Genomic DNA, 57,671 nt, shown 5'->3' on the forward strand with positions numbered 1-57,671 from the left:
GCTTTCGAGCCGCCGGAATACGTCCGGTCCCCGCCGCCGGTTTCCGAAACCGCGACGAGCTTCGGATTGCTCAGCGAGACGCCCACGCCGAGGCCGCCGACTCGGTCCGCGACGCGGCGGTCGTAGCGGAATCCGTTCGCGGTACCGCCCTGTTTAAGCAGCTTCGGCGTGAGGCCGCGGAAGTTTTCCGGAGAGAACATCCGGTCCACGCGGGCGCGCGCCTCGCTGCCCGGCAGGCCGAGCACCGCGTCGCCGCCGGCCGCGCGCTGGAGCTGTCGCAGCGCCTCGTCCCGCAGTGCCTCGGTGTTCGCAAACGCTTCCACGTGCAGGAATTTCGGCGGCGTCTGGTTCTGCTGCTGGGTCAGCAGGTCGTCGATGCTCGGCGTTTCGTTCGGCGACATCGAGACGACACCCGGCTTGCCCGGCTTGAATTCGGCCGGGTCCTTGCTGAGCGCGGCCCCGTCGTTGATCCACAGGTCGACTTTGCCGTCGATCTTCGGCAGGCCGGGATCGCCGGTTTTGGCCACTGTGGACACCTTCGGCGTGACCCGGAACGGCGAGCCGGGCGTCAGCCGCCGCACCCACGGCCGGTGGCGGGTGTAGCTGGTGATCTCGACCTCGAACTCGACGTCGTGCTCGAAGACCTGCGAATCGGGGCTGCCGCCCTTGCCGGTCGTCGTGGTCACCGTCGGGCCGCCGGAATTCTTCCAGGTCCGGTTGTCCGAGTACTGCAGCGGGCTGACGGTCGGGCTGATGCCGAGGTTCGCGCCGGCACTGGCGCCCGGAATGATCACGCGGCCTTCGAGACCGACCGACCAGCCTCGTTCGGTGGTGGTCGCGCTGGTCAGCGAGGGGCTGGTTTCGTTGCTGTTCTTGACCGAACGGCCGTCCGCCTGACCGAGGTGACGGCCAGGTCCCGGCTTCGCCTTCACCGTGACGTTGATGTATTCGTCGGTGAACAGCCCGCGCCGCTTCAACTGCGCTGAAACGCCTTGCGTGAACAGACTGTCCATTTTGCCCCGCAGCGAGGCGACCGAGAACGTGGAGGCGATCTTCCGCAGGTTCGCGAACCGCTCGGAGATGTCCCGGCTGGAGCCTTGGTTGTCGCCCTGGAATTTGTCCCAGCGGGGCAGGAACTTGTCCGCACCCGGGAGGTTCCGCAGCGCGTTTTCGATCTGCGGCTGGACGCGGGTCGCCGGTTCGAACGATCCGGGCCGCGCCGTGCCCGCCGCCATGGCCGCCGCGAGATAGGGCGGTTCGTAGCGCGCGCCGACGTCCTTGAACTTCGGCGAGGTGTTCTTCGGCACCGGAAGTCCCTGGGCTTTCGCCTCGGGCAAGCCCATTCGCGTGTACGAAGTGGCTTGGATCGTGGTCGTTTCCCCGGTTGAGGTGGTGACCTCGAGGTCGACGGTGACCTTGTACAGGCCGATGTCGCCCTTCGCGTTCACTGTGGACTTGTTGGTGAAGCTGGTGCCGCTTGTGGACTGTTGGTTGACCTTCCGGGAATAACTGCCGCTGACCCCGCCGACGCCGCCGACCGTGCCGGGTACATAGGAACCGCCGCCGAAGATCGCATTGACCTCGCCGCCGTATTTCGACGAGACGGTGGTGCTTCCGCCGTTTACCGAGGAATCGTTGAAGCGCAGTTCGCTGTCGCCAGGGATTGTGCCGAGGTATTCGACCTTCGTCGGCCGCGCCGCCAGCTGGACCGCGTCGCGGTGGGCACCATGTGGGCTGAGCAGGTCGTTCGAGACCACCGGACTGCCCTGCATCGCGGTGCCGAGCATGCTGCGCACCCCGCCGCGGCTGAGGAATTCCCGCAACGAGGTACGGCCCGGGGCGCCGAATTTGGTCACCGACGGATGCAGGTTCTTGCTCACCTGATCGAAGAGCGCGTTCTCGTCGAAGTCGACCGCTTCCGGCGAAAGGAATTCGATCTTCTTGGCCCAGTCCGGCTTCGGCTCCGCGGGCCCGACCGTCGGTTCCTGCTTCAGGTTGGACAGGTCGGTGGAGAGGACGAGTCCCACTTGTCCGTCCACTGTGGAGCCGACCAGGCCGCCGGTTTCGTTGCGCACCGTGATGCGGTAGGTGACCGGAGCGTCGGCCCGCTGCATGTCGCCCGCGGTGCGGATCACCCGCTGGTCGGTCCCGGTCGTGGTGCCGGTGTGCTCCGCGGACGGGCTGGCGAGCTGCGCGGTGCCGCCGACGGACGCGTACGGTCCGGCCGGGAACAATGCGAAGTACGAGGAGCCGACGACCTTCGCGGTAGTGTCGGTGTTCGGGCTTGCGTGGGTGGTCTTGACCTCGTTCTTGACGTCGCCGATGGTCGGTTGCGGGAGTTTGGTGATCTGGTCGGCGTTGACGGAGCTGAAGTCCGGCTCCGCGGTGACGTGCACCTCGTACCATTTCTCGCCGGCGCGCACCATTTGCTTGCGGCCGTCGCCCATAAAGGACTCGAACTCAGGGCCGGACAGGGAATCGGTGATCGCGTCGATGCCGTGTATTTGCGGCGGGTTCTGCTGCTTCGGGTTGAGGCGCTGGATCAGGTTTTCGATGCTCGTGCCGACGTCTTTGGCGCCGCGGACGTCGACCGGGACCACGGAGCCGAGCGCTTTGCCGTCGCGGACGAACTCGGGCAGCCGGTCGGCGAGGGGACGGGTGTCGGGCTCCTCCTCGGATTGCTCGTCCGCTACGAGTACGGCGTCCTGCTGGTTCTGGTTTTGCTCCGCTGTGTTCGTGGGGGCGTTGTGGTCTGGCCCGGGCTGAGCGTGGTCCTGGTTCGGTGTTTGGCTGTCGGGTTGCGGGGCCTTGATAGGGGTGTGCAGGTTCGGCCTGCCGTCCGGATCCGGCTCCGAGCGGTGGTCGTCCTGGTGCGGCGTCGGGTTCGGCGCGGGGGCGTCGCCGAGGTGGTGGTCGCGGATGTTCGCGGTGTTCGAGACCTGCTCGATCTGCGCGAGGTTGCCCGGGTTGAGCCGCGAATCGTGCCACGCGTCCGGCCCCATCACGCCAGGCTGGTCCTGGCGGTTGAAGAGAATTTCGTCGTTCTTGTAGCCGTCGCCGAGACCGATGAAGTGCATCAGCTCGTGCGTGACGCCGAAGGGCGAGTCGTGGACGTCCCAGTTGAGCTGGTTCGTGTCCGGGGTGTCGGGGTCCACAGTGGAATCGTGCACGTTGACCGGGACCCGGCGGCTGGGGTCAGCCTGCCAGCCGGTGTCGTCCGGGTGGATGTCGTCGGCGACGCGGACGTCGAGCCGGAGATGCAGCTGGTCTCCGCCGGGCAGCCGGGACGACTGGTTGACCCAGTCCTCGAGATGCTGCCGAAGGTCCTGGACGAATTGCTCTCGCTGCTGGGGCGTGACCGACCCGGAATGCGAGGTCAGGTCGATCGGGATGGTGTGCTCGCGCACCCACTGGCCCGGCGCGATCTCGAACCGGCGCACGTCGAACCGGATGTGCGCCATCGCCCCGGCGAGTTGCCCGCCCTTGAGCCCGTCGCGGTTTCCGGTGAATTGATCGGCGATCTTCTTGATCGGATCGAACCGCTCCGAGGAAAACCGCGTGACCGGCGCAGTGTCGCGACGACCGTTCCAGTCCTTCGGCCCGGGCAGCGTCTTCGGATTCGGCTTCGGCGTTTCCTTTGCCTGCCCATTGTTTTTGGGCGCAGCAGCGGGAGTCTGCGTGTTCGCCGGACGATTGCCGCTGAGATTGTCGACCAGCGCTTGCCGGGTGGCGAGCGTCAGATCGGCGAGCTTCTTGCCGTCCTCGACGTTCTCCTTCATGCCTTTGACCAGCGACATGCGCTCGTTCTTGGGCAGATTCGCGACAACCTCGGAAAACACCTCCGGCCGGTTCGGATTCGGCCCGCTCGGAGTGATCCCGTGGAACGCGGCTTTCGCGGCGATCTTCGCCAGATTGGGATCGAGCGTCGTGTGGTTGCCGAGATAGTGGCCGAGGAGGTCGGACCACGTCGTTTCGTTGGCGTGGCTTTGAGTCAGTGCGGTGATCCCGTTCGGATCGGTGCCGACCTTGCTCGCGATCCGGGTGCCGTTGGTCTGGATGGCAAGATCGGACGAGAACTTCGCGATCGCCGTCGGATGGTCGCTGTATTGCCAGCTCGGATTGCGTTGCGACAGCACTGAATCGACCAGACCCTGGCCTTCTTTGGCTCCGTAATCGAAATTCCCCGTGTTCGGATTCTTGGTGCCAAAAGTCGCGTCGTTCTCGAGCCTGTTGCCCTCCATCCGGACAAAAGTGTTCGGCTCCGGGAAGTAAACCGCCCGAGAATCGACCCCGGCGAGCGCCTGCCGGACGTCGAGATCCAGTTGCGCCGCGCGATTCGCGAGATCCCCGTCCTCGGGCCGGACGTTGTACCCGCCGCTGATCACCTCGGGCGGCCCTTCGGGGTTCTGCTGGACCACGGTATTGACCGCGTCGAACAGCGGCCCGGTGCGGGTGTTGAAGGAGTGGACGTCGGCGTCGCCGGTGTGCAGGTAGACCTCGTTGGTCCCGCCCGCTTCGCGGATTTGCCCGACGAGCTGTTCGGTGACCGGATTCCGGACCATCGTTTCGCGGATGCCGCCGTACGGGATGGTCTTCTGGTCGATGTTCGGGTTGCTCGGGTGTTTCCAAGTGAATCCGATAATCGCTACCGGGAAGCGGTTGTCCCAGGTATTCTGGAATTGCTGGATTTTCTGGTTGATCGCTTGTTCCGAGCCTGGTGTGCCGTTGATCCCGATGACCAGGCCGAACCGTCCGTCGGCGGAGTTCCCGGTGAACCCGCCTGCGTACTTTTCGGCGATGGTCTGGAGATTGTCGTCCGGAGTCGCGGCGACGGTGGCCACGACGCCGATGCTGTCCTGGTTGTTCTCGTTGCGAGTGCCGAGGTTGCCGATGATGCCGGTTTCGTGCACGACGGTGAACTTGAAGTTCTTGAGGTGCTGAGCGAAGTCGCCCTTGCCGCCGGTGACAGAGGGCTGCTTGCCGACATTCGGCCCCGGGCCGGTGGCGGGGGTCGGCTTTTTCGGTGCCGCGACCGGGGTGTGGAGGTTGCTGCTCTGGGGTTTTGCTGCGGGCTTTTTGGGTGCCGCGACGGGGGTGTGAAGGTCCCGGCGCGGCGTGGTGTTGTCACTGGAGCGCGGGGCAGGAGTGGGCTTCGTGCCGATCGGCTTCGCCGGGGAGGGCGGTTGGTTGTTCTTGGGGTCGTCCGGAGTCGGCTGGGGCTTCGCAGAGTTGGTGGAATCCCGGCCGGGGTTCGGTGATGTGGCTGCGCGCGGATGCACGGCCGGAGCCGGCTCGGCGAACGGCTTCGGCTCGGAAGCTGGCTTCGCGGGAGGTTTCGGGCTGGAATCGCTGACCGGGGTCCCGGTGGGACTGGCGGACTGGTCCGGACTTGGACTGCCGGGAGCGTTCGGCCTTGAGTTGGGTTCGGCAGCGGGGTTCGTGCCTGTCTTCGGATCCGGGTTGGTGGTCAGGTTCGGATTGCTGGCCGGGTCCGGCCGGGTAGCCGGGCTCGGGTTGGTGGCCGGGTCCGGGTGTGCAGTCGGGCTCGGGTTGGTGGCCGGATGGGGATTGGTGCGGGTGCCCAGGTTGCCAGCGTGGTTCGGGTTTGTGGCGGGGCTGGACTTGGTTGCCGGAGACGGGTCGGAGTTAGTGGCGGGATGCGAATCGGTGCCCGGGTTGGGAGTGACGTTCGGGTTGGGAGACGGGGTGAGATTCAGGTCCGCGGCGGGGCCGGGCTTCGCTGCCAGATCCGGGCTGGGGGCCGGGCTCGGGCTGGGGTTGGTGGCCGGATTGCTGTGGGCGCTCGGGTCGGCGGTGGGGCGCGGGTCCGGGGTGGGGCTCGGCTTGGTCGTCGGCTCCGGGCCGGGGGCAGGGCTCGAGACGGGTTTCGCGGCTGGGTTCGGATCGGTGCTCGAGCCCGGGTTGGTTGCCGGGTTGGGGTTGCCGGTCGTCGGGCCGGTGGCCGAGGTCCGGATGGGGCTCGGATCAGTTGCGGGGTTCGGGCCGTCGACGGTGGTTTTCGGGGAGGGGCTTGGGGTGGAGTCGATGCCCTTGACGCTGGTTGACGTCGGCGGAGGCACCGGCTTGGTCTGCTGGGCGGTCGCCGGGTCCGGGTTGGTGCTGGTGGAACTCGGGCTGGTGTTCGGGGTGCGGACGGAGTCGGGGGATGAGTTGGTCTCGGGGCCGTGCTGAGCGGACGGGGTCGGGGAGGCGGTGACGTTCGGGCCGGGCGACGAGTGTGAAGAAGCGTTGGTCGCGGGGACCGGGCCGGTGTGGCCGGACGGGTTGGGGGCGGTGTCCGGACCGGGGCGGGGCGTCGGGTTCGAGGAGCCGTTCGCCTGGCTGGTGTCGGTGGCGGGGTGCGGGGACGCGTTCTGGCCGCCGAAGCCGGGGAGCCCGGTGTCGTGGTGCGGGGTGGGCGTGTGGGTGCCGCCGGTCGCGGGCGGCGAGACAGGGTGGCCGCTCGGTGATGGGCTGGTGGCGGGGTTGGCCGGTGAATCCGCCGTCGAGGGGGTCGAGTCTCGTGGCCCGGCGGGGGTGGGTGTGGACGGTGGCGGGGTGGGGGTCCCGGTCTTGACCGAGTCCGGCGTGGACGGCGGCGGGGCGGCGTGGTGGTCGGCACCGTTCGTGCCTTGACTGGCGGGAGTGGAGCCCGGGCTGGGGTTTGTGCTGGTTGACGGGCTTGTGCTGCCACCGGGATTGGTGTTTGACCCGGGGTTCGGACTAGTGCTGGGGTTGGTGTTTGCCCCGGAGGGCGGGTTGGCGCTGGCTCCGGGGTTGGCGCCGGGGGACGGGCTGGTGCTGGTGCCTGGGTTGGTGATCGTGCTGGGCGACGGGTTGGTGCCGGGATCGGTGTTCGCGCCCGGATTCGGGGCGGAGTTCGTGCCCGGATTGGTGCTCGGGTTCCCGGTGCCTGCGTTGGGACCGGTGTTGGGGTTTCCGGCACTTGCGTCGGGATTGGTGTTGGGGTTCCCAGCACCTGTGTTGGGACTGGTGCTGGGGTTTCCGGCGCTCGTGCTGGGACCGGTGGTGGGGTTTCCGGCGCTCGTGCCAGGGCCAGTGCTGTGGCCGCCATTCGTGCTGGGGTTCTGGTCGGGGGTGGGGCTGGTGGTGTTGCTCCCGCCCTGGTTTCCGGTGCTGGGGTCGCTGCCGGGAGGGGTCGAGCCGGTGGCGGGGGTGTTGTCGTTCGTGCTGCCGGACGAACCAGCGGGGTTGCTGCCGGGTGACTGCGGCGCGGGATTGCTGGCCGAGCCGTTCGCGGGAGCGTTGCTGGTGGTGGGGTCGTTGGACGGGTTGTTCGCGGAGTTGGGGCCGCCCGTTGAAGGGGAATTGGCGCCGGGTGAGGTTGGGGTGTGGGAGCCGTTCGCTGAGCTTGAGTTGGTGGCGGGGTCTCCGGTCGACGGGTTGCCGTTCGTCGAGTGTGCGTCGGGTGTGGAGTTGGGCGTGCCGGGCGCGGAGTTCGAGGCATCGCCGGTCGTCGAGCCGTTGGGGGAGTTCTGGCTGCCAGGCGAGTTGCTGGCGGAGTTGGTGTCTGGGGAGGTGGAGTTGTTCTGGCCGACGCTGTGCGGGGCGTTGTTGCCGGAGTTGCTGGAACTATTAGCGCCGCCCGGGCCGGAGCTACCGGGGCCGTTGGCACCGCCAGAGCCACCGGCGCCGGTGCCGCCGGAGCCATGGGGATCGGAGTTGTTGGTGCCGCCGGAGCCGGAGCCGGAGCCGGAGCCACCGGAGCCGGTGCCGCCAGGGCCGGTGCCACCGGAGCCATGGGAACCGGAGCCGTTGGAGCCGCCAGCCCCGGTGCCACCAGGGCCGGTGCCACCGGAGCCATGGGAGCCGGAGCCGGTGCCACCCGGACCAGCGTCGCCAGGACCGGAGCCGCCCGAATCGCCAGGGCCGAGACCCCTCGGATCGCCGGATCCGCCAAGGCCGTTAGGGCCGTTGACCGGGTCCACCTTGATGTTCCCGGTCCCGTTCTCCCCGCCGGGGTCGTTCGGGCCCTTCCCCTCACCGCCGCCACCGCCGCCGGTGAGTTTGTCGTGCAGGTTTTGGCCTGCGTGATGGGCGCCGTGCGTAGCGGCACCGCTGAGGCCGCCGTTCAGGGCACCCCAGCCCAGGCTGTCCAGGTCTCCGCCGAACAGACCCGCGCCGGCCAGGCCGACTACTACCTCGGTCGCCGCTTCGACGCCGGCCGCGCCGAAGACGTTGTGGCCCCACTTGCCCAGGCCGCTGTGCGCGCCCGCGGCGAACGCGCCGCCGATCGCGCCCAGTGCGGCGTTCTGGCCGATTTGTTTCCAGTCGAAGCCGTCCCGGTTGCCCTGCGCGATCTGGATGAACTCGGCCAGCATCTCCTCTGCCGCCTCTTCCGCGGCTTCCTGCGCGGCCTCTCGCGCGACCCTCGACAGCAGGCTCATCAGGCGCGACATCAGCGAGCGTTCGATCTGCATCACCGCGGTCCGCCCGGCTGCCCAGATTCCCGGGATCAGCGGGGCGGTGAACGGGTTCGTCATCGCCCAGATCAGATCCGCTGCGGTGACCGCGATGGAAATGAGAATGCCGTATTTGGCGTTTTCCACATTCAACGCGTATTCGCGCAGGGCGGCGGCCTGCTGCTGGGCACGGTAGGAGAAACCGGCGCCCATGGTGCTGAGTTTGTTGGCGTAGTCGGCGAAGTTGGTCGCTACCTCACCGCCCACATTGGACACTACCTGCTCCGCCAGCTGGCTGAAACCGGTTCCAGCGGCGGAAATCTCCTGCGCGACCTGATCCCACTCGGCGGCCAGTTCGCGGGCTTTGTCCTCGTCGCCCTGCGGCCAGGCGTCGCCCGCGATGATGTAGAACACCCAGTTCAGGCTGGGGTCCACCATGAGACTCATCGCGGGAGCACCTCCTTGGCGCGAGGAAAATCAGGAAACGGGTTCTTCCGGGGTGACCGGCGGCTGGGCGGGGATCGACTTCGCGGGTTCCCAGAGTTCGGCGGGCTCCAGAGGGTGCGTGACTTCGCCCTCGATCGCGTCCACTGGCTTTTGCGAGCGGACGAAGACGGTCGATTCTGTCGGCTGCAGCGGGGTCACGACCTTGTGCTGAACCGGGCGTCCGATCGACAGGTGCTTCAAACGCGGTTCCTCGTCAGGCAACGGTTCCTGGCCGCGATCCGGAATCCGGGCCCGGACGCTCTTCGCCGCGGTCCAGCCGTCGTCTTCGGCTTCCGGGGATTTGCCCAGCACTCTGTTTTGGATTCGTACGCCGCGCCGGTACTCGGTCGGAGGGGCGTCCGACCCGCCTCCGGGGTCGGACTTGGTGACCTTCTCGTGCAGGTCGGTGAAGTTCTTGAACAGGGCATTGGACCCGTCGAAAGCACCCTGGTCGGCCTCGCGGAACGACGTCGCCATGTCGCCGATCGCGTCGCGGGTCGCTTCCACGGCCAGCGCCCACGCGTTGATGCCGTTGTAGATCTCGGCCGCCGACTGGATGTGCGTTTTCGAGAATTCGTTGCCGTTCTTGTCATTCCCGGCCGCGTCCTGGATCCGGCTGGGGTTTGCCAGGCTTTGCACCCGCTGGGCCAGCGTGCGCAGTTCGGCGCTCTTGCCGTCGAAGCCGTCGCGGCCTCCGTCCAGGCCGTCGGCGTCGACGAAAAATTGGTCGGTCACGGCAGGTTCCCTTCGTCGAATCCCGGCACCCGCGCCGAGAACAGGGCGTTGACGTCCACTTTTCCGCTCATCAAATCCTCCGCGGAAATGCCCGGCGGCAGCATGGGGGCCATCATTTCCGCGGCCGCGGCGACGGATTTCTGCCGGGCGGCGGAGACGGTCTGCACGATCACCGAGGCCAGTTCGGCGGGAGCCATGCGTTTGTACGCGCTGGTGGGGAAGGAAAGTTCGGTCAATTCGCCGGTACGGCCGACAGTCGCGGTCACCTCGCGGCGAGCGGAAGTAACGGTGCTGGTGGCGGTTTCGACGTCCTGGCGGGCTTGGTCGAAATGGTCGCGCTGGTGCTGGTAAGCGGCCATCGCGTCCTCGAGCATTTTTTCGTAGTGCGTGCTCATCGGGTCTCCTCCCGAGGGTTCAGCCGACCGAGGCGAGGCCGGGCCCGAGGGCCATGGCACCGGTGTCGGGCGGGCGGATGCCGCGCAGGTCGGCGGCGGCGAGCGTGCGGGACGCGGCGGCGGCCGACAGCGTGCGGGCCAGTTCGTGCGCGGCGAAGGCGGTGTGGTCGGACGCGGCGGACAACTCGTGGGCGAGGGCGTCGCGGACGTCGTCGGGGACCTCGTGGCCGCGGCGGACCAGCAACCGCACGGCGATCTCGGCGAGTTCGTCCACTGTGTACTCGCCGAGTTGCCAGCCGTACGGCAACGCGTCGCGCAGGGTGGGCAGTTGCGCGAGCAGTTCGCCGACGCGGTCGCTTTCGCCGGTGAATACCACGACCGGATCGGCGGGGCGGCGGGCGATCATTTCGGACAGCGCTTCCAGGGCTTCGATGCCGGGGGTGTGCGGCGAGGTGTCCCAGTCGCCGTCCAGGTCGACGACCAGGGTGCCGCCGGAAGCGTCCTCCACGGCGGCCCGGACGAGGTGTTCGGCTTGGCCGGGCCATTGCGGGGAAAGCTCTTCGGCGAGGTTGCGGTGCACCAGCTGGCCCATCGGAGCCATGCCGAATTCGGAGAGGATTTGCGCGTACAGTTTCGCGTACTCCGACCGTCCGGTGCCGCGTTTGCCGCTGATCACCAGGTTGGCCTGGTGGCCGAGCGGTTGCCGTTCGTGGGTGAGCCGGCCGAGTTTGAGCAGCAGCCGTTCGGCGTTCTCGCGCACCGATTTCTGACCGACCAAGCCGCTGAGGCGTTTCCAGCCCGCGCTGGTCGAAACTGCGGCAGCGGGATCGGCGGTGACCGAAACCGTTGACTTCGCGGCGGAAGGAAGTTGCGCCAGTTCGGCCTGAAGATCGTCGGCGGTGAGGCGGTTCAGCTCGATGTCTTTGGACGGCGGGTAAAGCGCCAGCCGCGATGCCTGGTTGTTCACCATCGCCTCGAACAGCTTGCGCGCGACACGACCGTTGCCGAACGTCGAGTTCTTCGGCACCCGTTCGAAATACTCGCGCAGCGCGGCGAGCGCGTCGTCGGTCATTTCGTAGTAGTGCTTGCGGGTCAGGCCGGTCGTGATGGTGACCAGTTCGTCGACGCTGTAGTTCGGGAATTCGATGGTGCGCGTGAACCGCGAAGCGAGACCGGGGTTCGACTGCAGGAATTGTTCCATCTGCTCGGAATAGCCCGCGACGATCACCACCAGCGAATCGCGCTGGTCCTCCATGATCTTCATCAGCGCGTCGATGGCTTCCTGCCCGAAGTCCGGACCGGAACCGCCGGTCGGCGCGCTCAGCGTGTACGCCTCGTCGATGAACAGCACCCCGCCGACGGCCTTCTCCACGACCTCGGTCGTCTTGATCGCGGTGGACCCGATGTACTGGCCGACCAGGTCCTGGCGGGCCACCTCGATCATGTGCCCCTTCGACAGGATCCCGAGTTCGGCGAGCACCGTGCCGTACAGCCGGGCGACGGTCGTCTTGCCGGTGCCGGGCGGGCCCGCGAACACGAGATGCCGCGACATCGGCGGCATCGGCAGGCCCATTCGCTCGCGCATCTGCGACATCTTGATCAGGTTGATCAGGCCGGTGACTTCCTTCTTCACCCCGGCGAGCCCGACCAGCGCTTCCAGATCGCCCAGCGGGCCTTCGAGCACCTCTCCGGCAGCCTCGCTCACGGTCTGGTCGGCGGTCGCGAAGTCGCCCGGCGGACTGGCGGGCACCGGCTCCGCGGTCCGGGCGGAATCGGTGCTCAGGTTGTCCACGTCCGCGTGCTCGCCGCTCACGAGTTCGCCCGACGCGTCGTTGACCACGCAATCGCGGATGCTGACGGGCTCGGTGGTCTCCACGTGGAAGCCGTCCTCGCCCGCACCGAGGATCTCGCATTCGGTGAACGACGCCTGAGCAGCGACGTACACGCCGTTGCCGCGCGCATTGCGCACCCGGCAGCGGGAAGCGGTCAGCGTCGTACCGACGGTGATTCCGTCCCCAGTGGAATCAATGATCTCGCAGTCCTGCAAGGAAATTTCCGCAGTACCGCCAAGGTGCAGACCGCCGCCGCGCACCTGCACCGACTTCGCCGAGGACGGCGCGCCGCTAGCGAACGAGACTGCCTTGTCGGAGGTCGAATCGACTCGAAGGTCGGCCACGGTCAGCCGGGCGTCCTCGGTGACCTGCACCCCGGTTTCCCGGCCGGTGTCGATGGAGGCGTCCGCGAGGTCCAAGGTGGACTGTCCGGAAAGGACGATCCCGACGCCGCTGTCCGGCGTCATCCGCAGCCCGCCGACGGTCACCGCGGCGTCGGCGCTGACCGACATCGCAGTGTGCGTCGAGCCCCGCACGGTCGCGCGCTCGAACCGCGGCCGCGCCTGGTCGTCGACCAGGATCGTGACCGGTGAGCCTTCAAAAGTGCAGTCCACGAACTGCGGCGCGGCGGCTCCGGTGGCCTGCACCGCGTTCGCGCCCGCCCCGGCGAACACGCATTCGCGCAGTAACGGCTCGGCGGACGCGGCGATGTGCGCGGCCTGCATCGGCGCCGAACGGAACTGCGACGACGCAACGGAAACCCGGCCCTTACTGGTCACGTACAGGTCGACATTCGCGCTGTCCCGCACGGTGAGCCCGGTGATCGTCGCGCGTCCTTGCTGCTCCACGACCATCGCCGGTTTCTGCGCGCCGACGATCTCGCACTGCTCGACAATCGCGACCGCTTCGCCATTGACGCACACCCCGTTGCCCGCCGCGCCCTGCACCACGCAGCGGCGCAGCAGCACCGAACCGGTCTCGGCCACCACAACGCCGGACGACGCGGCGTCGACGATCTCAGTGTCCTCAATGGCCGATTGCACCGGCGACGCGACCACGACCCCGGCACCGCCGGTGCTCGTCACCGTGCAGCCCCGCAGTGCGAGCGAGCCCTCCAACCGGGCCAGCAGCGTCGCCCACGAGGTCCCGGACAACCGGCAGCCGTCGAGCGCCGCCTCGCCGCGCACGACGTCCACCGTGACCAGCTGGTCGTCGACGCCGGTGAGGACGAACCCGCTGAGCTGCACCGCCTCGGCGTTCGCGACGAGCACGCTCCCGGTGTTCGCCACGATTTCCACGGTGCCCGCGCCCTGTTCGGCCACCAGCGACACCATCCGGTCCACCACGAGGTTTTCCTCGTACCGGCCGGGGTGCACGCTGATCGTCGCCCCCGGCTGCGCCTGCGCCAGCGCCGCGCCGATGGTTCCGAAGGCACCCGGCCGGTCGCTGCCGACCACGAGCAGCTGTCGGTTCATCGTCTCCGCCTCTCCGCACTCACGCCAGGCCCGGGAGCGCCCCGAACCGCTCCGCGGCCTGCTCGTCCATCACGGTCCGGACCAGGTCCTCGCCCGCTTCCGCCCACGTCTGCACCGTCTGCCGGAGCGAATTCATGGCCAGCTCGTCCAGCGAAGCCCGGTCGTTCGCCACCCGGCCGGTCTCGTCGATCTCGCTCGCGGTCAGCTCCCGCAGCAGCACCGCGCCGCGCGCACCGGCAGCCGGTTTGCGCGTTTCCAGCACCTTGAAGCTGGTCCCCGGCACGAACAGGACGCGGTTTTCGACGCCGCCCTCGCTCGGTTCCAGCAATTTGGTGCGGCGTCCGGTGATCGACCACACCAGCACGTCCGTCTCCCCGTCCACTGTGGACGACGGTTGCGTCAGCGCGTTGAGGAAACCCCATTCGGTCAGCACTTTCCGCCCGTCCAGCAGCGGCCACGCGGACGGCGGCAGCTCGGTGGCGAAGGTCGCCGGGCCGCGGTGCGAGGGCAGCCTGCTCAGCCCCGCCACGACGCACCGGGCGACCGGGACGTGCGGGCCGTTCGCGCCGCGCCGCAGTCCCGCGTCGATCGTCGATCCCTTGGGGGACAGGTAAAGCTGCACCGCCACCGCGTCGGTCAGCACCTCTGCCGAGGACGACGTCGACAGCACGCCTTGGAATCCCGGGTGCTCGGACAGGATCCGCGCGACGGTGTTCGACATCAGGCCGTATTCCGCGCCGAGCGATTTACGGAGCCACTGGCGTTCCTTGTCGGCCCCGCGTTTGGGCAGCAGCGCGGTCGATTCCGCGCCGGGGGTTTCCTGGAAACGCAGCTCTGCCGGGGCTTTCGCCGGTTTCGGCGCGGGCTCCGCTTTGGCCGGAGGTTCCGACTGGTCCGAAGTGGACGCCGGAATCGCGGGCTTGGCGACCGGTGGTTCGACGGGCTTGGCCGGTGCGACGTCGGCCGGGGCGAGGTGCGTGAGCGGCTTCGCGGCCGGAGGAGCGGCGGAGACCTTGACCGGGGGCTCGGCGGGAGTTTCCGCCGGAGCAGCGACCGGAGCGACCGGAGCAGCAACGGGAGCAACCGGAGCAGCGATCGCCCCGGGAACCTCCGTCGGCGCGGCAATCCCCAACGCCGCCGGAGCCGCAGGCAGATAAGCCGCCGGAGCAGGCGCAGCCACCACCGGCACCGGATGCCCAGACTCGATCGCGTCCAACGCCCGCGCCACCACCCGCGGCCGCGCACGCTCCGCAAGCAGCGCGGCAGCAGGCAGCACCCGGCTCATCCGGCGAGTCTGCTCGTCCAGCCGCGCCAGCAAATCCTCCGCCAGCAACCGCATCCGCGACGCCGAGCCCTCGTCCGCCGCGTCAAAGGTCAGATTGTGCACCGCGGCATCGAGGCCGATCTCGCGGATCGCGGCCGACGAAGGACCGTCCTGCGGCGGACGCACCAACAGCCCGGACTGCACGACCTCGACCACCGCGTCCGGCGAGTACCAGTACACCGCCGGAGAGACCTGGTCGAGTCCGTGGATCGGCGGACGGTGCGACAGCAGCTCAGGCAAGACGGAATCCGAGCCCGGTTCGTAGCCGAGTTCGGTGGTGAACGGACGCCAGCCGAGCCGTCCGTCGTACAGCACCGTCCGCAGGGTCGGCAGCTGTGGCGAACCGACCGGCACGCCCGCGTAGAACGCGACCGGCTTGCCCAGCAGATCGGCCAGCGCCTGCCCGATCGCGGCCTCGCCGGGCACCTGCATCGGGCCGTACTGGACGAACCGCGCCTTGGCCCGCACCTTCTCCGGCAGCTGCACCCACAGCCGGGCCGCGTCGTCCAGTGCCAGCGGCGGGCAGCCGGGGCAGCCCAGCACGATCGTCATGGTGTCGTGCTGGGCGGGCATCCGGGAGATCAGCGCGCGGCGGTGGTGCCGCTGGGGTGCGTCGAAGCCGACCGGACGGACCCACAAGCCGCCCGGCAGCGGTTCGGCGACGCCGCGCGAACTCGTCGGGGTCAGCTCGGCGGCGATCCCGGAATCCCAGGCCGGGCGCGGGAACCGCTTCGCCTCCCACGTCGGCGGACGGCCCGGCCGGAACCGCACCCAGCCGCCGCCGCGCCCGGCGTGGACGAACAAGGCACCGCCCGCGCTCGGGATCACCGACCCGTCCGGCGCGAGCACCGGGCGGTTGATCCGCTCGGCCAGCCACTGCCCGGCCAGCGCGGTGGTCTCGCGCGAACGGCCGCCGATCACCAGCCGCACGCCGCGACGGCGCCGGGGGAGCGCCTTGGCGACCGATTCCCACATCGTGATCGGCGAATCCACCGGCAGGTCGACGACCACCAGGTCGTGGTCCGGATCGGCGGCGACGCCGAGCGCGAGCGACTGCGCCTCGCCGGTCATCCCCTCGGCGAGGTGCACGACCAGGGCGTTGCCCACGGTCTTCTTCTCCAAAGCGCCGTCGTCGCGCCGGATCAGCGAGAGTTCCATGGCTGTCCTCCTTCCGCTCAGGCTCGGCGGCCGACGGCGGGCGCCGCCCCGCCGGTGTGGTGCGCGATCAGCCCGTACACGAAGAACCCGACCGCGATCAGCAGCCCGAGGACGAGCCCGACCAGCAGGCCCACCCAGGCCCGCCGGGCGGGCACGTCGAGGTGGCTCGCGTCGCCGAGCACCAGCGCCGACGTCATCCGCCCGATCAGGAACGAATACGCCTCGACGTGGTCCTTCTGCGTCTGCACCATGGCACCTCTCCTTCGCTTATTCGGTGAGCCCGACAGCCCACGCGTAGACGCCGAACAGCTGCAGCAGGATCGGGATCATCGCCACCGCGCTCAGCGTTTCCAGCCAGTTCGCCAGATGCCCCCAGATCGGCAGCAGCCGCCGCGGCGGCGGGCGCAGCATCGCCAGCAGGAGCAGGAAGAACACCAGGCACAGCCCGGCGAGGCAGGCGCCCCGCCACTGCGCGGGCAGCGGCTGGATCAGCGCCAGCCCGAGCAGCACCAGGCCGATCGCGCCGGCGACGGCGAGCGGAACCCGCTGCCACACGCCGAGCAGCGCCCGCGACCGCATCAGCACCGCCGCGGACACCAGCCCGCCGAGAAGGGCGGGGAACAGTCCGTGGCCGACCAGGAACGGGAAGCAGCCGACGAAAACGGCCGTGGCGGCGAGGCAGGCGATGGTGAGGTAGCCGTCGGCGTACCCGGTCTGGTGCACCATCTGCGCGGCCGGCATCGGCTCGATGTCGTACTGCAGTTCGCCGGCCGAACGCGGCAGCTGCGGACCGCGGATGCGCGCGAACCGGATGCCGATCCGCGGCGCGAACACCATCAGCCCGACCAGCACGAACGACACCAGGCCGGCCGCCTGCTCGGTGGTGAACCCGGCGCCGAGGTGCAGCCACAGCGAGATCGCCCCGGCCAGCCCGGTCGCGACCACCGCGCCGAACGGCACGAACGGGATGGCGTGCGACCAGGCGGCCCGTCCGCCGAGCACCAGACCGCCGGCCAGCGCGAAGGCCAGGCAACCGGTCAGGATCGGCGTGCCTTGGAGGTCGAACGCCGGCTCGAGCCCGGCCACCGCGACCGCGCCCGCGAGGAACGCGAACCCGCACCCGCCGAGCCCGAGCAGGGCCAGCAGCGCCTTGTCGTCCGAACGCACCCCGGTCGCCACGGCCGCGACGAGCAGCCCGAGCGACACCACGCCGCCGCCGATCGCGCTCAGCCCGGACGAACCCGGGTAAAGCAGCACTTTGGCCAGCACGACGAGGGAGAAGATCGCGAACCCGAGGAACAGGCCGCGGTTGAATTCCGGGCGCCAGCGGCCGGGATGGCGGCTCACCGCGGTGGCCATGCCGTCCGCGATGTCGTCGAAGTCCAGTTCCGGCAACGGATCCGCGCGAGGGCGCAGGTGGAATTCCTCGCCCTCCTTCCAGTCCAGCGACTCCGGCGTGCCGGACGCGTCGAGCGGTTCCTCGCCGAGCCGCTGCAGCACCCAGGCCTCGCCGAGGTCGTCGCGGCCGCCGGTGTGCTCCAGCAGCACCGGCAGCAGGCTGGTCAGCGGGACGGACATCGGCACCGCCAGATCGGCCCTGCCTTGCGGCCCGTACACGGTGATCCGGCACAGTTCGCCGGTCGACGCGGTCATCGCACGCCTCCTTCGGTCGTCGCGAGCGGGGACCAGCCCTCGCCGGCCCGTTCTTCTTCCGCGATCGCGGTCTGCACGAGCTTCACGCCGCGGCGGGTGACCAGCTGCGCGCGTCCGGCGGGCAGCGGGCGCGGCGCCGCCTCGCCGAGGAATTTGCCCTCCTCCTTGGGGTAGGAGAACACCACGCCCGGGCTGCCGAGCTCCCAGATCCGGCGGACCACCGAGTCGCTCAGCGCCCGCATCGCGCCCGAGGTGCTGCGGCTGAGGATCAGGTGGAACCCGATGTAGGAACCCTGCGACAGCAAGGACAACAGCGGTTCCAGCGGCGAGCCCATGCCGCTGGTCAGCAGTTGGTAGTCGTCGACCACGAAGAACAACCGGGGACCGGTCCACCAGTCGCGGCGCTTGAGCCGGTCCGCGGTGATGGTCTGGTCCGGCACCCGCGGAGTGAGCGAAACGCTGGCCTGCTGCGCCAATTCCTGCAGTGCCTCGGTGGTGGTCGCGTACCCGACGCGGTAGGCCTCGGGCACTTCGGCGTCGAGCTGGCGGCTCGGGTCGGCCAGCACGATCTTCGCCTCGCTCGGCGAGTAGCGCGTCAGGACCGACCGCAGGACGACCCGCAGCAGGTTGGTCTTGCCGGTTTCGTTGTCGCCGAAGGCAAGCAGGTGCGGAGTGGCCGCGAAATCGTGCCACACCGGCAGCAGCCGCTGCTCGTCCTGGCCGAGCGCGATCCGCAGGTCGCCGTCCGGCGCGGGCAGCTGGGCCATCGGCAGTTTCGCGGGCAGCAGCCGCACCGCCGGGGCCGGCGCGCCCGGCCAGAACAGGTGGACCTCCTCGGCGACCGCCTTGGCCGCCGCGGCGAGGTCGTCGGTGTTCCCGCTGCCGTCCATCCGCGGCAGCCCGGCCAGGAAATGGAGTCCGTCCGGGGTCAGGCCGCGGCCCGGCTGGTTCGGCACCGTTTTCGCCTTGCGGGAGCCGATTTCCGACTCCATCGGATCGCCGAGCCGCAGCTCGAACCGCGTCTGCAGCAGGTCGCGCAGGTACGGCCGGATCTCCGACCAGCGGGTCGCGCCGATCACCACGTGCACGCCGAACGACAGGCCGCGCGAGGCCAGCTCGCCGATCTTCTGCTCCAGGTCGCTGTAGTCGTTCTTGAGGCTGTACCAGCCGTCGACCACCAGGAACACGTCGCCGAACGGATCCTCGATCTGGCCCTTGCGGCGCAACGCGCGGTAAGCGTCCATGGATTCGATGCCGTGCTCGGAGAACAGCGTCTCGCGGCCTTCCATGACCTGCGAGATTTCCTCGATGGTCCGGACGACGCGGTCGCGTTCGAGCCGGGTGGCGACCGAACCGACGTGCGGCAGCCCGGACAGCGACATGATCCCGCCGCCGCCGAAGTCCAGCCCGTAGAACTGGACCTCCTGCGGGGTGTGCGTCATCGCCAGCGCCAGCACGAGCGTGCGCAGCAGCGTCGACTTGCCGGTCTTCGGCCCGCCGACCACCGCTACGTGCCCGGCCGCCGACGACAGGTCCGCCGTCAGCAGTTCGCGGACCTGCTCGAACGGCCGGTCGATCATCCCCATCGGCACCCGGAGCTTGCCCCAGTGCGCCGGGTCGGCGACGGCCATGCCGCGCACCGGGTCCGGCGTGACGCTCGGCAGCAGCGAGTCCAGGCTCGGCGATTCGGCCAGCGGCGGCAGCCACACCTGGCGCGCTGCCGGGCCCGCGCCGGTCAGCCGGTCGATGAACGCGTCGGCGAGCGTCGGCCCGCCCGGCACGGCGGCTTCGAGAGCGTCCACATCGGACTGTTTCTCGGCGGGTTCCGGTTCGTCGTCGCGGATGATCAGCTTGGCGGGCCGGGCCTCGGTGCGGAACGGGACGACCTCGCGGCTCACGCGCGCGGCGTCCACGTGCGTTTCGCCGTTGCCCGCGGGGACCGGACCGGAGACGTAAGCGGCCTTGAACCGCACCAGGTTCGTGGTGTCGATCTTCAGGTAGCCGTTGCCCGGTTCCGGCGGCAGCTCGTAGGCGCTGCCCGCGCCGATCACGCTGCGGGACTCCATCGAGGAGAAGGTGCGCAGCGCGATCCGGTACGACAGGTGGCCTTCGACGCGGTGGATGCGACCCTCGTCCAGCCGCTGCGAGGCGAGCAGCAGGTGCACTCCGAGGCTGCGGCCCAGCCGTCCGACCGAGACGAACAGCTCCATGAACTCCGGCTTGGCGCTCAGCAGTTCGGAGAACTCGTCGACCACCAGGAACAGCGTCGGCATCGGAGCCAGCTGTTCGCCGGCCGCGCGCGCCTTTTCGTATTCGTAGAGCGACGGGTAGCCGCTCGCGCGCAGTTGTTCCTGCCGCCGCACCATTTCGCCGTTGAGCGAGTCCTGCATGCGGTCGACCAGCGGCAGTTCGTCGGCGAGGTTGGTGATCGTCGCCGAGGTGTGCGGCAGCCGGTCCATGCCGAGGAACGTCGCGCCGCCCTTGAAGTCGACGAGCACGAAGTTGAGGATCTCCGACGAATGCGTCGCGGCCAGCCCGAGCACCAGCGTGCGCAGCAGCTCCGATTTGCCCGAACCGGTCGCGCCGATCAGCATCCCGTGCGGGCCCATCCCGCCCTGAGCGGATTCCTTCAGGTCCAGCTCGACGATCTCGCCGTCCTCGGTCACGCCGATCGGCACCGACATCCGGGCCCGCTGCGCCGACCTCGGCCGCCACTGGCCCGGGATGTCGAAGGTGTGCACGTCCTTGATGCCCAGCAACGCGGTCAGCCCGAAATCGCTTTCCAACGGCTGATCGGCGATCTCCAGCGTGCCGCTGGTCCTTTTCGGAGCGAGCAGCCGGGCGAGGCCCTCGACCTGGGTTACCGACAGCTCGTCGCGGGTCGCCGATCCGACGCCGCTTCCCGCCGGGAACTCCACCAGATCGTCCTTGGTGGTCAGCCGCAGGACCTTGGGGCCGCCCGGGAGCGTGCCGGTGACGTCGAGCAGCACGACGTTGCGCAGTCCCGCGCCGACCAGCCGCGAGGACTCCGGGATCGTCGCCAGATGCGCGACGACCACCACGAACGGTTCGGTCGTCGTCGGCCCGACGGTCTTGTCGTGGTCGTCGCGGTCGGCGACGTCCGGGCCGAGGAGGTCCATCAGCTCGTCGTGGTCGGCGGCGAGCAGCCGGAGCGGGCCCGCCGCGTCGCGCAGGGTCGGATGGTTGTTGTGCGGCAACCACTTCACCCAGTCCCACTGCGCCTGCGCGGCTTCCGTGGTGAGCACCGCGAGCCGCAGCTCGTCCGGCGAGTGGAAGGCGACCAGTTGCGCGAGCATCGCCCGGACCAGCCCGACGGCCGCGTCCGGATCGCCGTCGAACTCGACGCTGGTGAAGCTGCGCAGCCCCACCGCGGTCGGGATGCCCGACAGCGTGCGGTAGGTCTCGGTGAACCGGCGCAGCGAGATCGCCGACAGCGGTTCGAGGTCCTCGATCGGCTTGGTCACCGGCGGCACCAGTTCGAGCGCCGACTGCTGCGTGCCGAGCCCGATCCGCACCCGCGCGAAGTCCTCATGGCTGATCCGGCGCTCCCACAGCCGCGGCCCCATCGCGAGCGACCACAGCGAATCCGGGGACGGGTTGTTCCACGCCACCGCGTGTCGCTGGTCCTCGGCGGTCGAACGGGCCCGCTCGCGGACCTGCCCGATGTAGCGAAGGTAGTCCCGCCGCTCGGCCTGCATTTTGCGCTTGCGCTCGGCGGCCGCGCGGGACAGCTGCCCGAGGCTCATCGCGATCATGGACACGCCCATGCCGCCGCCGATCACGTAGGTGAACGGCGAACTGCCCGCGACCCCGGAGAACGCCAGCACCATCACCAGCGACCCGATGGCCATCGGCAGCATCATCAGCAGCGAGTTGAAATCGCGCGCCGCCGGTTCCGCCATGACGGGCGGTTCCTGCAGTTCTTCCTGTCCTTCGGGCATTTCCGGACCCGCCGCGCGCGGGCCCCGCTTGACGGTTTCCGTGCTCATTCGAGCACCCCCGGAGAGCTGCGATGCCTGCCCCAGGCTGAATCGTCCTGCCGGAGCAGGTCGGCCATGGTGCGTTCCTCTTCTTCCTCGGTCTCTTCTTCTGCCGCGTCCGCTTCGGGCTCCAGGGGTTCTGGTGCGTCGCCGCAGGTGGGCAGCTCGTCAGGCAGGATTTCGGCCGGTCCGCCGCGGACCCGCTGGTAGGTTCCGAGCGCTTCGTCGGGCCGCCACGGTTCGTCGGTGCGCTGGACGTGGTCGGTGGTGATCTCCTCGGCCCGGTCCTCTGCCGGCGTGGTGACCGGCAGGAGAGCGGGGAGGAAGTCGGCGGTGCCTACGTCCCAGGCGGAGATGTCCTCGTGGTCGAGGGGTTGGACCACAGCGATCCGCACGCTCTCCTCTTCGGTGTTTGCTGCGGTTCCCCAGCCGGTGTTCGCCGGAGTGTCCACAGTGGACTGCGGCAGCCAGGATTGCGGGGCCTCGCTCAGCATTTCGGCCGTGTCGGGACGTTCGGCTGGGGGCTTTGTGCTGTTGCCTGGGGTGTTCAGCGGGACTACCGGGATGGCGGCTCCCGGGGTTTGGTTCGCCCCGTCGGCTGTGGTGCTCGGGGCGCTGGGGTTCCCGACGCCGCCGGGTTGCCAGTTGTTTGCCCAGTCGGCGGAGGTGCTGGGGGCGCTGGGGTTCGCGATGCCGACGGGTGTGGCGGGTTGCTGGTCGTTTGCCCAGCTGGTTGCGGTGCTGGGCGGGGTTTCGCCTTGTGCACTGGGGTTTCCGATGCCGACCGGTGCGGCTGGCGTCCAGGGTTGCCGGACGTCGCCGAGGAGTCCGGCGGAGTCGGGCCGTTCGGCGGCAGGCGTGTTCGCTCCGCTGCCCGCATTGCCGGGCGGGACCATCGGCGTGCCCGGTCCTTGGGCTTGCTTCGCCCAGTCGGCCGTGCTCGGGGCGCTGGGATTGCCGACGCCGCCGGGTTGCCGATCGTTTGCCCAGTCGGCTGAGGTGCTTGGGGCACCGGGGTTCCCGATGCCGCCGGGTTGCTGGTCGTTTGCCCAACCGGCTGTGGTGCTTGGGGCGCTGGGGTTCCCGACGACCACGGGTGTGGCGGGTTGGTGGTCGTTTGCCCAGCTGGTTGCGGTGCTGGGCGGGGTTTCGCCTTGTGCGCTGGGATTTCCGATGCCCACCGGCGTGCTTGCTGCCCACGGTTCTTGGACGTCACCGAGCATCCCGGCGGAGTCGGGTCGTTCGGCGGGCGTGTTCGCTCCACCACCGGCACCGCCCGGCGGGACCATCGGCATGCCAGGCCCTTGAGGCTGCTGGTTCTTCGCCCAGTCCGCCGCTTCGCTCGGCGGGGTCTCCCCGAACGCGCTCGGATCGCCGACGCCGCCGGGCAGATCGGCCGTCCACGGCTCCTGCACGTTGCCGAGCAGTCCAGCCGAATCCGGACGTTCCGCGGCGGGCGTGTTCAAACCGCTGCCGCCGCCCGGCGGGACCATCGGCGGTGTCCCGCCGCTGGGGGCTTGCTCGTGGTTGCTGACGGAGTCGGGCATCTCCGGCAGGTTGCTTTCGCCGAGGCCCTTCACTCCGGGTCCGGCTGGTTCCTCGCCGCCGGGACCGCCGATGGCAGCTGGCGGCGGGGCCCATTCGGCCGAGCTGAGCGGAGGCGTGTCACCCTGTGCGTCGGGGTTGCCGATGCCGTCCGGGGGAGCGCTTACCCACGGTTTCTTGATGTTGCCGAGCAGCCCGGAGGAGTCCGGGCGTTCGGCGGCGGGCGTGTTCAGTCCGCTGCCGCCGCCCATGCCGCCCGGCGGGACCATCGGTGGCGTTCCCGAAGCCGGAAGCTGCTGCTCGTGGTTGCTGACCGGATCCGGCAGCTTCGGCAGGTTGCTCTCGCCGAGCCCCTTCACTCCGGGCCCGGCTGGTTCCTCGCCGCCGGGACCGTTGACGCCCGGACCGCCGATGGCAGCAGGCGGCGGGGCCCATTCGGCTGAGCTGAGCGGTGGTGTGTCGCCGTGGGCGTCGGGGTTGCCGATCCCGTCTGGGGGAGCGCTTACCCACGGTTTCTTGATGTTGCCGAGCAATCCAGACGAATCCGGACGTTCGGCGGAGGGCGTGTTCAAGCCGCTCCCGCCGCCCATTCCGCCCGGCGGGACCATCGGCGGGGTTCCGCCGCCGGGGACCTGCTCGTGGTTGCTGACCGGATCCGGCATCTTCGGCAGATCGCTCTCGCCGAGGCCCTTGATCGCGCCCGGACCGGAGTCGCCGGGGCCGCCGACGCCGTCGCCGAGGCCGTTGGTGCTGGGTCCGCCGACGCCTCCGCTCGCGCCAGGAGGCGGAGCCCACTTTGCCGAGCTGAGCGGCGGCGTGTCGCCGTGCGCGTCGGGGTTGCCGATGCCGTCCGGGGGAGGGCTCACCCACGGTTTCTTGATGTTGCCGAGCAGCCCGGACGAGTCCGGACGTTCCGCCGACGGCGTGTTCAGCCCACCGCCGCCGCCCATGCCGCCCGGCGGCATCATCGGGATGCCGCTGCCGCCCGGCGTCTGGTTGCCCGGCGGGGTGTTGAGGCCCGGCGGCAGATGCGCCGGGTTGAGCGCGTTGTTCGCCAGGTTGCCGCCGGCATCGCCCGGCGGGGCGGGGATCGAAGGCGGGTTGACGTGCCCGGATCCGCCGGAACTGCCCGGCGGGGCGGGGATCGAAGGCGGGTTGACGTGCCCGGATCCGCCCGAGCTGCCGGGCGGGGCGGGGATCGAAGGCGGGTTCACGTGCCCCGACCCGCCCGAGCTGCCCGGCGGTGCCGGGATCGAAGGCGGGTTGACGTTCCCGCCCAGGTTGTTGCCCGAGGCCCCGGGCGGCGGCGGGATCGACGGCGACTTGAGGTTGTTCCCTCCCGTCGAATCGCCCGGCGGCGCGGGAATGGCCGGCGGCTTGACCGACGGCTGCTTCACGTTGTTCCCGCCGGCCCCGTTGGGCGGCGGCGGAATGGAGGCAGCGTTCACCGGCGGCGGCGTGCCGTTGCCCCCGGGACCGTTGAGGTCGCCGGGCGGAGGCGGCACCACAGCGTTCTTGATCGGCGGCGGCACGTTGTTCCCGCCGGGACCGTTCACGTCCCCGGGCGGAGGCGGCACCATGGCGTTCTTGATCGGCGGCGGCACATCGCTCCCGCCCGGACCGTTCACGCCGTTCGGCGGCGGCGGAATCGCGGCCTTGTTCACCGGCGGCGGAGTGCCGTTGCCACCGCCCGGAGGCGGGGACACCGGCGGCGGTTTCGGGGTAGGCGGCGGCTGCGTCACCGGAGGCGGCGGCGGAGAAGCCGGCGGCGGGGGAGGAGCGGTCACCGGCGGCGGAGGCGGCGGCGGTGTGGGCGGTGGCGGCGGAGCAGGCGGTGGCGGGGGAGGCTTGGGCGTGTTGACGTCACCGCCGCCGGGGGTCGGCGGCGGGGTCGTCTTGCCCGCGTTGACGTGCACGGTGTTGTACTTCTGCGCGAGCTGCCCGCCCACCTTGCGCATGTCGTTGGTCATCATCTCGACGGCCTCGGGGAACTGCGAGATGTACGCGCGCCCGTCGCTGAGGTGGTACTTGCTGCCCTGGGCGAGGACCTGGCTGGCGTAATAGCTGTCGATGTAGCGGATCGTGTCCTGCGCCCACTTGAGATAGGCCGCGGAATTGACGAGGTTCGTCGGCACGTTGTTCGACCCGCCGCCGTCGCCGATCCGGTCGGCCAGATCGGAGAACTTGTTGCCCAGCGCGGTCATCATGTCCTTGAACTTCGTCGCGGCGTCGCCCTTCCACGGACCGTCGGGTCCGGCGAGGGCGGCGGTCTGGTCCTGAATGGACTGAGCGACCATCGCGAGGTTCTGCTGCGTCTCCTGAAACACCCCGGCCGCGTCCTGAAGCGACTGCCAGTTGACGTTGCCGTAGGCCTTGTCCCGGTTGTCCTGGCCGCCCGACAGCGAACCGCCGCCGAGGATCGCCGCTTCGATCTGCTTCCACGTCAGGCCGTCGAAATCCTTCGACGGGTCACCAGTGGTGTTCTGGTTGCCGGTCTGCGTGGTGTCGGGCCAGACCCCGTTGTCGTCCGAGGTGAACCCGTGGGTGTTGTTGTCGTCCGCCATCTTCCCTCGATCGCTTCGAACCCGGAGAGACCGCCGCCCGTCCGGTCAGGGTTTCTGACCGGCGCCGGTGATGTGCCCGCTGACGGTGTTGAAGTACTGGTTGTAGTCGTCGGCGGACATCTTGTTGACCTCGTCGGCGTTGTCGTACGCCTTCGAGGCCTTGTTCACCGCGTCCGCGACCTCGTCGAGCGCCTTGCAGAGGTCGTGGATCGCCGTGCGGGTGGTGTCCCGCAGCGCGTTCGTGCCCTGGATCGGCGTGAAGATCTTGCTCTGCGCCGTCAGGAACACGCCGGGCTTGAGCTGGATGCCGTCGAGTTTCGCCGGCAGGTCCTTCAGCGGCCCGTCCGCGAGCGCCTGCATGTTCTTCGCGAACGTGCGCATCGCCTCGGTGTTGACCGCGGTGACGCCTCGGCCCGGATGCTCGGAACCGCCCGGCACCGGCGGCGGCTTGCCGACGTCGCCCGGCGGGATCCACTCGTTCTTCACGTCCGGCGGGGTCTGGTCGCCCGGACTGTGGAACTTCCCGTCGTCCGAGGTCTTCTGATGGGTGTGCGAATCGTTGTTCATCCCGTAGTTCGTGTCACCTGGCGCGACCATGGCCGTTCACCCTCCTTTCTGGTCAGTTGCGGCGAGGCGGGCGGCGTCAGTTGGCGGCGAACCGCTTGGCGTTGTTGCCCTCGGTGTTGGAGGTGCCCTCGTTGATCTGGCCGAGGGTCTGCGCGGCGGCGTCGAGCGCCTGCGGCAGCGTGAGCGCCGCCTGGTGGCAGTAGTTGTAGGTCTCGTGGAACATGTCCGCCGCGACACCGGTCCAGTTTTCGCGCTGGCCCTCGATGACGGCCTTCATCTGGTCCAGCAGCTCGGTGATCTGGTTGGACTGCTGCTTCGCCTGCCCGACGGTGTCCTGCATGGTGGCGAAACTGATCTGGAACTGGCCCAAAGCCATGGGAATGTCCTTTCGTGGGAAGGAAGGGGATCAGAAGCCCTGCAGACCGCCGCCGCCGATGACCGTCGCGGCGTTGTGGGCGGTGGAGGTGTTGTCCGAGTCCCGGCTGTCGTACTCGCTCGCCGAGGTCTGCACGTTCTGCGCGAGCTCGTCCAGCTTCTGCACGATCTTGCGGACCGTCTGGTCGAACTGGCCCATCGCCTGGTTGAACACGTTCGCCGAGTCCGACCGCCAGGTGCCGAACAGCGTCTGCATGGTGCCGTCGACCTTCTGGTTCACCCCGGTGATGTTCTGCCCGGTGTCGCTGATCGTCTGCGCGCCCTTGCGCATGACGCTGGTGTCGACGCGGGCGCCGTCCTGCGAAGCCATGCTTTCTCCTCTGGTCGGGTTCTCCGGATATGACGGACTGGCATGCCAGACCGCCGATGTCGCCGCGGATGCCCTTCGTTCGGCCGATACGACAGAGCACGGGGAGACTGCGGACTTACGGTAAGCGCCGGTCTACGGGTTGTCGCCGCGTTGTTCCCTTCTGAACACCAGTGCGCGGACGGCGGGGCAAGGGGCTCCTCCACCCGGGGGGCGCGGGCGGCGGCAACGCTTTCCGCGGGACCTGGTTACGCGCGATTGCCCGTTCAGGCACCGCCGTTGCCCTGGTTCGCCGTTCGCGCTCATGCGAGCGGGAATCGCGAGTGGACTTGCGCGGTCCTCTGTGGACGGACGCCGCCTCCGCGATCAGCCGCGAAGGGCCCCTGGAGGTGCGGGGCCGCCGCGGATTGCCCGTTCAGGCACTGGCTGCTGCCCGCGTTCGCGGTTCGCGCTCATGCGAGCGGAAATCGCGGGCGGACTTGCGATGTCCGTTGTGGACGGACGTCGCCGACCCTTCCGTGCGGGGAACCCGCGAGAATCAGGGTTCCCCGCACGGCGGTCAGTACTTGAGCGTGAAGGCGAAGTCGCCGGAGAGCTTGCCGCTCAGCCGGACTCCCGATACGACCTTCCCCTCGGCGAGCAACCGCTCGACCTCAGCCCGGGGCAGACGGCAGCCCTCGGCGATGAGCCGAGCCGGGCGGACCGGAATCCGGGCCGCGAAGCCGACCGAGACGTCGATCGCGTCCTGGTCCAAGTGGTCCGGACCACCCGTGTCGAGCCGCCAGGCACCCTCCCAGTCGAGCGCGACGCGGTTGCGCCGTCGCAGGACCGGGTCCTGGAGCAGTTCGGCGGCGAGGCCGGGATCGTTGTGGTGCAAGCGGTCCAGCAGATCCGGCCGGACCGAGCGCACCTTCGCCCGTTCGAACACGGTGAGTTTCGCCGTTTCCCCGCAACCGGTGCAGAGCACGAGGAGCCAGGCGTCGACGAGTTTGTGGTTGGCGTTGACCCGGAACTTGCCGTCCGCCCGGAAAAGCCCGGACGAGCACGTATGGCAGCGCCGCCGGACGAGCGGCAGGCAAGTGGGCAGGACTGTCCAGTGAAAGAGCACAGGAGTACACCGATTCCAGTGAGAATTCCGCAGCACGAAGAAGCGCGACGCTCAAGCGCGGCGCGCGACGGGATCAGAGCTTGGGATGCCTCACGCGATGTACAACGGCACGTCCTCGCCTAGCCGACACTGGTCGGGCGACAGTAGCCGCGGACGCGGGCGCGGCTCCACCGGATTTCCCGTCAGCCCGGCTCCGGCGCGCTCGTGTACTCGACATACAGCGGACTGGCCAGCACCACCCGGGTCGGCGGAGTGCGTTCCTCCCGGGTGAAATGGGCCGGGGTGTTCGTGACGGCCAGATCAGCCGTCAGGCGCGCGTACCCCGCCATCCAGCCCGCCAGCTCGGGCGGCGTACGGCGGTCCAGGTCCCCGAGCAGGAAGTGCAGCGCCTGCGAGAACGACTTCCCGGTCAGCTCGTCGAGGAAATCCGCCATCCCGCCGCTGTGCGAGATCGGCAGCCCGATCGTTTCGGCGGGCGGGGTCTTGCGCGTGCCGACCAGATGCTCCGGCGAACCGTGCAGGAGCAGCCGGGGCTCGTCGCCGTTCGCGGGCTCCCAGAAGAGCAGCGCGGCGGACTGTCCGCCGTGGCTTCCGCCGTGCACGACGCGGTAGTTCAGCCGCGCCTCGAACTGCACCCATTGCCCGGGGACCAGCTCGTCGTCGGTGTACCACCGCGCGGAGGTCCCGATCTTCCGGACCGCCCGGTCGAGCCCCGGATGGGCGGCCCGGCCGGACAGGTTCACGCGAAGCTCGACGCCCGGGACCTTCCCGGCGACCTCCGACGCCCGGGCCAGGTGCTTGTTCAGCCCCTGGCTCTCGAACTGGCTGAGCTTGGCCTCGGAGACGTACACCAGTTCCCGCATGGGGACCGATCCTGGCGGGCCCGGAGGCGCCCGGTCAACGTCAGCCGACCGCGGCCAGTTCCCCCGGCTCCTGCGCGGCCTCCTGCCGGGCGTACCGGCGCGCCATCGCCGCGCACACGATCAGCTGAATCTGGTGGAACAGCATCAGCGGCAGCACGATCAACCCGACCTCGGCGTGCCCGAACAGCACCGTCGCCATCGGCAGGCCGCTCGCCAGGCTCTTCTTCGACCCGCAGAACATGATCGTGATCCGGTCCGCGCGGGCGAACCCGAGCAGCCGCGCGCCGCCGCTCGTCGCGGCGAGCACCGCCGCCAGCAGCACGCAGCAGACCGCGACCAGCGCCAGCAGCGGGCCGACGTCCAGCTGGTGCCAGATGCCCTCGGTCATCCCTTCGCTGAACGCGGTGTAGACCACCAGCAGGATCGAACCGCGGTCGACGATCTTGAGCGGCGCGGAATGCCGCTGCACCCACCCGCCGATCCAGCGGCGCGCCAGCTGCCCGGCGACGAACGGCACCAGCAGCTGCAGCACGATGTCCAGCACCGCCGAACCGCTCACGCCCGGGCCGTCGGTGGCTAGCAGCAGCGCGACGAGCAGCGGCGTCAGCACGATGCCGAGCAGATTGGACAGCGACGCGCTGCAGATCGCCGCCGCGACGTTGCCCTTCGCGATCGAGGTGAACGCGATCGACGACTGGACGGTCGACGGAAGCAGGCAGAGGAACAGCACGCCGGTGTACAGCGGCGAGGTCAGCAGGCCGGGGGAGAGGAACGACGCGGCGAGCCCCAGCAACGGAAATAGCACGAAAGTGGCGCAGAGCACCGTGACGTGCAACCGCCAGTGCCGCATCCCCTCGACCGCTTCCTGGCTGGAAAGCCTTGCGCCGTAAAGGAAAAACAGCAGACCGACCGCGATCTTCGTCACCACGCCGAATCCGGTCGCGACCGCGCCGGAGGCGGGCAGCAGCGAGGCGATGCCGACGGTGACGAGGATCAGGGCGATGAACGGGTCGATCCGCAGCTTGGCGAGCAAAGCCGAGACGGGGCGGGCGAACGAAGCGAGCACGGTGGATCTCCTTTCCCGGTCATTCTCCCGTCGCCGACGGTCATTCGGAACCCCGATGACCGTACTGACTGTCATTGTGAAAGCCGATAAGATGTGACGCATGCTGGATCCGCGGTTGTGCCGTTCTTTCCTTGCCGTGGCGGAAACTCGCAGCTTCACGGCGGCGGCGAGGCGTCTCGGTGTGGGGCAGCCCACAATCAGCCAGCACATCCGGCGGCTCGAGTCCGAGGCGGGCGGATTGCTGTTCGCCCGGGACACGCACGCGGTCGACCTGACCGCGCGCGGGCAGGCGATGCTCGGGTTCGCGCAGACCATTGTGGACACCGAGGACCGCGCGGCCCGGCATTTCCGCGGCGCGCAGGTGCGCGGCCGGGTCCGGTTCGGGGTGTCGGAGGACTTCGCGCTCGGCGAGCTGCCGGACATCCTGCGGCGGCTGCGGGAAAGCCATCCGCTGGTGGACGTCGAACTGCACGTGGAACTGTCCGATGTGCTCGCCCGCCGGATCGCCGACGGCCGCCTCGACCTGGTGCTCGGCAAACGCCGCCCGGGCGCGCCCGGCCCGGGGCGGCTGCTGCGCCGCGAACCCCTGGTGTGGATCGGCTCGGCGGCGACGGACCTCACGCCCGGCCACCCGGTGCCGCTCGTGCAGTACCCGATGCCGTCGGTCACCCGGCAGCTGGCGGTGGAAACGCTGGAGCGCGCCGGGCTGGAATGGCGGGCGGCCTGCCAGACCTCGAGCCTGACCGGCCTGCGCGCGGCGGCGGCCGCCGGGCTCGGGATCACCGTGCACGCGCGGAGCCTGGTGCCGTCCGACCTGGTCGAATTGCCCGCCGAACTCGGCCTGCCGGATCCGGGCGACGTCGATTTCATCCTGTTGTCGCGAGACGGCAGCGAGGGCCCGGTGGCGGCGCTGGCGGAGTTCGTGGTGGCGCGGATCGGGTCAGCGGCGTCGTTCGAGAGCTGAGCGGAGCCGCAGCAGCGCACGGTGTTGCGCCACCCGTACCGCGCCTGGGGTGGAGTCGACCGCTTCGGCCGCTTCGTCGGCAGAGAGCCCGACTACTATGCGCAGCAACACAATCTCCCGCTGTCGCTCCGGCAGCAACTGCAGCAGCCGAGCCAGCTGCCGGTTCAGCTCCGCGCGCAGCGCCCGTTCCTCCGGCCCGTCGGCCAGATCGACCGCCTCCGGCATCTCGGCCACCGTTTCGGTCCGGTTGCGCGCGTGCGCCCGGTGCGCGTCCGCCACTTTGTGCTGCGCGATCCCGTAAACGAAAGCCAGAAACGGCCGCCCCTGATGCCGGTAACCGGGCAACGCGGACAGCAACGCGAGGCAGACTTCCTGTGCCACGTCGTCCGCGGAGGAATATGCGTCGGCACCGCCGAGCCGGGCCCGGCAATAGCGCACGATCAACGGCTGCACCGCGGCGAGCAGGTCCTGCGCCGCGTCCGGATCGCCCTCGACCGCCGCACGCACCGGGCCGTCGAAGCCGAACCGGCCGGCCGGGACGCGCGGCGCGGCCAAGGCGGTCCCTTCGGTTTTCACCCGGGTCAACGCTTCTTCGACGTCGAGCGCCGAGCGCAGCGCGTTGACCAGTGCGGCTTCGGCTTCGCGCAGCTCGGTCATCAGCGCCTCCTCGCGCCCGGCCAGGCCGAGCCGGTGCTTCAGCCGTTCCCGCGCGTGCCGCAGATTCGAGCGGACTGTGGTGCCCGCCATGCCGAGCGCGGAGGCGATCGCGGCGGGCGAAAACCCGTTGAGCGACCAGGTCAGCACCGTGCGCTGGGTTTCCGGCAGCGTCGAAAGCAGTTCGACCCCGCGCGCGTTCCGCTCCACGACCGAGGTCAGCCGGTCGCCCGGCGGGTCCGCGGACGGCGCGCCGCCGTCGAACCACGTCTGCTCGGCGGCGAGCCGGACGGCGGTCAGCCGCACCGCGACGCGCGGGTCGCCCGGCGGCGGCCACGTCCCGGTTTCCTGGACGAACGCCTCCACCGCCACCTCGCGCGCGGTGGCCGGGCCGAGCCCGCCCGCGCACAGGAACGCCACGAGGCGAGGGAATTCGCCCCGGAAGAAGCCGTCGAACCCCGCCACGCGCACCCCCTTCCGATCCCGCACTTGTCGAACAGGTGCGGTGGCGCGCCCGTGGGATGTAACGATCCGGTCACGGAAATGTGGTTAACCCCGGGGCGGGCGGGTACCTGGGTCGGACGGGCAGGCCGGCCTCGGACGCGGCGGAAGGGGGAAACGGTGCGCGGAAAAGGAAAACCCGGACTCTCCGGACCCGGAGAGCGCCCGGCGCGGGGGCCGTAGCACGTCCGCCGCCAACCGCGTCCGCGATGTGAGCTGAATCGAAATTTCGCGCGCGGGCGGTGATCGGTGGTAACTTGGAAAGCCGGTCGTCCGCCGGGTCCTTCGCGGCCCGGGGCGGTTCGGCCGAAAAGCCCACCGAACACCCTCCGAAGGCATGGCGTGCCCGTGCGCGCGGAGAAGTCGGTTGACCACGGTTCGACAATGAGGACAGGAGGTGAAAAGCAACAATGGAACTCACGGCCACCAGCTGGCTCGCCCGCGCGGCGTGCCAGGACGAGGACCCGGAACTGTTCTTCCCGATTTCCGACATGGGTCCGGGGGCGCAGCAGGTCGCGAAGGCCAAGGCGGTCTGCGCGCGATGCCCGGTCCGCGCGGAATGCCTTTCCTATGCTCTCGACAACGGTCTCGGCAACGGGATCTTCGGGGGAACTACCGAGCTGGAGCGCCGGAAGCTGGTGCGAACCGGCTCCGCCGCCGCACGGCATCGAGTCGCCTGACCGCGAGCCGGTGACCATTTCCCGGCGGCGAGGGCGCCAGCAGTTTCCCCCACCACGACCGGCCGCAAAGCCCGGAACTCGGTGGTTGCGCCCGGGCGGCGATCGCAGCACTTGCGATCGCCGCCCGGGCGTTTTTGCTGATCCGGCCGGAAGAAGGCGGACACGGTCCGCCGCCGATCTGCTCGGGGCGAGCGGTTTCCGCCGTGGCTGTGGCCGGATCAGCAATCATCGGCACGGCATTCTTCGAACGTTTCGGCGAGTCCATAGGGTGCCAATACCGCCGTTTCGAACGCGGCCATCGCCGTGACCAGTCCGTTTCGCACGGTGAGGACGCTGACGCCGAAAGCGCGATAAACCGATTCGCCGGGCCGGCGCAGATAAGTCGCGACCGCGGGCTGCCGGTTCGCGCGCACCGGCGCCATCCGGAAACTGCCCCGGTAGTACGGCGACCGCGGATCGAAACTCGGTCCGAGCGCGCCGAGAATCCGATCGCGGCTGTCGAACCACAACGAGTACGGCGGCATCACCGCACGCGCGTCCTCGCTGAGCACCGCGGCCACCGCCTGCACGTCCGCCGATTCGTAGGCGGCGATGAACTTCCGCAGCAGCGCCGTTTCCTCGGCGGTCGTGCTGTCCGGAGCGGACCACTCGGCGCGCCGGGCGGGGAGCTTGGCGCGCAACGTCTCCCGGCCCCGTTGCAGCGCGCTGTTCGCCGAGGCCACCGAAGTGCCCAGCAGGTCGGCAGTGTCCTTTGCGGACCAATCGAGCACGTCGCGCAGGATCAGCGCGGCCCGCTGCCGCGGCGGGAGCAACTGGATGGCGGCGAGGAACGCCAGTTCGATGGTTTCCCGTTCGACGACCGCGGCGCCGGTGTCGTCCGGCGCCGCGGGGTCGAGCAGCAGATCGGGGAACGGGCTCAGCCACGGCACGTCGAGCGCGGAGATCTCGCCCGCCGGGTCGGCCGCCGGGCCCAGTTCGTCCGGCAGCACCCGCCGCGGCCGCCGGGCGAGCGCGTCGAGGCAGACGTTCGTGGCGATCCGGTACAGCCACGTCCGCACGCTCGCCCGCCCGGCGAAGCCGGAGCGGCCTTTCCAGGCCCGGAGAAACGCCTCCTGCGTGAGGTCCTCGGCCTCCTCGAACGAACCGCTCATCCGGTAGCAGTGCACGCGGATCTCGCGCCGGTGCCGTTCGATCAGGGCGCCGAACTCCTCGTCGCTGGTCACCCGGGCAACGGTAGCTCAGGCGGCCTCGTCCGCCAGCCGTTCCAGCCCGCTCTTCGTCTTGAGCGGCAGGTGCTTCAGGAACGCGACCGCGACCACCACGAGCAGCGCGATCGGCGCGCTGATCAGGAACAGGTCGCTGGTCGCGACCCCGTAGGCCTCCCGGATCACGGTCACGACCGGGGCGGGCAGCTGCGCCAGGTCGGGCACCTTCCCGCCGCTGCCGGACCCGGCGGACGCGGCGGGCCCGAGCCCGTCGGCGATGAGCGTGCCGACCCGGCTGGCCAGCACCGCGCCGAGCGCGCTCACGCCGATCGACCCGCCGAGGCTGCGGAAGAACGACAGCGTCGAGGTCGCCGCGCCGAGGTCGGCGGCGGGCACGTCGTTCTGCGTCACCAGCACCAGGTTCTGGTTGAGCATGCCCACGCCGACGCCGAGCACCAGCATGAACAGGCTCAGCTCCACCAGCGAGGTGTGCGCGTCGATCAGCCCGAGCAGGCCCAGCCCGGCCGCCATCAGCACCGAGCCGAGCAGCAGGAACGGCTTCCACTTGCCGGTGCGGCTGATCAGCTGGCCGGACACCGTGGACGAAACCAGCAGGCCGAAGATCATCGGCAGGCTCATCAGCCCGGCCACCGTCGGCGATTTGCCGAGCGCCAGCTGGAAATACTGCGACAGGAACACGGTGCCGCCGAACATCGCGACGCCGACCAGGAAGCTCGCGACGGTGGCGAGCGTGACCGTGCGGTTGCGGAACAGCTTCAGCGGCACGACCGGTTCGCGCACCTTCGACTCGACCCACACCGCGAGCACCAGCACGAGCACGCCGGCGGGCACGAGCACCGCGGTCTGCCAGGAGCCCCATGCGAAGGTCGAGCCGGCCAGCGACGACCACACCAGCAGCGTCGAAACGCCGAGCATGATCAGGAACGCGCCGAGGTAGTCGACGTGCACCTCGCGGCGCAGGGTCGGCAGGTCCAGGGTGCGCTGCAGCAACAGGATCGCGGCGAGCGCGAACGGCACGCCGAGGAAGAAGCACCAGCGCCAGCCGAGCCACGAGGTGTCCACGAGCACGCCGCCGATCAGCGGTCCGGCGACCGTGCCGACCGCGAAGACCGCGCCGAAGACGCCGGAGAACTTGCCCAGCTCGCGCGGCGAAACGATGGCCGCCATGATCACCTGGGCGAGCGCGGTGAGCCCGCCGCCGCCGATGCCCTGGGCGATCCGGCTGAGGATCAGCACGTCGATGTTCTGCGCGAACCCGGCCACCAGCGACCCGACCACGAACAGCCCGAGCGAGAGCTGGATCAGCAGTTTCTTGTTGTACAGATCGGAAAGCTTGCCCCACAGCGGGACGGTCGCGGTCATCGCGAGCAGTTCGGTGGTGACGACCCAGGTGTAGGACGACTGGCTGCCGCCCAGCTCGGACACGATCCGCGGCAGCGCGTTCGCGACCACAGTGGACGCGAGGATGGCGACGAAAATGCCCATCATCAGGCCGGACATCGCCTGCAGCACTTGCCGGTGGCTCATCGCCGGGGAAGGCGCGGGAGATTCCGCGGTGGACACGGACATGGACAGTCCTTTCCGGACTCGGGAGGGGTCAGCGCGGGTCGGGCAGGCCGGCGGCAGCGGCGGCGGCGGCCTCGTCGAAGATCTCGAGCAGCGGCTGGGCGCCGTCGCGGGCGGCCCACCGGCTGAGCGAGGTGTTGAGCACTCCGCCCGCCACGGCCAGCAGCAGCGACGGGAACAGGTCCTTCTCCGCGTCGGTGCCGGAGCGCTGGGCGATGGCCGCGATCATCGGATCGCGCGAGCCGGAGTTGAGCGTCGTCGCGCGGATGAGCAGCGACGGGTCGCCGTGGATGATCCGCAGCCGGGTCAGCCACTCGTCGCGGTCCCGCTCGATGTCGGCGAGGTCTTCCCGGACGGTCGCGACGAACGCGGGAAACGCGTCGATCCCGTCCGGCTGCGCGAGGAACCGGGCGATCGTCTGCTCTGCCCGCTCCGCGTGGTCGGCGTACGCGAGCAGCACGGCGTCTTCCTTGACCGGGAAGTAGTTGAAGAACGTGCGCGCGGACACGCCCGCCTCGGCGGCGATGTCGTCGACGGTGACCTGGTCCAGACCACGCTCGTCGATCAGCCGAAGCGCCGCGAGAGCGATCGTGCGATGGGTTTCGAGCTTCTTGCGCTCGCGAAGTCCGGGGGAGGGCACTTGATCAGCGTAGCCAGATCTTGCAGAGTCTGCAAAGTTGCAGTTTGTGAATCAGGGCACCTCGTGCTGCCCGGGGAGCGGGCTGGCAGACTCACCCACCGTGAGCGGAACGGTGCTGGTACTAGGCGGACGCAGCGAGATCGGGACGGCGGTGGCCGTCCGGCTGGCGCGCGGGGGAGCGAAGCGGTTCGTGCTGGCCGCGCGACCGGGCGCGGACCTCAGCGAGCAGACCGCCGCCCTGCGCGAAGCGGGCGCGGAGACTGTCGCGACCGAGGACTTCGACGCCGACGACCTCTCCGCGCACCGTCCGCTGCTCGAGCGCGTCATCAAGGAGCACGGACCGCTCGAGACGGTCGTGCTGGCGTTCGGCATCCTCGGCGACCAAGCCCGCGCCGAGACCGACGCCGCGCACGCCACCGCGATCGTGCACACCGATTACGTCGCACAGGTGTCCGTACTCACTCACACGGCGGAACTGTTGCGCACTCAGGGTTCCGGAAATCTGGTCGTCTTCTCGTCGGTCGCCGGGATTCGCGTGCGGCGGGCGAACTACGTGTACGGCTCGGCGAAAGCGGGCCTCGACGGGTTCGCCTCGGGACTGTCCGACGCGCTGCACGGCACCGGCGTCCACCTGCTCCTCGTGCGCCCGGGCTTCGTGATCGGCCGGATGACCGAAGGAATGTCTCCCGCGCCGTTCTCCAGCACCGCCGATCAGGTGGCCGACGCGACTGTCGCCGCCTTGCGCCGCCGCCGGGAAGTCGTGTGGGTGCCCGGCATGTTGCGCTTGGTGTTCGCCGCGATGCGGTTCGTGCCGCGTGCGGTGTGGCGGCGCATGCCGCGCTGAACTCCCGGTGCCCGAAGGGATACCGGCTGTCGCCGGGCGCTCCGCCGAACGGGCAGCATCACATGTTCGCGACAGGTTTCTCAGGCTATTCCCAGCTAACGCGGTGATCCTCGAACGCGGGGGTCGAAATCCGTCCCCCGGGAAGCGAGGAACCGGCCGTGCTGATCACGTCCCGGGGCCGCCGGATCGGCGGCCGTGCGGTGCTGGGGGTGGTGTCCACCCTGGTGCTGGGCGCCACCGGATTCGCGTGGTCGCAACTGCACCGGCTGGACACCAGCCTCGTCACCGCGGACGTCATCGCCCCGTCCGCGCAGGTCCCGGACACCCCGGCCGGGGAACCGCTCACCGTCGCGCAGAACATTCTGTTGGTAGGTCTCGATTCCCGCACCAAACCGGACGGGACGCCGCTGCCGCAGAACGTGCTCGACGCGCTGCACGCGGGCGGGGGAGACGACGGCGGCAACACCACCGACACGATGATCGTGGTGCACGTCCCGGTCGGCGGCGCGGCGGCCACCGCGATCTCGATCCCCCGTGATTCCTATGTGGACATTCCAGGATACGGCAAGCACAAGATCAATTCGGCGTACAGTCGCGCGCGGGCCGATCAGCGCGGAAAGCTTGCGCAGCAAGGAATGAGCGGCCCGGAACTGGAAGTCGCCGCGGACGCCGCCGGGGCGAAATCGGCGATCGCCGCGGTGCAGAAACTCACCGGGCTCACCATCAATCATTACGCGGCGGTCAACCTCTCCGGATTCGCCGCGCTGAGCCAGGCGGTCGGCGGGGTGCAGGTGTGCCTGAAGGCCCCGGTGCACGATTCCTTCTCCGGCGCGGATTTCCCCGCCGGGACGCAGACCATTTCCGGTACGCAAGCGCTCGCCTTCGTCCGGCAGCGGCACGGCCTGCCCAACGGCGACCTGGACCGGATCGCGCGGCAGCAGGCGTTCATGTCGGCGATGGCGAAAACCGTCCTCGGCTCCGGCACCTTCGCCGATCCGGCGCGGCTTTCGTCCCTGGTGGACGCTTTGGAAGGTTCGGTCACGCTCGACCACGGCTGGAACCTGCTGAGCTTCGCCCAGCAACTGCACGGCCTCAGCTCGGGCGCGATCTCCTTCGGCACGATCCCGGTGCAGAGCCTGTCGCTGGCCACCCCGTCCGACGGCGACGCGGTGAAGGTGGATCCGGCGCAGGTGCGGCAATTCGTGCATACGCAGATCAGCTCGCCGGACGCCGCGGCATCCGGAGGAACCTCCGACCCGGGCACCGTCCACCCGTCATCGAGCGGCGGGGTGGTGCGGCCGATCGCGGAGACCACGACGCCGACCCCTCCGGCGGGCACCCCGGCGCAGCCGAAGATGACGGCTGCCAGCGGGTGCGTGAATTAGGTCAGTGGCAGGGTGATGGTGAACGCAGCGCAGCCGAAGATGGCGGCGGCCTGCTGGTGCGTGAATTAGGCCAGCGGCAGCGTGATGGTGAACGCAGCGCAGCCGAAGATGGCGGCGGCCTGCTGGTGCGTGAACTAAGCCAATGGCAGCGTGATCGTAAATGCGGCCCCACCTTCGGGCGCCGGTCCGGCCGTGAGCGTCCCGCCCATCCGCGTCACCAGCCCGTGCGCCAGCGCGAGCCCGATGCCGGACCCGACCGGGCGGCTGTCGCGGTACCGCGCATTGAGCACGCCGCGCTCGAAAGCGACCGGGTAGTCCTCCGGCGCCAGCCCCGGCCCGCCGTCGCGGACCGACAGGTGGGCGTGGCCGTCCGCGACCGCCAGGGCGAACACCATCGGCGCACCCGCGGGCGTGACGCGCAGGGCGTTCTCCGCCAGCCCGTCCACGACCTGGTGCAGCCGCCGGGCGTCGGCGGTGACCATCGCGGCTCCCGGAGGCGTCTGGACGGTCAGCGGGACGTCCGAGCGCGCGCACCGCAGCTGCCACACCTCCGCGCAGTCCCGGACCAGCGCGGCGAAGTCGAAAACGTCGAGGTCGAGCTGGAATTCGTCGGCGCCGAGGCGGGCGAGTTCCAGGAGGTCGGACACGAGCCGCTCCAGGCGTTGGGCCTCGCGGTGGATCGTCTCGCCGGCGCGGCGGGCGTCCGGGCCTTCCGCGACTCCGTCGGCGATCGCCTCGGCGAAACCGGTCACCGCGGTCAACGGGGTGCGAAGTTCGTGCGACACCGACAATAGGAACTCCCGTTGCCGGGATTCGCTGCGGGCCAGCGCGTCGGCGAGCTCGTTCAACGAGCCCGCGACCTGCGCGACCTCGGCTGGGCCTTCGACCGGAACCCGGACGTCGCGCCGGCCCGCGCTGAGGCTGCCCGCGGCGGCGGCCGCGCGGCGCAGGGGGCGGCCGAGCAAGCGACCGGAGACGTATCCGGCGATGGCGGCGACCAAAAGCCCGATGCCCAATGCCAGAAGGATGTTGCGCAGCAACGCATGTTGCGTGGATTCGGCGCTGCGCACCGGCTGCACGAGCGCGAACGCGACTTCCGGGCCGACCGGGCGCACCTCCACGAGGTAGTCGACATTGCCGATCGTGACCCGCGTCGAACGGTCCTTTCCGGACGTGAGCCCGGCCCGTTCCGCCGCGCGCACCGCCGTCGCCTGCCCGGAATTCTGGCCGCTGACCCGGTGCACGACGACCTCGATGCCCTGCCCCCGCACGACCGCGGCCACTTTGCCGATCGCGAGCCGGTTGCCGATGCTGGTGCCGTCGAGCTGTCCGGCGACGACGTCCGCCTGATCCCGCAACGACTGCTGCAGCACCGAATCGGCGGTGCTGCGGACCAGCCGGGACGCGACCAGCCCGGCCACGAGCACCGCGATCCCGGCGACTGCCAGGCACACCACGGTGATCCGGAGCGCGAGCGTGGTTTTCATCCGGCGTCCGCCGCGTAGCCGATTCCCCGGACTGTCCGAATAGGACTGTCGTCGCCTAGTTTTGCCCGCAGCTGCGCGACATGCACGTCCACCGTGCGGGTACCGGCCGCCGCGGCGTAGCCCCAGACCGCGCTGAGGAGCTGATCGCGCGACAGCACCTGGCCGGGGTGGCGCAGCAGGTACGCGAGCAGATCGAACTCCGTGGAGGTGAGCGTGACCTCCGCCTCGCCTGCCCAAGCGCGACGGCCGGGAACGTCGATGCGCACGCCGCCGCAAGCCAGTGTCGTGGCCGGACCGCCGGACGCGCGGCGCAGCACAGTCCGCACGCGGGCGGCGAGTTCGCGAGGGCTGAACGGTTTGGTGAGATAGTCGTCCGCGCCGATTTCGAGGCCCAGCAAGCGATCCAGCTCGTCGTCGCGGGCGGTCACGAACAGCACCGGCGTCCAGTCGCCCGCCGCGCGCAGCGCCCGGCAGATCTCGATGCCGTCCATTCCGGACAGTCCAATGTCGAGCACCACGGCGACCGGCCGCAGCCGGCGGATCGCCTCGAGCGCCTTCGCGCCGTCCGGCTCGACCTCCACCCCGAACCCGTCGCGCCGCAGGTACAGCGCGGCGAGCTCGGCGATCGCGGTCTCGTCCTCCACGACGAGGACGAGACCGCGGCCAGCTGACCCCATGCGGGCTCCCGTTCCTCCGGCCGGCTACGTCGGGGGAAACGGTACGCGGGTCACCGCTGCCCGTCGCCCGCCATGTCGGACTGGATCGAGTCCAGCGTGGACTGGATGCTGCTCAGGTCGCCGTCCGGCGCCGCCCCCGACGACGGCGCCGAACTGTCGTCGCACGCAACGCAGCCGAGCCCGACGACAGCGGCCGCGGCGGCGATCGCGATCAGCCGTTTCACTTCGGCGCCTGGCAGTGCGCCGCGGTGAACGCGTCGAGCTGCTTCGTCGCGTTCGCCAGCTCCCCGATCCGGCTCTGCCGCTTGTCCGCCCGCTTCTGCAGCCGGTCGGCCTGCGCGGTGTGCCCCTTCGTGCGGGCGTCGTTCGCGCGTGCCTTGAGATTCGCGACCGACCCGGAAACCTCCGGCCCGCCGTTGATCCGGTTGGTCAGGTTCTGGGCCTGTTTGTGCAGTTTCGGCACCCAGGCCGTGCACATCTGCTGCACCTCCTGCGGGCTCAGCGTGACCGGAGCCGGGGCCGGCGCCTGCGTGTCGGCGCTGGCGATCGGCGCGGCCACGAGCAGTCCGGCCGCGATCCCGCAGCCCGCCAGTGCCAGCCGCTTCGTTCCTCGCATCGTTCTCGTCCTCCTGCGTCGGTGTTCTGGAGACCACCGTCGCGCGCGGGTGTACGAGGGGTGTGGGACGAATGTTCGGGTTCGGTAAAGCCTGCCGGCCCGGGGGAGTGTTACTCTCTTGCGGAGAGTGAGGAGGCCGCCGTGCTCGGAAACCCGTACGACCGCGACTGCCCGACGCGCCAGCTGCTCGACCGCATCGGCGACCAGTGGACGGTGCTGATCGTCGGCGCCCTGACCGACGGCCCGCTGCGGTTCACCGAGATCGGCAAGCGCGTCGACGGGATCTCGCAGAAGGTCCTCACTCAGACCCTGCGCAGCCTGGTCCGCGACGGCATCCTGATCCGCACCGCGTACCCGGTGATCCCGCCGAAGGTCGAGTACGAGCTCACCCAGCTGGGCCGCAACCTCGCCGAACCGCTGGACCTGCTGGACCGCTGGGCCCGCCAGAACATGGACCAGGTGACGGCCGCGCGAGCGGCTTACGACGCGGAGAACGCCGCTACTGCTTCGTGAGCGGCTGGCCGCTCACGAGGGCTGCCGAAGCAAGTTCGTCAACGCATGCGCTTCCTTGAGCAGCAACGCCCCCAGTTCGCCCCGCCGTTCCGCCCGGAACCGCGACTCCACCCCGGTCAGCGTCAACGCCCACGCGGGCTCCCCGGTGGGCGTGAACACCGCCGCGGCCATCCCCCAGCTTCCTTCGACCACCAGTCCGGGGTTGGTCGAGTACCCGTCCTCCCGCGTCCGCGCGACCCGGGCCCGCACGTCCTCCGCCCGGTGCGCCGGGCCCCATTCGGCCGTCAGGTCCACTGTGGACAGATACTCCTCGACCTCCCGGTCCGGCAGCATCGACAGCACCACCAGCCCCGCCGACACCACGCCCAGCGGGAACCGGGCGCTCTCGTACAGGACGAACGACCGGATCGGGAAGTCGCCGTCCTCGCGCAGCAGGCAGACCGTCTCGTTGCCGCGGCGCGCGGAGAAGAACGCGCTCTCCCCGGTCGCCGCGGCCAGCCGGTGGACGCTCGCGCGCGCCTGCTGCGTCACGTCGTAGCGCGGGGCGGCCGCCTCGCCCAGCAGGTACAACTCCGGGCCCAGGTACCAGCGGCCGGATTGCCGGTCGCGGTCGACGTAGCCCTCGGCGGCCAGCGACGCGAGCAGCCGGTGCACCGTCGGCCGGGCGAGGCCGCACTGGCGCGCCAGCTGCGAGGTCGACGCTCCGTCGCGGAAGGCGGACAATGCGCGCAGGACCGCGGACACCCGTCCTACGACGTGGTCGGGAGGCGAGGGGGGCACGGGAACGAGGGTACGTCCGCTCAGTGGACGCATCGGGCGCGGGTGTTCGGTGCGCGAGAGGTTTGCCGGGGATCCCGGCGTGTCGGTTGACCCGTTTCCCCTGCGCTGGGTGGAATGCGGGGACTGACCACTCACCGAACGAAGTGGAGAGGATGCCGTGCCGACGAAGTACCGCAGCGCCGCGGAGGCCCTCGACGGGCTGCTCGAGGACGGGCTGACGATCGCGGTCGGGGGCTTCGGCCTCACCGGGAACCCGAACGACCTCATCGAGGCGGTCCGGGACTCGGGCGTGCGCGATCTGACGATCGTCTCGAACAACATGGGAGTCGACGGGGCCGGGCTCGGCATTCTGCTCGACAACCGGCAGGTGCGCCGGGTGATCGCGTCGTACGTGGGCGAGAACAAGCTGTTCGCGCAGCAGTACCTCGACGGGACCGTCGAGGTCGAGTTCACCCCGCAGGGGACGCTCGCCGAGCGGATGCGGGCAGGCGGCGCGGGGATCCCGGCGTTCTACACCAAGTCCGGCGTCGGCACGCCGATCGCCGAGGGCAAGCCGCACGCCGAGTTCGACGGCGTCACCTACGTGCAGGAGCGCGGCATCGTCGCGGACCTTTCGCTGGTGCACGCGTACGTCGCGGACCCGGCCGGGAACCTGATCTACCGGTACGCCTCGCGGAACTTCAACCCGCTCGTCGCGACCTGCGGCAAGGTGACCGTCGCCGAGGCCGAGCAGGTTTCGGACGAGTACCTGGATCCGGAGCGGATCACGACGCCGGGAATTTACGTGCAGCGGCTGATTCAGGCGACTGCGCGGGAAAAGCAGATCGAAAAGCGGACCGTGCGCGTGCGTGAGGAGGCGTCGGCGTGAGCTGGACTCGGGACGACATGGCCACGATCGGGGCTCGCGAACTGCGGGACGGCGATTACGTGAACCTCGGGATCGGGATTCCGACCCAGGTGGCGAACCACATTCCGGACGGCGTGCAGGTGACGCTGCACAGCGAGAACGGGATTCTCGGGCTGGGGCCGTTCCCCTGGGAGGGCGAGGAAGACCCCGACCTGGTGAACGCGGGCAAGCAGACGGTCACGTTGCAGCCCGGGGCCAGCCTGTTCGACTCCGCGGAGTCGTTCGCGATGATCCGCGGCGGGCACATCGACCTGGCGCTGCTCGGGGCGCTGCAGGTCGGCGCCAACGGCGACCTGGCCAACTGGACGGTGCCCGGTGCGCTGGTCAAGGGGATGGGCGGGGCGATGGATCTCGTCGCCGGGGCCCGCCGGGTGGTGATCATTACTGATCACACCGCCAAGGACGGGACGCCGAAGATCGTCGAGAAGTGCACGCTGCCGTTGACCGGGGCCGGAGTGGTGAACCGGATCATCACCAATCTGGCGGTGCTGGACGTTACCGACGACGGGCTGAAGCTGGTGGAGCTGGCGCCTGGGGTTTCTCTTGACGAGGTGCGGGAGAAGACTGGGGCTCCGGTCGCGGAGTAGCTGCGGTCGGGGCGCCCCGAAGCCTGATTGTGACGACGGCGCGGGGGTGCTTGTCAAGGCGGGAAAGATGCCTTGACAAGCACCCCCGCGCCGCGTTTCGGCTTTGTATCGGGGTGCGGGGGAGTGTGGGTGCGTTGGCGGGTTGGGCGCACTGGCTGCGGTGGGGTGGCCGGGCTAGCGCCCCAATGTGGCATTGGGTGCGTGAGACGCACCGAATGCCGCATTGGGTGCGTCAGATGCACCCAATGTGGCATTGGGGACGTACGCGAGGGGCCCCTGACGGAATCTGATTCCCTCAGGGGCCCCTCACGTACGTTGCGCTGGTTACTGCGCGGGAAGGATGCGCCCCCGGACCTCGCCGAAGCCCAGTTTCGCGCCGCTGCTCGTGGTGGCGGCGCCGGTGATCGCGACCTCGTCCCCGTCCTGGAGGAAGGTGCGGGATTCGCCCTTGACGGTCAGCGGATCCCGGCCGCCCCAGGAGAGTTCCAGGAACGAGCCGCGTTCCGCCGGGTCCGCGCCGGAGATCGTGCCCGAGCCGTAGAGGTCGCCGGTGCGGGCGGAGGCGCCGTTGACGGTCAGGTGGGCCAGCATCTGGGCCGGGGACCAGTACATCTCGCGGTACGGCGGGCGCGCCACCTCCTGGCCGTTCCACTCCACGGCGAGCGTGATGTCCAAGCCCCACGGCGACGATTCCCGCAGGTAGGGCAGGGGTTCCGGCGAGGTCTGGCCGGGCAGCGGCACCCGGGCCTCGGCGAGCGCCAGCACCGGGACCACCCACGGCGAGATCGACGTCGCGAAGCTCTTGCCCAGGTTCGGGCCCAGCGGCACGTACTCCCAGGCCTGGATGTCGCGGGCCGACCAGTCGTTCAGCAGGACCGCGCCGAAAACGTGGCGAGGGAAGTCGTCCGGCGAGATCGGGGTATTGGCCGGAGTGCCCGCGCCGACGATGAAGCCCAGTTCCGCTTCGATGTCCAGGCGGGTGCTCGGGCCGAAGACCGGGCCGTCCTCGCCCTTGCGCTGGCCGCTCGGGCGGACCACGTCGGTGCCGGACACGTAGACCGTTCCGGAGCGGCCGTGGTAGCCGACCGGGAGGTGTTTCCAGTTGGGCAGCAACGGTTCCGCGTCCGGACGGAACAGCCGGCCGACGTTCGACGCGTGGTGTTCCGAGGCGTAGAAGTCCACGTAATCGGCGACGTCGATGGGCAGGTGCAGCTTGACGTCGGCGACCGCGTGCACGGCTTCGGCGGGCACCTCGCCGGTCACGAGCGTCTGCAGCCGCGTGCGGACCTCGACCCAGCGGTCGTAACCCTGCGCCATGAAGGCGTTCAACGTCGGCTCGGCGAACACCTCGTCGCCGAGGGCGATCGACAGGTCCAGCACGTGCTCGCCCACGCGCACGCCCACCCGGGGACTGCCGCCGCCTGCCGAGAAGACGCCGTACGGCAGGTTTTCGACGCCGAAGGGGGAGCCGGCGGGAATGTCGAGCACGGTCATGCGGGGGCTCCGATCAGGCCTAGGTCTGTCAGTTCGGTGAGCGGGTCGGTGATGCTGCAGGTCCCGAACGAGGTGAACTTAGCGCGCGCCGCCGCCAGGCGTTCCGGGGCCAGCGCGCGGATCCGGTCGGCGACCGCGGCACCGTCGCGTTCGGCAAGCAGGGCAACGACTTCCTCGTCCTCGGCACCGCGGTCGACCGCTTCGGCGGCGAGCAAGAGGTTCAGGAAACCGTGCTGTTCGAATCCCGTGTTCGGATCGGTGTTGCGGATCGCGTGGTGCAGGCCCGCGGTTGCCTTGAACGGCACGCCCGCCTCGGCGGTCGCGCGGATCGCGGCGGCGAGTTCGGCTTCGTCCGGGTAGTACTCGGCCGACGTGCCGCCGGTGCGGAACTTCGCCTTGTGCGGGGTGCCGGAAAGCGCCCGCAGCAACGGAACCCGGCGTTCGTCGCGCGGGATCTCCACGGCGACCGGCACCGGGCAACCGTCCACTGCGGACAGGAACTCGTCCACAGTCATTCCTTGCGGCACCGCGATTTCCAGCGATTCGACCGACACCGGGAGCCCGTCGACCGCCTTGAGCACGTCGGCGATCCCGCCCGGCCCGGCGGGCAGCGTCACGGTGAGCGGCAACGGAGTCTCGCGGCCTGCGACGACCTCAGCCAGTTCCGCCAAGCCGGACGCGGCGACGACCAGCGGGCCGACCATCGCGGCGTACGGCGAAGCGGTGTGCCGGTCGTGGGCGGCGACGGCGTCCGGCAGCGGCGCGAGGCCGGGCGGGAAGACCGCCGCGTCGTCCAGGAGGCCGCGGGTAAGTGCGTCGGTCACGACTGCGGTCCCCGTCCTGCCCAGGTCCAGGCGTAGCCGGGGTCGTCGCTCGCGTGGCCGCCCTCGCCGATCTCCAGCGGGCGGAACGTGTCGACCATGACCGCCAGCTCGTCGAAGAACTCCGCGCCGAGCGAGCGTTCCACCGCGCCCGGCTGCGGGCCGTGGCTGTGGCCGCCGGGGTGCAGGCTGATCGAGCCCTGTCCGATGCCGGATCCCTTGCGCGCCTCGTAGTTCCCGCCGCAGTAGAACATCACCTCGTCGGAGTCCACATTGGAGTGGTAGTACGGCACCGGGATCGAGAGCGGGTGGTAGTCGACCTTGCGCGGGACGAAGTTGCAGATGACGAAGTTGTTGCCCTCGAACACCTGGTGCACGGGCGGCGGCTGGTGCACGCGGCCGGTGATGGGCTCGAAATCGGAGACGTTGAACGTGTACGGGTAGAGACAGCCGTCCCAGCCGACCACGTCGAACGGGTGCGTCGGGTAGACGTAACGGGTGCCGACGACGCCGCGTGAACCCCGGTGCTTCACTAGAACCTCGACGTCGGTGCCTTCGACGACCAGCGGCTCGGCCGGGCCGTGCAGGTCGCGCTCGCAGTAGGGCGCGTGCTCCAGCAACTGGCCGTAGCGCGACAGGTACCGCTTCGGCGGCGCGATGTGCGAGTTCGCCTCGATCACGTAGGCGCGCAACGGTTCCGGCCCCTTCGGCACCCAGCGGTGCGTGGTGGCCCGGGGGAGGATCACGTAGTCGCCGGTGCGGGCGGGCAGCGCGCCGAACACCGTCTCGACGACCGCTTCGCCGGACTCGACGTACACGCATTCGTCGCCGATCGCGTTGCGGTACAACGGGGAAGCCTCGCCGGCGGCGACGTAGGAGATCCGCACGTCGCCGTTGCCGAGCACGAGCCGCCGGTTGTTCACGACGTCCGCGCTCTTCCACTCCTGGCCGGGGAACAGCGTGTGCAGCTTGAGGTGCAGCGGCTTGAGCGGCCGGTTCTCGGTGAGCGTCTGGTCCGGCAGTTCCCACGGCGTCGCGTCGACGATCGCGGACGGGATGCCGCGGTGGTACAGCAGCGACGAGTCCGACGAGAAGCCCTCCTCGCCCATCAGCTCCTCGGAATAGAGCCCGCCTTCGGGCGTGCGGTGCTGGGTGTGCCGCTTAGGCGGGATGCTGCCCGCGCTGCGGTAGTAGGCCATGGGTCGCCTCCTCGGCGCGAAGTAATCAAAGTATGTACTACTTTCCGACCAGCCTAGTCCCCGAGCTGGACCAGGGGAAGGGCTAGCGGCGGGTCGCGAAGCCCGCCCGGCCGGAGATGAGCTTGTCGAGCAGCATCACCAGCACGCGCTGCTCGGCCTCGGTGAGCACCTCGACCCACCCGGCCTCGCGTTCGTTCTGCGCCTCGAACACCTCGAGCATCTCGGCGTGCCCGGCCTCGGTGAGCGAAAGCCGCACCGAACGGCCGTCCGTCTCGCCCGGCGTCCGGGTCAGCAAACCCTCGCTGACCAGGGTCTTCGCGAGATTCGAGACCGCCGCCCGGCTCATGCCGGTGAGCCGCGCGGCGGCCGACGGTTCGAGTGGCCCGGCGAGCCACACGACGAACAGCACCCGGAACGCCGACCACGACCGCCCGCGCGGCCGGTGCACGGCGGATTCGAGGTCGTAGGTGACCAGGTTCGACGCCCGGTTCAGGGTCAGCAGCACCTCGGTCGCCAGCTGGTGGCGGAACCCGAACTCGTCGGCCAGCCTGCGGTTGGCCAGCGCGATGAACGACCAGAAGTCGAGCGAGTCCGGGTCCGGCGGCGCGGCGGGGTCCTGCATGGACAGCACTGTAACCGCGCCGCCGGGATAATCAAACTCGAAACTACTTCACCGGACGAGCCAGGCGGGCGCCCGCGTCGCGCGGCACTTTCAGGAACGCCAGCATCGCCGCGGCGACGATCAGGCAGCCGATCGGGAAGTACAGCCCGATCGTCACGTCGCTCTCGGTGGCCGCGAGCCCGATCGCGTACGGCCCGAAGAACCCGCCGAGCGCGGCGATCGAGTTGATCGCGGCCAGGCCGACCGCCGTGTGCTCCTTCGACAGCACGCGCGCGGCCATCGCCCAGTACGGCGCGAGGTAGCCGAGCACGCCGATCGCCGCCAGCGAGAGGCTGATCAGCGATAACGCCGGCACGGTCTTGAACTGGATCGCGCCGAAGAACCCGATGGCCGCGACCAGCACCGTGGCGATCACGTGGCCCTTGCGCTCGCCGGTGCGGTCGGAGTTGCGGGCGAGCAGCAGCATGCCGACCGCGCCGACGACGTACGGGATCGCGCCGAGCAGGCCGATGTTGGTGGAGGAGTACTTCGGGTCGAGCTGCTTCACGATCAGCGGCAGGAAGAACGTGAGCCCGTACAGGCCGCAGGCGATGAAGAGGTTGGAAATCGCCAGCAGCAGGACCTTGCCGTCGCGCACCGCGCGCAGTTGGCCGAGGAACGTCTCCTTCTCCTCCGGCACGTACTCGCGGTCGATCTCGGCCTGCAGCCAGGAGCTTTCCTCGGCGGTCAGGAACTTCGCGTCGGCGGGCTTGTTCGGCAGGTAGAAGAAGGTCAGCAGGCCGATCAGCACCGCGGGCGCGCCCTGCAGGATGAACACCCACTGCCAGCTGCTCATCCCGAACCAGTGCACGTGGTCGAGGATCCAGCCGCCGAACAGGCTGCCGAGGATCAGCGCGATCGGCTGCGCGAGCGCGAGCGTCGCGATGGCCCGGCCGCGTTCCTTGCCGCGGAACCAGAAGGTCAAGTACAGCAGCAGTCCGGGGAACAGGCCCGCCTCGGCGATGCCGAGCAGGATCCGCGCGATCATCAGGTGCGTCACGCTCGCGACGAACCCGGTCAGCACGGTCACGATGCCCCAGCTGACCGCGATCCGGCTGAGCCACAGCCGGGCCCCGACCTTCTTCATGATCATGTTGCTGGGCACCTCGAACACCACGTAGGCGAGGAAGAAGATCGCCGACGCGACGCCGAAGGTCGCGGCCGTGATGGTGAGCTCTTTGGCCATGCCGAGCTGGGCGTAGCCGATGTTCGCCCGGTCCATGTAGTTGAAGATGTAGAGCAGCAGGACGATCGGCATGACGCGGACGCCGACCTTGCGGACGGTGCGTCTGGCCAGCGGAGAGTCCGCCGTGGTGGCGGCTGCGGCGGGGACGGACATGGGGGTTCTCCTCGACGGTGAGCAGTAACTCTGAAGGATCAGGCGGCGGAGCGACCGGCGATGCGGCCCATGGTGACGGCGTTGGCGACCGCGTTGCCGCCGCCGACGTAGCGGAAGCCGAGCACTCCGGCCCCGGCCTCGCCCGCGGCGAACAGCCCGGGCACGCGGTCGCCGCGGGCGTCGAGCACCGCGGCACTGGAGTCGATCTCCAGCCCGGCGTGCGTGCAGACCAGTTCGGCGGGCAGGGTGCGCGCGGCGAAGAACGGTCCGGTGGCGATTTTCGCGGGCGGTTCGGCCGCGCCCTTGGCGGACAGCGTTTCGTGCCGCAGGAACTCCGGGTCCTCGCCGATGGGGAGCTGGGTGTTCCATCTGTCCACAGTGGCCTGGAGAGCGGCGGCCGGCACGTTCATCTTGCCTGCCAGTTCTTCCAGCGTGTCGGCCCGCAGAGTACGGCCAGCGTCCGCTTCGGACAGTACGTACTCGGCGTTCCAGTGTGCGTAGCCCGGCGGAAGATCGCGGCGCGCTCGGTCGTCGAAGACCATCCATACTGGACCGTCCTGCGCCGAGATGATGCCGCTCGACACCGCGTACGACGCGTCCTCGTCCATGAACCGGCGGCCGTGCGCGTTCACCAGCACGCGCGAGCGCGGCGGGAAACCGGACTGCCAGTGGTGCAGGCGCTGGAAATACGCGGTCGGAAGCAGCAGCCCCCAGCCTTCGCCGGTGATCGAGGCGGATACCTGCTCGCCGAACGCGAAGTGGTCGCCTCGGGAGCCGGGCGCGGCGACGACGAACAGATCCTCGCCCGCCGCGTCCGCGTCCGGGTAATACCGCGAGCGCAGGGCGGGGTCCTGGGCGAACCCGCCGCTGGTCACGATCACCGAGTTCGCGCGGACCTCGATGCCGTCGGCGACTACACCGGCGACCCGGCCGTCCTCCACGAGCAGCCGTTCGACCCGGGTGTTCAGCACCGCTTCAGCACCGGCCTTGCGACGCGCGCGGTCGAGCACCTGGACGAGGCCGTAACCCTGGTCCTTCGGCACATGCCCGCGCCAGACGTCCTCGACGCCCGCGCGCGTCAATCCCGGGGTGTGCGCGTCGTGCGACACCTTTGCCGGGATTTCCGCGCCGAGCCCGATCAGCCACTCTACGGCGGGACCGGCCTCGCGGCAGAAAGTCTTGAGCAGTCCGGGTTTCAGCTGCCACTGGTTGAGGTCGAGGTAGTGCTGGAAGAACCGTTCCGGCGTGTCCTCGATGCCCAGTGCACTTTGGACACTCGTGCCCGCGGCGGTGAGCATGCCCGCGGACAGCTGGGTCGAGCCGCCGAGTTCCTTCTCCGACTCGAACAGCATCACCGAGGCCCCGTGCTCGGCGGCGGACACCGCCGCGGCGAGGCCCGCGCCGCCCCCGCCGATCACCACGACGTCAGCGTCGACGCTCATCCGAGATCACCTCCGGTTTCGGCGAGAATGCGATGGTAGAGACCGTTGGAGACGAGACCGCCGTCCACAGTGACCTCGCTTCCGGTCAAGTAGGTGGACCGGTCCGAGAGCAGGAACAGCACCGTGTCGGTGATTTCCCGGGGGTCGGCCATCCTTCCGGCGGGCACACTGTCCACAGCGGACTTGACGAACGCGTCCGCGCCCGCCAGCAGCCCGGTGTCGACCAGTCCCGGGTGGACGGAGTTGACCCGGATCCGCCACTTCGCGAAATTGCCCGCGGCGGACTTCGACAGTCCGGTCAACCCCCATTTGCTCGCCGAGTAGGCGGGGGAGAAGTAGCCGATCTGGCCGGAGATCGACGAGATGTTCACGATCGAACCGCCGCCTGAATCGCGCATCAGCGGCGCGGCCGCGCGCATGCCGTGGAACGGCCCGGAGAGGTTCACCGCGAGCACCCGGTCCCACACCTCGGCGGTGGTGTCCTGGAATTCCAGCCGCCGCGAGATCCCGGCGTTGTTCACGAGCCCGCCGAGCGAACCGTGCTCGGCGCGGATCCGGTCGAGCACGCGAGTCCACTGTGCCGGCTCGACAACGTCCATGGTGTACGGAGTCGCCGCCCCGCCCGCCGCGCGGATCTCGTCGGCGATTTCGTCCGCACCAGCGAAATCCGCGACGCAGACGTGCACGCCGCGTTCGCCGAGCGCACGGGCGTGCTGCGCGCCCATCCCGTTCGCCGCGCCCGTCACGAGCACGACGTCCGGGTAGCGCACGGCTTCGGTGGCGTCAGACATGCCGGGAGCCGCCGTCGACCGCGAGGCTGTGCCCGGTGACGTACCGCGAGCTGTCCGAAAGCAGGAACAGCAGCACGCCGCACACCTCTTCGGGCGAGCCGATCCGGTGCAGCGGCACCGCGTCGAGCGCCTTCGCCAGCGCGGGCGCGTCGTCCTGGATCCAGCGGGTCATTTCGGTGTCGATGTAGCCCGGGGCGATGGCGTTGACCCGGATGCCCTGGTCGCCGAGTTCCACCGCGAGCGATTCGGTGAGGTGCGCGACCGCGGCCTTCGAACTGCAGTACGCCGCGCGGCCCTTGCGCACGCGGACCGCGGACACCGACGCCATGTTGACGATCGCGCTGCCCGGTTCCATCCGCGCGGCGGCGGCCTGCGCGCCGAAGAGCACGCCCTCGACGTTCACCGAAAGCGTCGAGCGGATCTGCTCCGGCGTGATGTCCGGAACCTCGGCGTACGGGAAGATCCCGGCGTTGTTGACCCAGAAATCGATGCGGCCGAACTCGTCGATCGCGCGCTGGGCGAGCGCGACGTGGTCCTCGGCGCGGGTGACGTCCACAGCGGACGCGACGATCCGGCCCGGCTTGTCCTCAACGGACTCGGCGGCCAGCGCGACGGTGAGGTCGTCGGCGGTGGCGGTCATCGCGGCGGCGTCGAGATCGCCGCCCACCACATGCACCCCGCGCGTGGCGAGACCGGCGGCGAAACGCGCGCCCATGCCGCGGGCCGCGCCGGTGACCACGGCGACCTTGCCCGGCATCTCCGGGTAGCGCGCGGTCGCGGGCTGGTGCAGCACCCGGCCGGGGCCGGTGGGCTCGAGAGTGGTCATCTGGGTTTTCTCCTCGTTGTTTCTCAGGGTTCGCGGTGCACGGTGCGGCGGCGCACGCGCCAGCCTTCCGCGGTGCGCACGAGTTCGTCGTCCAGCACGGTGAGCCGGTGCAGTCGCGGGGAACCGCCTTCCGGGGTCCCGACGATCTGCAGATAGGCGAGCGCTCGCAGGGCGTCCTCGGACTGTCCTAACTGGACCTCCACGGTGGACACCACGTGCCGCAGCCGTTCGCCGGACTCGACGCACCCGGCGTGGAACCGCTCGGCGAACGCGGTCAGCGCGGCCGTGCCCGCGGCGGGTTCCGGGTAGCTGGGCGAGACGAACTCCCCGTCCGGGGTGAACGTGGCGGCCCAGCGCGCGGCCTGCCCGGAGTCGATGGCGTGGCTCTGGCGGCCGTAGAGCTGATGCACCGCCAGCACGTCCTCGACGGGGACTTCGCTCATGTCCGAACCTCGATCCGCGGGGTGGTTGCCTCGAACGGCAAACGTGCTATATTCGCACGCACCGTGCGATATGTAGGAACAGTAGGTCGCCGGACAAGCTGTCGTCAAGGGAGTCGTGTGTCCGAATCGGGGACGTCGAAGACGCTGAGCCACGGGCTTCAGGTGCTGGAGCTGCTGGTGGAGCACCCGCAGGGGCTCACGATGACCGAGATCGCCGACGGGATCGGCGTGCACCGCACGGTCGCGCACCGGCTGGTCCGCACGCTGGAGGCGCACCACCTCTGCCGGCGCGACCGGTTCAAGCGGATCTCGCTCGGCACCGGCCTCGTGCGCCTGGCCGAGCCGGTGGAACAGGACCTGCGCACGCTCGCGCGCCCGGTGCTGGAGGAGCTTTCGGACGCCGGCCGCGCGTCAGCGCACCTGGTGGTCCGCGAGAACGCCGAGCAGGTGCGGATGCTGATGATCGTGGAACCGCGGCAGGCACGGATGCACGTGTCGTTCCGCAGCGGCCAGCTGGACCCGATCGGCCGCGGCTCGGCCGGGCTCGCGCTGCTCGCGGCGGAACCGCCGGTCGAGGGCGAACGCGAGGAGATCACCCGCGCCCGGTCACGCGGTTATGCGGTGTCGGTGGGGGAGATCGCGCCGGGAATCACCGGGATCTCCGCGGTGGTGCCGACCGGCCGGGACGCGCCGGGCACGAGCATCGGGCTGTCTCTGTTCGAGGCTCCGGACCCGGACGAACTGGGCCGGTTGGTGGTGGCTTCCGCGCAGCGGCTGGGCTCGATGCTGAAATGACCTAGCGGCCGACGAGCCCGGCTTCGTGGGCGAGCAGTCCGGCTTGGGTCCGGTTGGTGCAGTCGAGTTTCACGAGCATCCGTGACACGTAGCTCTTCACGGTCGCCTCCGCCAGATGCAGCCGCCCGGCAATGTCCGCATTGGACAGTCCTTCTCCCAGACACGCCAACACATCCCGCTCCCGCTCCGTCAACCCGGCGGTCCGGCGACGGGCTTCATCATCGCGGCGGTGGCCGTCCGACGACAGCGCGACCAACCGGCGTGCGGCCGACGGCGACAGCACGGTGTGCCCGTCCGCCGCGACGCGAACGAGGCCGATCAGGTCCTCCGGCGGCGTCGACTTCACCAGGAACCCGGCCGCGCCCGCGCGGAGCGCCCGGATGACGTAGGTGTCCGCGTCGAACGTCGTCAGCGCGACGACCGCGGGCGGATCCGGCAGCGCGCAGATCCGCTCGATCGCGGCGAGCCCGTCCACGCCGGGCATCCGCAGGTCCATCAGCACCACCGCGGGCCGGTGCCGGACCACTTCCTCGACCGCCTCCGCGCCGTCCCGCGCCTGCGCGACTACCTCGATGTCGCCGGCCGAACCGAGGATCGTGCGCAGGTGCGCGCACACCATCGGCTCGTCGTCGGCCACCACGACCGTGATCACCGGGCAGCACCTTCCGTGGTCGGGACGTAGGCGGGCAGTATCGCACCGATCTTGAACCCGCCGCCGGGCACCGGGCCCGCTTCGAAGGTCCCGCCGACGAGTTCGACGCGCTGGCGCAGCCCGCTCAGCCCCGCGCCGGAGCCGCTCCCCGCGAGCGCCGCGTCCGGCGGCCGGGTCGCGCGGGTGTTGGCGACGGCCACGTCCAGCCCGCCCGGGTGATAGCGCAGCGAAACCGTCGCCGAGCAGCCCGGCGCGTGCTTGCGGATGTTGGTCAGCGCCTCCTGCACCACCCGGTACGCGGTGCGCGCGACGGTCGGCGACACCGAGGTCCGGTCGCCGGTCACGGAAAGCTCGGTCGCGATCCCGACCGCCACCGATTCGGCCACCAGATCCGCCACCTCGCCCGGCAGCGGCGGATTCGGCACCGGCGGTTCGATTCCGGTGCCGTTGCGCAGCACGCCGACCAGGTCGCGCAGTTCGTCGAGCGCGTGCGCCCCCTCGCGGCGGATGTCCTCGGCGGCCGACTTCACCGACGGATCCGGCGACGTCACGCCGAGCGCGCCCGCGTGCAGCACCATCAGGCTCAACCGGTGCGTGACGACGTCGTGCATCTCGCTCGCCAGCCGTCGCCGCTCCGCCGCCAGCGCCTGTTCGGCGAGCAGATGCTGCTCGCGTTCCGCGCGCTCAGCCCGGTCGCGCAAGGAACTCAGCAGCTGCCGCCGCGCCTCGAAATACAGCGAGATCGCCACCGGCAGCGCGGTGCTCAGCAGTCCGAACGGCGTGGTGTTCCAAGCCGGATTCCACGGTCGCGTCGCCAGCAGGGCCAGGAACCCGGCGATCCACAGCAGCCGCCGCCGGTCCAGTTGCCGCACGAGCTGCGCCAGCACGATCGGCGTGATCGTGGGGACGGTCATCAGCGTCGGCTGGCGGACGGGCACGAGCAGGCCGGGGGAGAAGAGGTCGGACGCCAGCATCGCCAGCGAGGCCACGATCAGCAGGCCGGCGACGCCGTTCGGGAAGCGCGCCAGGAGCAGCAGGGACGCGTCGCAGACGAGTTCCAGCACGAGCGTCGCGTACGGCCCGAGAAAGCCGGTGGCAGGCCCGGCGGCGAGGAAAAGCCCGAAGTCGAGGCAGGCGAACACCAGCGCGGTGCCGGCCAGCCAGAACCAGTCGGTCGACCGCGGCCAGGGACGGCACGTGCTGGTCACCCGGCCACGGTATCCGGTCGCCTGCCCGGCCGCGCCGGATCCGCATCGCCCGGGTGGCGGGTTACCGCCGAAAGTTGCGGCTCGATCGGAAGCGATCCACTTTCGTCGCTGCGGGCAGCTACCGAGCACGCTTACGCCGCACCCGCCCGGCGCGGTGGACTCGACGCCATGACGAGCGAAGGAATCCCGCGGTTCGCCCGGCTGCCGGTGCTGGCGGTCGCGGCGGGTGCCGTCGCGCTGTTGGCGGCGACGAGCACCCGGTACGCGCACGGCTTCGACGAGCTGTACTTCCTCGTGGCCGGTCGAGATCATCTGGCCTGGGGGTATTTCGACCAGCCGCCGCTCGTCCCGCTGCTGGCCGGCACGCTCGACCAGTGGTTCCCCGGTTCGCTGGTCGCGCTGCGGCTGCCGATGGCGCTCGCGGCCGGCGCCGGGGTGATCGTGACCGCGCTGACTGCTCGCGAACTCGGCGGCGGTCGCGGAGCGCAGGCGATGGCGGCCGGGGCGTACGCGACTTCGGGGCTGATCATCATCAGCCACTGGGTCGCCACCTACGCCTTGGACCCGTTCTTCTGGACGCTCGTGGTGTTCCTCCTGGTGCGCTGGACCCGGACCCGGCGCGACGGCCTGCTCGTGTGGGCCGGAGTGGTCACCGCGGTGTCGCTGCAGACGAAATTCCTGATCCCCGCGCTGTGGGGCGCGGTGCTGGTGTCCGCGCTCGTCTTCGGGCCGCGCAACCTGGTGTCCCGGCCGAAACTGTGGCTGGGCGCACTGATCGCCGTCGTGGCGACCCTGCCGACGTTCCTTTGGCAAGCCACGCACGGCTGGGCCTACACCCGGATGGGCGAGGTCGTCGCGGCCGAATTCCCCGGCTACCTCACCTTCGCGCGCGACGGCTTGCTCGGGGCGGGAATGGGAATCGGCGTGCTGGCGCTGCTGTACGGGATGTGGCGGCTGTTCCGTTCGCCGGACCTGGTGCCGTACCGGTACCTCGCGGTGGCGTTGCTGCTGGTCGTGGCGGTGATCATCGGAACGCACGGCCGCTCGTATTACTTGATGAGCCTGTATTCGCTGCCGTTCGCCGCGGCCGCGACGGAGCTTTCGCGGCGAAATCTGGTGCGCTGGTGGAAGATCCCGGTCGGAATCGTGTTCACGCTTTCGGCCGCGGTCACCATTGCCGGGCTGCCGGTATGGCCAGCTTCGATGAAAGCCACCTCGTTTGGCCCGTTTCCGCTCGGCACTGTATTCGCGGCCGGGGAGACCGCGCAGCAGCAGTTGGCGGACGGGGTCGGGCAGGCGTATCGATCCCTGCCCGAGCCGGTGCGCCGGGAAACCGCCGTATATGGGGAAATCTACCCCTTCGCCGCGGCCGTGGAGTACTACGGCCCGCGGTACGGAATCAACAATGTCTACAGTGGACACCGAGGCTACTGGTACTTCGACCGGCCGCCGGATTCCGCGCGCAACGTGCTTTTCGCGGGCTTCGATCCGGCGCTGCTGCGGCCGTACTTCTCTTCGGTGACTGAAGTGGTGCCCGGGCTGATGTGGCTGTACACCGGGCGAAAGCAATCCTGGGAAACGATCTGGCCAGAGGTGAAGAAACAATGAGCGACTCCTTGCCCGCGCGAGCGTATTTCCTCGCCTGCGACCCGGACGGCGGCCCAGTCTCCCGCCGCTCCAACGCGGCCCTGCTGGTCCGCGCGGCCGCGGTGACCGACCTGGTGCTGCGCGGCAACCTCCGCGACCAGCGCGGCCACGCCGAACCGACCGCCGCCGCCCCGACCGGAGACCTCCTGCTCGACGACCTGCTCGCCGACCTCCGCACGCACAGCCCGGCGTCGTGGCGCGCATTGCTGCGCCGTGGCAGGAACGACACGTTGCAGTCGCTGGAAACGCAACTCTCCGCGGCGGGTCTGCTCGAAGAAGGCAGCAGTTCGATCTTGCACCGCAAGGTCTTGGTGCCCGCCGACCCGGCGCGGGTCCGCGATGCGCATGCGCAGCTTGACCACGCTTTGACCGCCCCACCGTCCGAAGTG

45 protein-coding genes and 1 pseudogene (2 of these 46 running past the window's edge) are annotated in these 57,671 nt (G+C 69.9%); 10 read left to right on the forward strand and 36 right to left on the reverse strand.

What is annotated here, in order from left to right; genetic code table 11:
* The 15 genes from FKO37_RS19785 to FKO37_RS19855 all read right to left on the reverse strand — a co-directional run.
* Window positions 1-8,870 carry the 5' portion of a hypothetical protein gene (locus FKO37_RS19785; protein WP_238608423.1) on the reverse strand. 6,100 nt of this gene lie to the left of the window's left edge, so the window shows 8,870 of its 14,970 coding nt (coding positions 1-8,870); its start codon is at window positions 8,868-8,870; the stop codon falls past the left edge of the window.
* 30 nt (window positions 8,871-8,900) lie between these two features.
* Window positions 8,901-9,644: a hypothetical protein gene (locus FKO37_RS19790; protein WP_238605405.1), complete on the reverse strand. Its 744-nt coding sequence runs from the start codon at window positions 9,642-9,644 to the stop codon at window positions 8,901-8,903.
* Window positions 9,641-10,039, reverse strand: a complete 399-nt coding sequence (locus FKO37_RS19795) for a YbaB/EbfC family nucleoid-associated protein (protein WP_043834115.1) — start codon at window positions 10,037-10,039, stop codon at window positions 9,641-9,643. Before FKO37_RS19795 ends, FKO37_RS19790 begins: the two co-directional genes overlap by 4 nt.
* 19 nt (window positions 10,040-10,058) lie before the next feature.
* Entirely contained in the window at window positions 10,059-13,346 is a 3,288-nt protein-coding gene (locus FKO37_RS19800) for a right-handed parallel beta-helix repeat-containing protein (RefSeq protein WP_238605406.1), read from the reverse strand.
* Between the two features lie 19 nt (window positions 13,347-13,365).
* Window positions 13,366-15,828, reverse strand: coding sequence for a hypothetical protein (locus tag FKO37_RS19805; protein ID WP_238605407.1), 2,463 nt, complete (start codon window positions 15,826-15,828; stop codon window positions 13,366-13,368).
* Window positions 15,829-15,845: 17 nt separating this feature from the next.
* Window positions 15,846-16,079, reverse strand: coding sequence for a type VII secretion protein EccB (locus tag FKO37_RS19810; protein ID WP_037812626.1), 234 nt, complete (start codon window positions 16,077-16,079; stop codon window positions 15,846-15,848).
* A gap of 16 nt (window positions 16,080-16,095) precedes the next feature.
* The gene (gene eccD / locus FKO37_RS19815; RefSeq protein ID WP_238605408.1) at window positions 16,096-17,481 is read right to left on the reverse strand and encodes a type VII secretion integral membrane protein EccD; all 1,386 of its coding nucleotides are present in this window, start codon (window positions 17,479-17,481) and stop codon (window positions 16,096-16,098) included.
* Complete coding sequence (gene eccCa / locus FKO37_RS19820; RefSeq protein WP_238605409.1) at window positions 17,478-21,491, reverse strand: type VII secretion protein EccCa; 4,014 nt, start codon at window positions 21,489-21,491, stop codon at window positions 17,478-17,480. Before eccCa ends, eccD begins: the two co-directional genes overlap by 4 nt.
* Complete coding sequence (locus FKO37_RS19825) at window positions 21,488-25,591, reverse strand: WXG100 family type VII secretion target (RefSeq protein ID WP_238605410.1); 4,104 nt, start codon at window positions 25,589-25,591, stop codon at window positions 21,488-21,490. The genes eccCa and FKO37_RS19825 overlap by 4 nt, the downstream gene beginning before the upstream one ends.
* 45 nt (window positions 25,592-25,636) lie before the next feature.
* On the reverse strand, window positions 25,637-26,188 hold the full coding sequence (locus FKO37_RS19830) for a WXG100 family type VII secretion target (protein WP_037812616.1): 552 nt from the start codon (window positions 26,186-26,188) through the stop codon (window positions 25,637-25,639).
* Window positions 26,189-26,234: 46 nt separating this feature from the next.
* Window positions 26,235-26,534: a WXG100 family type VII secretion target gene (locus FKO37_RS19835; protein WP_037812613.1), complete on the reverse strand. Its 300-nt coding sequence runs from the start codon at window positions 26,532-26,534 to the stop codon at window positions 26,235-26,237.
* 30 nt (window positions 26,535-26,564) lie between these two features.
* The gene (locus tag FKO37_RS19840) at window positions 26,565-26,903 is read right to left on the reverse strand and encodes a WXG100 family type VII secretion target (RefSeq protein ID WP_037812610.1); all 339 of its coding nucleotides are present in this window, start codon (window positions 26,901-26,903) and stop codon (window positions 26,565-26,567) included.
* A 556-nt stretch (window positions 26,904-27,459) separates the two neighbouring features.
* Window positions 27,460-28,008, reverse strand: coding sequence for a DUF1062 domain-containing protein (locus FKO37_RS19845; RefSeq protein WP_238605411.1), 549 nt, complete (start codon window positions 28,006-28,008; stop codon window positions 27,460-27,462).
* Between the two features lie 182 nt (window positions 28,009-28,190).
* On the reverse strand, window positions 28,191-28,871 hold the full coding sequence (locus FKO37_RS19850; RefSeq protein ID WP_238605412.1) for an SAVMC3_10250 family protein: 681 nt from the start codon (window positions 28,869-28,871) through the stop codon (window positions 28,191-28,193).
* A 40-nt stretch (window positions 28,872-28,911) separates the two neighbouring features.
* A complete protein-coding gene (locus FKO37_RS19855; RefSeq protein WP_199817628.1) occupies window positions 28,912-29,937 on the reverse strand; it encodes a bile acid:sodium symporter family protein in 1,026 nt (341 codons plus the stop codon).
* A 100-nt stretch (window positions 29,938-30,037) separates the two neighbouring features.
* Between FKO37_RS19855 and FKO37_RS19860 the strand changes: the two genes are divergently transcribed.
* Window positions 30,038-30,901 (forward strand): LysR substrate-binding domain-containing protein, encoded by an 864-nt coding sequence (locus FKO37_RS19860; protein WP_037812605.1) that lies wholly within the window; start codon window positions 30,038-30,040, stop codon window positions 30,899-30,901.
* On the opposite strand, the gene shbA is transcribed toward FKO37_RS19860, so the two are convergent.
* Together shbA and FKO37_RS47560 are read right to left on the reverse strand one after the other, a co-directional pair.
* Entirely contained in the window at window positions 30,878-31,558 is a 681-nt protein-coding gene (gene shbA, locus FKO37_RS19865; protein ID WP_238608294.1) for an RNA polymerase sigma factor ShbA, read from the reverse strand. The two genes, FKO37_RS19860 and shbA, sit on opposite strands and share 24 nt — an antisense overlap.
* 51 nt (window positions 31,559-31,609) lie before the next feature.
* Window positions 31,610-32,044: pseudogene (locus FKO37_RS47560) on the reverse strand (RNA polymerase sigma factor); the annotation flags it as partial.
* 422 nt (window positions 32,045-32,466) lie between these two features.
* Here FKO37_RS47560 and FKO37_RS19875 point away from each other — a divergent pair.
* A complete protein-coding gene (locus FKO37_RS19875; RefSeq protein WP_037812602.1) occupies window positions 32,467-32,736 on the forward strand; it encodes a WhiB family transcriptional regulator in 270 nt (89 codons plus the stop codon).
* A gap of 218 nt (window positions 32,737-32,954) precedes the next feature.
* Here FKO37_RS19875 and FKO37_RS19880 read toward each other — a convergent pair whose 3' ends face one another.
* The 3 genes from FKO37_RS19880 to FKO37_RS47190 are packed head-to-tail and all read right to left on the reverse strand — an operon-like array spanning window position 32,955 to window position 36,168.
* On the reverse strand, window positions 32,955-33,959 hold the full coding sequence (locus FKO37_RS19880; protein ID WP_238605413.1) for an RNA polymerase subunit sigma-70: 1,005 nt from the start codon (window positions 33,957-33,959) through the stop codon (window positions 32,955-32,957).
* Between the two features lie 15 nt (window positions 33,960-33,974).
* Window positions 33,975-35,531, reverse strand: a complete 1,557-nt coding sequence (locus FKO37_RS19885; RefSeq protein ID WP_238605414.1) for an MDR family MFS transporter — start codon at window positions 35,529-35,531, stop codon at window positions 33,975-33,977.
* A gap of 28 nt (window positions 35,532-35,559) precedes the next feature.
* Window positions 35,560-36,168 (reverse strand): TetR family transcriptional regulator, encoded by a 609-nt coding sequence (locus tag FKO37_RS47190; RefSeq protein ID WP_238605415.1) that lies wholly within the window; start codon window positions 36,166-36,168, stop codon window positions 35,560-35,562.
* A gap of 100 nt (window positions 36,169-36,268) precedes the next feature.
* On the opposite strand from FKO37_RS47190, the gene FKO37_RS19895 reads away from it, so the two are divergent.
* Together FKO37_RS19895 and FKO37_RS19900 are read left to right on the forward strand one after the other, a co-directional pair.
* Window positions 36,269-37,012 carry an SDR family NAD(P)-dependent oxidoreductase gene (locus tag FKO37_RS19895; RefSeq protein WP_037812593.1) on the forward strand — a complete coding sequence of 248 codons (744 nt, stop codon included), beginning with the start codon at window positions 36,269-36,271 and terminating at the stop codon, window positions 37,010-37,012.
* Between the two features lie 158 nt (window positions 37,013-37,170).
* On the forward strand, window positions 37,171-38,397 hold the full coding sequence (locus FKO37_RS19900; protein ID WP_238605416.1) for an LCP family protein: 1,227 nt from the start codon (window positions 37,171-37,173) through the stop codon (window positions 38,395-38,397).
* Between the two features lie 134 nt (window positions 38,398-38,531).
* Here the strand turns inward: FKO37_RS19900 and FKO37_RS19905 are convergent, their stop codons facing one another.
* From FKO37_RS19905 to FKO37_RS19920, 4 genes are read right to left on the reverse strand one after another with little or no spacing between them, the layout of a single operon-like run.
* Complete coding sequence (locus FKO37_RS19905; RefSeq protein WP_238605417.1) at window positions 38,532-39,884, reverse strand: sensor histidine kinase KdpD; 1,353 nt, start codon at window positions 39,882-39,884, stop codon at window positions 38,532-38,534.
* Window positions 39,881-40,561, reverse strand: a complete 681-nt coding sequence (locus tag FKO37_RS19910) for a response regulator transcription factor (protein ID WP_037812584.1) — start codon at window positions 40,559-40,561, stop codon at window positions 39,881-39,883. Before FKO37_RS19910 ends, FKO37_RS19905 begins: the two co-directional genes overlap by 4 nt.
* 50 nt (window positions 40,562-40,611) lie before the next feature.
* Window positions 40,612-40,785, reverse strand: a complete 174-nt coding sequence (locus FKO37_RS19915; protein ID WP_167754226.1) for a hypothetical protein — start codon at window positions 40,783-40,785, stop codon at window positions 40,612-40,614.
* Window positions 40,782-41,177: a hypothetical protein gene (locus tag FKO37_RS19920; RefSeq protein ID WP_037812583.1), complete on the reverse strand. Its 396-nt coding sequence runs from the start codon at window positions 41,175-41,177 to the stop codon at window positions 40,782-40,784. Before FKO37_RS19920 ends, FKO37_RS19915 begins: the two co-directional genes overlap by 4 nt.
* Before the next feature lie 141 nt (window positions 41,178-41,318).
* Here FKO37_RS19920 and FKO37_RS19925 point away from each other — a divergent pair, with 141 nt between their 5' ends.
* Window positions 41,319-41,690, forward strand: a complete 372-nt coding sequence (locus FKO37_RS19925; protein ID WP_037812581.1) for a helix-turn-helix domain-containing protein — start codon at window positions 41,319-41,321, stop codon at window positions 41,688-41,690.
* A 12-nt stretch (window positions 41,691-41,702) separates the two neighbouring features.
* Here the strand turns inward: FKO37_RS19925 and FKO37_RS19930 are convergent, their stop codons facing one another.
* The gene (locus FKO37_RS19930; RefSeq protein WP_238605418.1) at window positions 41,703-42,470 is read right to left on the reverse strand and encodes an IclR family transcriptional regulator; all 768 of its coding nucleotides are present in this window, start codon (window positions 42,468-42,470) and stop codon (window positions 41,703-41,705) included.
* A gap of 157 nt (window positions 42,471-42,627) precedes the next feature.
* Here FKO37_RS19930 and FKO37_RS19935 point away from each other — a divergent pair, with 157 nt between their 5' ends.
* A complete protein-coding gene (locus tag FKO37_RS19935; RefSeq protein ID WP_037812574.1) occupies window positions 42,628-43,338 on the forward strand; it encodes a CoA transferase subunit A in 711 nt (236 codons plus the stop codon).
* A complete protein-coding gene (locus FKO37_RS19940; protein WP_037812570.1) occupies window positions 43,335-43,964 on the forward strand; it encodes a CoA transferase subunit B in 630 nt (209 codons plus the stop codon). Before FKO37_RS19935 ends, FKO37_RS19940 begins: the two co-directional genes overlap by 4 nt.
* Window positions 43,965-44,288: 324 nt before the next feature.
* Here FKO37_RS19940 and fahA read toward each other — a convergent pair whose 3' ends face one another.
* From fahA to FKO37_RS19985, 9 genes are all read right to left on the reverse strand, one after another.
* Window positions 44,289-45,458 carry a fumarylacetoacetase gene (gene fahA, locus FKO37_RS19945; protein WP_134730612.1) on the reverse strand — a complete coding sequence of 390 codons (1,170 nt, stop codon included), beginning with the start codon at window positions 45,456-45,458 and terminating at the stop codon, window positions 44,289-44,291.
* A complete protein-coding gene (locus FKO37_RS19950) occupies window positions 45,455-46,312 on the reverse strand; it encodes a hypothetical protein (RefSeq protein WP_238608295.1) in 858 nt (285 codons plus the stop codon). Before FKO37_RS19950 ends, fahA begins: the two co-directional genes overlap by 4 nt.
* Entirely contained in the window at window positions 46,279-47,478 is a 1,200-nt protein-coding gene (locus FKO37_RS19955) for a homogentisate 1,2-dioxygenase (protein WP_043830279.1), read from the reverse strand. The genes FKO37_RS19950 and FKO37_RS19955 overlap by 34 nt, the downstream gene beginning before the upstream one ends.
* 82 nt (window positions 47,479-47,560) lie before the next feature.
* Complete coding sequence (locus FKO37_RS19960) at window positions 47,561-48,100, reverse strand: MarR family winged helix-turn-helix transcriptional regulator (protein ID WP_037812827.1); 540 nt, start codon at window positions 48,098-48,100, stop codon at window positions 47,561-47,563.
* Window positions 48,101-48,143: 43 nt separating this feature from the next.
* Window positions 48,144-49,478 carry an MFS transporter gene (locus tag FKO37_RS19965; RefSeq protein WP_134666713.1) on the reverse strand — a complete coding sequence of 445 codons (1,335 nt, stop codon included), beginning with the start codon at window positions 49,476-49,478 and terminating at the stop codon, window positions 48,144-48,146.
* Window positions 49,479-49,516: 38 nt separating this feature from the next.
* Window positions 49,517-50,920: an FAD-dependent oxidoreductase gene (locus FKO37_RS19970; protein ID WP_304512202.1), complete on the reverse strand. Its 1,404-nt coding sequence runs from the start codon at window positions 50,918-50,920 to the stop codon at window positions 49,517-49,519.
* The gene (locus FKO37_RS19975) at window positions 50,917-51,711 is read right to left on the reverse strand and encodes an SDR family NAD(P)-dependent oxidoreductase (RefSeq protein ID WP_037812554.1); all 795 of its coding nucleotides are present in this window, start codon (window positions 51,709-51,711) and stop codon (window positions 50,917-50,919) included. Before FKO37_RS19975 ends, FKO37_RS19970 begins: the two co-directional genes overlap by 4 nt.
* A complete protein-coding gene (locus FKO37_RS19980) occupies window positions 51,704-52,537 on the reverse strand; it encodes an SDR family NAD(P)-dependent oxidoreductase (RefSeq protein ID WP_238605419.1) in 834 nt (277 codons plus the stop codon). The genes FKO37_RS19975 and FKO37_RS19980 overlap by 8 nt, the downstream gene beginning before the upstream one ends.
* A 23-nt stretch (window positions 52,538-52,560) precedes the next feature.
* Window positions 52,561-52,980 (reverse strand): nuclear transport factor 2 family protein, encoded by a 420-nt coding sequence (locus FKO37_RS19985; RefSeq protein ID WP_037812549.1) that lies wholly within the window; start codon window positions 52,978-52,980, stop codon window positions 52,561-52,563.
* Between the two features lie 117 nt (window positions 52,981-53,097).
* Between FKO37_RS19985 and FKO37_RS19990 the strand changes: the two genes are divergently transcribed.
* A complete protein-coding gene (locus FKO37_RS19990) occupies window positions 53,098-53,775 on the forward strand; it encodes an IclR family transcriptional regulator (protein WP_037812547.1) in 678 nt (225 codons plus the stop codon).
* Between the two features lies 1 nt (window position 53,776).
* Here the strand turns inward: FKO37_RS19990 and FKO37_RS19995 are convergent, their stop codons facing one another.
* Window positions 53,777-54,427 carry a response regulator transcription factor gene (locus FKO37_RS19995; protein ID WP_238605420.1) on the reverse strand — a complete coding sequence of 217 codons (651 nt, stop codon included), beginning with the start codon at window positions 54,425-54,427 and terminating at the stop codon, window positions 53,777-53,779.
* The gene (locus FKO37_RS20000) at window positions 54,424-55,635 is read right to left on the reverse strand and encodes a sensor histidine kinase (protein WP_134666705.1); all 1,212 of its coding nucleotides are present in this window, start codon (window positions 55,633-55,635) and stop codon (window positions 54,424-54,426) included. Before FKO37_RS20000 ends, FKO37_RS19995 begins: the two co-directional genes overlap by 4 nt.
* A 168-nt stretch (window positions 55,636-55,803) precedes the next feature.
* On the opposite strand from FKO37_RS20000, the gene FKO37_RS20005 reads away from it, so the two are divergent.
* Window positions 55,804-57,243, forward strand: coding sequence for a glycosyltransferase family 39 protein (locus FKO37_RS20005; RefSeq protein ID WP_238605421.1), 1,440 nt, complete (start codon window positions 55,804-55,806; stop codon window positions 57,241-57,243).
* Window positions 57,240-57,671: the 5' portion of a GPP34 family phosphoprotein gene (locus FKO37_RS20010; protein ID WP_238605422.1), read on the forward strand. It continues 198 nt past the right edge of the window; only the first 432 of its 630 coding nucleotides appear in the window; it begins with the start codon at window positions 57,240-57,242; the stop codon falls past the right edge of the window. Before FKO37_RS20005 ends, FKO37_RS20010 begins: the two co-directional genes overlap by 4 nt.

It is taken from the genome of Amycolatopsis sp. Poz14 (assembly GCF_006704225.1).
GTDB lineage: Bacteria > Actinomycetota > Actinomycetes > Mycobacteriales > Pseudonocardiaceae > Amycolatopsis > Amycolatopsis nivea.

Bases quoted from the DNA above. Each gene is read 5' to 3' on its own strand.
- FKO37_RS19860 (WP_037812605.1), top strand. From the start codon at position 30,038: ATGCTGGATCCGCGGTTGTGCCGTTCTTTCCTTGCCGTGGCGGAAACT.
- FKO37_RS19960 (WP_037812827.1), bottom strand. From the start codon at position 48,100: ATGCAGGACCCCGCCGCGCCGCCGGACCCGGACTCGCTCGACTTCTGG.
- FKO37_RS19970 (WP_304512202.1), bottom strand. From the start codon at position 50,920: ATGAGCGTCGACGCTGACGTCGTGGTGATCGGCGGGGGCGGCGCGGGC.
- FKO37_RS19955 (WP_043830279.1), bottom strand. From the start codon at position 47,478: ATGGCCTACTACCGCAGCGCGGGCAGCATCCCGCCTAAGCGGCACACC.
- FKO37_RS19965 (WP_134666713.1), bottom strand. From the start codon at position 49,478: ATGTCCGTCCCCGCCGCAGCCGCCACCACGGCGGACTCTCCGCTGGCC.
- FKO37_RS19920 (WP_037812583.1), bottom strand. From the start codon at position 41,177: ATGCGAGGAACGAAGCGGCTGGCACTGGCGGGCTGCGGGATCGCGGCC.
- FKO37_RS19980 (WP_238605419.1), bottom strand. From the start codon at position 52,537: ATGACCACTCTCGAGCCCACCGGCCCCGGCCGGGTGCTGCACCAGCCC.
- FKO37_RS19985 (WP_037812549.1), bottom strand. From the start codon at position 52,980: ATGAGCGAAGTCCCCGTCGAGGACGTGCTGGCGGTGCATCAGCTCTAC.
- FKO37_RS19875 (WP_037812602.1), top strand. From the start codon at position 32,467: ATGGAACTCACGGCCACCAGCTGGCTCGCCCGCGCGGCGTGCCAGGAC.
- shbA (WP_238608294.1), bottom strand. From the start codon at position 31,558: ATGACCGAGCTGCGCGAAGCCGAAGCCGCACTGGTCAACGCGCTGCGC.
- FKO37_RS19905 (WP_238605417.1), bottom strand. From the start codon at position 39,884: ATGAAAACCACGCTCGCGCTCCGGATCACCGTGGTGTGCCTGGCAGTC.
- eccCa (WP_238605409.1), bottom strand. From the start codon at position 21,491: ATGAGCACGGAAACCGTCAAGCGGGGCCCGCGCGCGGCGGGTCCGGAA.
- FKO37_RS19835 (WP_037812613.1), bottom strand. From the start codon at position 26,534: ATGGCTTTGGGCCAGTTCCAGATCAGTTTCGCCACCATGCAGGACACC.
- FKO37_RS19840 (WP_037812610.1), bottom strand. From the start codon at position 26,903: ATGGCTTCGCAGGACGGCGCCCGCGTCGACACCAGCGTCATGCGCAAG.
- eccD (WP_238605408.1), bottom strand. From the start codon at position 17,481: ATGACCGCGTCGACCGGCGAACTGTGCCGGATCACCGTGTACGGGCCG.
- FKO37_RS19850 (WP_238605412.1), bottom strand. From the start codon at position 28,871: ATGCGGGAACTGGTGTACGTCTCCGAGGCCAAGCTCAGCCAGTTCGAG.
- FKO37_RS19795 (WP_043834115.1), bottom strand. From the start codon at position 10,039: ATGAGCACGCACTACGAAAAAATGCTCGAGGACGCGATGGCCGCTTAC.
- FKO37_RS19910 (WP_037812584.1), bottom strand. From the start codon at position 40,561: ATGGGGTCAGCTGGCCGCGGTCTCGTCCTCGTCGTGGAGGACGAGACC.
- FKO37_RS20005 (WP_238605421.1), top strand. From the start codon at position 55,804: ATGACGAGCGAAGGAATCCCGCGGTTCGCCCGGCTGCCGGTGCTGGCG.
- FKO37_RS19805 (WP_238605407.1), bottom strand. From the start codon at position 15,828: ATGGAACTCTCGCTGATCCGGCGCGACGACGGCGCTTTGGAGAAGAAG.
- FKO37_RS19810 (WP_037812626.1), bottom strand. From the start codon at position 16,079: ATGGTGCAGACGCAGAAGGACCACGTCGAGGCGTATTCGTTCCTGATC.
- FKO37_RS19800 (WP_238605406.1), bottom strand. From the start codon at position 13,346: ATGAACCGACAGCTGCTCGTGGTCGGCAGCGACCGGCCGGGTGCCTTC.
- FKO37_RS19975 (WP_037812554.1), bottom strand. From the start codon at position 51,711: ATGTCTGACGCCACCGAAGCCGTGCGCTACCCGGACGTCGTGCTCGTG.
- FKO37_RS19885 (WP_238605414.1), bottom strand. From the start codon at position 35,531: ATGTCCGTGTCCACCGCGGAATCTCCCGCGCCTTCCCCGGCGATGAGC.
- fahA (WP_134730612.1), bottom strand. From the start codon at position 45,458: ATGACCGTGCTCGACATTCCCGCCGGCTCCCCCTTCGGCGTCGAAAAC.
- FKO37_RS19830 (WP_037812616.1), bottom strand. From the start codon at position 26,188: ATGGTCGCGCCAGGTGACACGAACTACGGGATGAACAACGATTCGCAC.
- FKO37_RS19825 (WP_238605410.1), bottom strand. From the start codon at position 25,591: ATGGCGGACGACAACAACACCCACGGGTTCACCTCGGACGACAACGGG.